Raw genomic sequence first — 57671 nt, forward strand, 5'->3', positions numbered from 1 at the left:
AGTTGGTTGGGCGCGAGCGATTTAATCAGGCGGGCGCTGGTGTCGATCCATGCCACGTAAGCGTCCGCACGCGACTGGCTGTATTCATTGCCGCCGGGCCTGGGTTCATTGGCGAGCTGCCAGCTCATGATGGTAGGGTCATCTTTATAGGCAATACCATTCACGCTGTTCACGCGGTTGACCAGCTGCCGGATGACGGATTGGTAATGAGCCTGGCAGCCACTACAGGTGTAAAAGTCGGCGCTGGATTCCATATAGTCATCCCAACGGCCGGTGGTGTCCGGGTCGAGCAGTGGCGTACCGGAAAACCACTGATTGTATTGGGTCATGCCGCCCGACCATTGCCAGAAATTGGTGAGAAACAGAACCACTTTCATGTCGCGTTTGCCGGCCTCTGCCAGAAATCTATCCAGTCCTTTTACCAGAGTGGCGTCCAGCGTGCCCTCGGCGTCCAGCATCGCAGGCGTGACCGCGCGCGTCAGTTCGCTTTTTTCACTTACCGCCAACACCCGCAGATTGGTGATTTTGTGCGCTGCCAGAAAATCGAGCTCAGCCGATAGGCGGGCAGGGTCTTCAGCACCCACATAGGCGCCATACCAATAGTTGGTTCCTGCGAAACGGTAAGGTTGGTCATCCAGTAAAAATTGAGTGCCTTCGACTTTCACAAAGTGGGATACCGCCTCCGGAGTCGGTGGGGATGTGGTACCCGGTTCGCTGCATGCCAAAACATGTAAAACAACTAAGGGGGTGAACAGCATTTTTTTTATCATTGGTGTGCATCCTTGTAGCGTTGGATCAGTGCATTGGTGGAAGGGTCGAACGCTGTTGCGGCATCGGTCGTCAATACGGGGAGTATTTCATTGCACAGCTGCTTGCCCAGCTCAACGCCCCATTGATCAAAGGCATTGATATTCCAGATAGCACTCTGCACAAATACCTTATGCTCATAGAGAGCAATAAGGGCGCCCAGATTTTCCGGCGTCAAACAGTGCATGGTGATGGTGGTGGAGGGGCGGTTGCCAGGCATCATTTTGTGTGGCGCGAGGGCGCAGGCCTCTGCATCCGGTATGCCCATTTGCCTGAACTCCTGCTCTGCCTGCACGCGTGACTTGCCCAGCATCAAAGCACGTGATTGGCTCAGACAATTGGCTACCAGTTGTGCTTGATGGTGTTTCAGCGTTTCAGTATCTATCGCAGAAACGGCAGGTGTGGTTAGTGGCAGAATAAAGTCGACGGGTACGATGCGTGTACCTTGGTGTAACAATTGGTGAAATGAGTGCTGACCGTTGGTGCCTACTTCGCCCCAGATTATCGGGCCGGTATGGCCGCTACTGGCTGTGCCCTGCAGTGCAACAGTTTTTCCATTGGATTCCATATCCAGCTGCTGAATATATTTGGTGAAACTGCCGAGATAGTGGCTGTAAGGCAGAATCGCATGGGTATCACAATGCCAATAGTTGATGTAGAAGATGCCGAGCACGGCCATGATTACCGGCATATTTTCTAACAGCGGGGCGCTTGCAAAATGTTGGTCCATTGCCTCTGCGCCTGCGAGCAGTTGCTCGAATACGGGCATGCCACAGGCCAGCGCAATGGGCAATCCAATCGCAGACCAGAGTGAATAGCGGCCGCCCACCCAATCCCATAGAGGAAAGATATTATCTGGTGTTATGCCAAAGTCGACCGCTCGCGCCACGGCGGAAGACACAGCAACAAAATGTTTCGCTGTGGCGTCCTCTGTGCCGGCGGCTGCCAACAACCAGCGGCGTGCAGTGCGGGCGTTTGTGAGTGTTTCTGCGGTGGTAAAGGTTTTGGAAGCCACCACGAACAGGGTAGTGGCCGGATTCAGCTTATCCAGTGTTTGCGCCAGATCTGCGCCATCTACATTGGATACAAAATGTAAATTTACCTGAGTCTGATAGGGCGCCAGTGCTTCGGTAACCATTTGTGGTCCAAGATCGGAACCGCCAATGCCGATATTGACTACGTCGGTGATGGACAGATGACTGAACCCGCGCCATTGTCCTGAATGTATAGCGTCTACAAATGTCGCCATGCGATCCAAGGTGTTCGACACATCGGTTTGCAAGTGGCCCAGTGTAGGGTGCGCATGTCGTGCGCGAAGTATGCTGTGAAGTACCTGGCGCTGTTCTGTGTGGTTGATCACTTCACCGTTGAACATGGCATCTCGTTTTGTGATCAGATCTGCCGATTCAGCCAATTGGATCAGTACATTGAGCGCATTGGCATCTACCCGGTGCTTAGAAAAGTCGGCATGCAGTCCTGCAGCCTGGCAGTTGAATGCTTGTACGCGATTGGGATCGTGGTCGAACAATTGAGTGGTTGGCACCTGTGCCAATCGCAATTGGTGTTGCACGAGCGCGTGATGAACGGGGCTATCAGGTGTAAACATGAACATTTTCCAAGGGGTGAACCAGTGCAAGAGCGCCGAGAAGGCCGGCTTCATTTTTCAATGCACTGACTAAAAGGTTTTGCTCAGTAAGGCTCTGAGCGTAATTGCGCGCTTGGCTCTCGAAGGCATTGGTGATCATTGGGAGAAGATGTGGTGCCCGCATCACACCGCCGCCGAGAATGATCCGGTCGGGTTGGTAACACAGCATCAGTGAATGACAAAGTTGCGCCAGATAGTCTGCTGCCAGTTCCCATAGTGGCGCGGTGGCTGCGAGTTCGGTGAGTGGCACCGGCACGCGCCGGCTGAGCGCGGGTCCGCTGGCCAGACCTTCTGCGCAGTGGCTATGGTAAGGGCATGCACTGGCTACATTGTCCTGCGTGTTTCTGATCAGTGGCAGGTGCCCGGGCTCTGGATGGTGCTTGCCGGTCAACGGTTTACCCGCAATGAAAGTTCCCACACCAATGCCGGTACCTACGGTGACATAGCAAAAGTTATCGCAACCCCGGGCGGCGCCGAAACGCTGTTCGGCCATCGCCGCGGCCAGCACATCGGTAGTGGCGACCACGTCAGTATTCAGCGCATCTGCCAGCCGGCGGGCAAAGGGGAATTGGCTCCAATGGGGCTTGCTGGTATTGAGCAGCCGGCCGTAGTGCAGCGAGGTGGGATCAATGTCCAGCGGCCCGAAGCTTGCCAGGCCCAGGCTGTTGACCGGGTGCTGGCTGAAAAAACCGATCAGTTCGGCAAGATTCTGTTCTGGCTCGGCAGTGGAAAATTTATCTCTGGCCAACCAGCGCCCGTCCTCGCCGGTGACGCCACACAGAATTTTGGTGCCCCCCGCCTCAATGGCGCCGTAACGTGCAGGCTTCATGGCGCTTCCCTGATGTCTTTCGTAAGATCACAAAATGTAACCGGTTACAGATTGCAATTCAAGATTTTACTGTCATTGCCCTGCCAGCTTGTGAAATAAGACAATTTAACCGCTTGCATCCTGTGAGAAATTCCATTAGCCTGCATGTAACCGGTTACAGAGATCACCCATCATGGTTGTGGCAGATCGAATAACCCATTTTTTTGCTCACCAACTGTAACCGGTTACATAAAGCCTTCTCCGACAAGGTGTTGGCGCTCTCAATGATGTGCTTGTGCCCTGGAACCATCTCGGTGTGGGGCTGATAACAATAACGACCATTCATGAGGACTCACGTGATGGCAATGAAATCATCCTTTACCCGTAATCTGCTGGCGGTCAGTATTGCCGCTGGTACGCTCAGCACCCCAGCTTTTTCTCAAGAAGTAGCGGGCGAGCTGGAAGAAATCGTAGTGAGCGGCATCCGCATGTCGCAGGCCACGTCTATCAGTAACAAACGCAATGCCGATTCCGTCGTGGATTCCATTGTGGCGGAAGACATCGGCAAACTGCCCGACGTCACCATCACCGATAGCTTGCAGCGTATTACCGGTGTGCAGATTCGTCGTTCTGCAGGTGAAGGCGGTGCGCTCAACGTACGCGGCATGCCGCAGGTGTTGACCACGTTGAACGGCGAGGCCTATATGGCGGCCGGTTCAGTGACCACGACGCAGCCGAATTTTGGCGATATTCCTTCCTCGCTGTTCGCCGGCGCCGATGTGAAAAAATCCCAGACAGCGGCAACCTTGTCGGGTGGCATCACCGGCGTTGTAGATCTCAAAACCCACAAGCCATTCAATTTTGAAGAAGGCGTTACCACCGCACTCACGGCCGAATACCAGACGGGTCGCGATACCGCTGAAAACGATTATGGCCTGAATGGTCTGGTGAGTATCAACAATGGCGATTTCGGTGCCATGGTTGCGGCTTCTTATTCCACTGCCAATCTGGCGAACTATTACTCGGGTATGGCCGGTGGCGGTAGCGATGCAGGTTGGTCGGGTTTCCCGCCGGAAAACGGTGCGCCAACCGATAACTGGAACTTCCGTGGCGAAGATGTGAACGGCAATGGCTCACTGGACGATCGTTACATCGCGTATCAGGGTCACACTGCTTACAGCAAATTCACCGAGCGCGAGCGTTTGGGTCTGAATGGCGCAGTACAGTGGAATCTGGGCAGCGGTTTCGCGCTGGATGCGGATTTTTTCTACACCAAAATGGATGAGTGGGATCGCCGCGCCGGTATTGCCATTTCCGACAAGTGGCAGGATTGGGCCTGGGCCAGGCCGATTGAATCCACACCCACCGGTGCCTTTGCTGGCCAGGAAATTCATACCACTCAGGTGTACCAGGCCGATGGTCGTCGCCTGAAGTCCTATGCCGAAAATAATGTGATTGAATCGGAATCCACCAACTTCAATATCGAATTGAGCTACGACAACGGCGGCAGCTTCACCGGTTCTGCGCGGGCCCTGTCCAGCAGTGCCAATCAGCTGAAACTGAACAGCTACGCCGATATTGATATGGCCAATGGTTCACAGTGGGGCGTGGAATTCCAGAATTATCCCGAGGGCTCACTGGCCACCAACCCGGGCGGCTATGCCGATGCAGAAATTCCAGTGGTGGTTGACTACCGCGGTGATGCCCCGGTATGGAGCGGCGTGCCTCAGGCGATTACCGGTGATCTGGATGCCTATGCGCTGAGTGGACTGTCTTCGGAATATAACTACGACCGCAAAGGTTCCATGAATGTATTCCGCCTGGATGGCTCTTACGAGTTGGACGGGTTTGTTAAGTCGGTAGACGCGGGTGTGCGCCACAGCGCACGCAAGGCGGAAAACGAAGGTTTCCACCTGCTGGCACCTTTTGGTAACGAAGGTTGTCTGGTTCGTTGGAAATCAACCGACGTGACGCTGAATGCCGGTGGTTGTTCCTTCGGTGATGGTGCCGGCACTTTCTACACCGCCGGGCGTCCAACGCCGCTGTCCGATTTTGGTGCCAATGTGATTCAGGTGAGCGACTTCGGCAGCGTCAAGGGTGCGGGCAGTGTTTACACGCTGGACCCTGCCGCCATGGACAATGTGCTGGCATTCCACAACAGCCTGTATCCCAACAATGTGCGTGGTGTGATGCCCGGACAGTCTTATGAAGTAGATCTGAATGAAACCAGTGCCTATGCACAAGTGAACTTCTCCACCGATTCAGCCACACCGGTACACGGTAATCTTGGCCTGCGTATTGTGCAGACAGATCTGTCCGTGACTCAATCGCTGGTGGGTGCGTCCCGGCCCTACGGTGCGCCAGAGCTCGATGACGGTGATTTTGTTACCGACAGCAGCTATACCGATGTGCTGCCCAGCCTGAACGTGGCGTGGGACTTTGCTGAAGATTGGCGTTTGCGCGCTGCTGCCGCAAAGACCATGGCACCACTGGATCTGAATCAGTGGGGCGGTGGTCTGTCGCCTAATTATGCGCTGAATTCTTCTACCGGAATTTTTGAAATCATCGCAGCAAGCTCTGATGGTAACCCTGAACTCGACCCATGGCGCGCTAACAACTACGACGTATCGCTGGAGTGGTATCACGGCGATTCCGGTATGGTAAGTGTGGGCCTGTTTCGGGTTGACGTTGAAAGTTTTGTGGAACGCGGCTCGGTGCCCATGGATCTGCCGGATCAGGATGGCGTGATTCGTCGCACCACCAACGTGCAGACCAACGTTCAGGGTGAAGGTGGCAAACTGCAAGGCATCGAAGTATCAGCCCGCCAGGCGTTCGATTTCCTGCCAGGTATCTGGTCTAACTTCGGTGTTGATGTGAACTACACCTATTCACCGTCTGATTCAGGCAATGAAGACCTTAATGGCAAAAAGCTGCCCTTCATTGATAACTCTGATCAGTTGTTTAACTTTATCGGCTGGTATCAGGGCGAGAAGCTGCAGGCGCGTATTGCTTACAACTATCGTTCCGAGCGGGTGGTGGCATTCAATCAGGTATGGGGTACTGAGGGCATGACCCTGTTCCAGGCACCGACTGGCTATATTGATGCCTCTGTCAGTTATGACGTAGCTGATGACATCACCGTTTACCTGAACGGTTCCAACCTCACAGGCGAAGTAGAAGATTACTACATCCAGTGGGAAAACCAGAAAGCCTGGAAAAATGAATACGAGCCCCGCTATACACTTGGGCTTCGCGCAAAGTTCTGATGGGGATGCCTGCTCTCTGAGCGGGCCTTCATTGGATTCACGATGGTTGTTTAGTCTCTCTTGCCTGCAAGGCGTTCTCGTTCGCTGAAATAGGTCTTACCCCGGCTCTAACGCCGGGGGTTTTTTCCGCGTACCCGGCTGGATGTATTTGCAGCATGGTCTGTCGTGCAAGGTAAAGCAAGCTCAGGTAACACCAGTTTTTCTGTTTTGCTGTAGCGGTTGAGGTTCAGACGACATTCGTGATCTGGCTACAGGCCCGATGGTTTTCCGTTTTCAATGGCGTCGTTTATGGATTGGTCTGTGGTAGGGGCTGATGGTCATGCGGTTGGTGGCATCAGCGAGGACGATATGCCGCACTGTTGGATGAGGTTTTCGTCGTCCATGGCGGTCGGTTAATACCCCAAATAAAAAACGTAGCACATGTGCGGTCGCACATGAAAAAGAGAGTGGTCTGCGATCGCGGATCAGCTACAGATGTACCTGATAATAATGTTGGGTTTTTTGGTTGTTCGCGTCACACCTGTCGGTGCTACACCGATGGAAATTGATGACAAGAAAGGCCGGATAACACTGAAATAAAGGTATCTTTATATGAGTCATATTAAAGCAATGAAAAAAGTGGCGCTCAGCAGCATAATTGCGGCGAGTTGCTATTCCTCGGCGTCATTGGCTGCGCCTTGTTCTGCACCCCAATGGAGCGAAACCACTCAATATAAAACCGGCGACCTGGTGACTTATCAGGGCGTTGAGTTTGAGGCCAAGTACTGGGTTATTGGTGCCGCGCCAAATTACAAAAATGAATGGGATTCCTGGAAGTACCTGGGCGCGTGTGAGGACCCACAAAATCCAGGACCTGCGCCCCATCCCTTCACGCTCACCGCGGCCACCGCTGACCTGTCGGCCGGTGCAACCTTATTCAACGGCTTTATCCAATTGAAAAATGGCAAAGCCAGCTGGAATTTTGAAGCGCCTGCCGACGGTAACTACACCGTTTCGCTGCTGGTGCGATCGCCGCAGGGCGAAAAACGAAACAAGTTTTTTGTGGGTAGTCAGGTATTTGAGTTCACCTCTACCGATAAAGATGACGAGTGGGTGACCATCGGCAATGTTACGCTGACTGCAGGCGCCAAGATCGCCGGTGTTGATGGTGGTAATGGCAGTTGGGGCTACATTGATGTGGTAGGTATCGATATCGTGTTGGCTGGCTCTCCAACACCAACACCAACACCAACACCAACACCAACGCCAACGCCAACGCCAACACCAACACCAACACCAACACCAACACCAACACCGACGCCGACGCCGACGCCAACGCCGACGCCAACGCCAACGCCAACGCCAACGCCGACGCCAACGCCGACGCCAACGCCGACGCCAACGCCGACGCCGACGCCAACGCCGACGCCGACGCCAACGCCGACACCGACGCCAACGCCGACACCGACGCCAACACCCACACCTGACGATGTTCAGTATTTCACTTGGAATCAGCAGTCTAGCTTGGTGAATACCAGACATTATGAGCCCAATGAGTGGATGGAAATCATGAGCCCGGTATCCTCTGTTACCTGGACTGTGGATGTACCGGTGGCGGCGGAGTACCGGGTAATGGTCGACTACGCCGCGGCCCATGGTCCGCGCAGAAATACGCTGTCTATCGATGGTTCGGGTAGCCAGGTGACCTTTACCTCAAAAGATCGTGCCTTCTTTACTAGAAACGTGTCGTTCGATATGGGTTCGCACACGATTGCGGTTGAGGCATTACAAGGCGATGACGGCTGGATGAATATCTACGGCCTTCAGGTTGAAATGGTGGGTGGCCTGACCATCAGCACGCCGCAGAACTTCTCGGATCTTCCGTCTGGTTCAGACATTGCTGTGGCTTTCACCAAAATCGGTGAGGGCGCAGTGACCTACTCTGTGAATGGGGGGGCCACCGAGCTCTACACTGGTGAAAGCCCGCTGGTGATTCCTACTTCCGGCGATGGTTTGTATGACATCAGTCTGGGTATGGTGGGATTGAGCACCAAAGAGAACCGCCGTGTGCAGGTGGGTGAACTGACCGGTCCGGTATTTGTGGATACCGCGGGCAGCCAGTTTGCGTTGGGTAATCAGCCTTTCTATTTTAATGGTTCCAACCAGTACTACTTGATGTACAAACCCGAAGCCATGGCTGAAGACTTCTTCAAGCGCGCGGCCAGTGTGGGCTTGAACGTGGTTCGGACCTGGATGTTTTGTAACAGTACCGGTACCCATGATGGCGTGTGTATCAACCGCAAGGTAGGCGATACGTTTATTCTGAGTAAGGACCCGGCAGATCGCACGGCTGAAGAACAGGCGTTGATCGATCGGAGTTTCGAATTGTTCGACAATTACGTTGCACTGGCTGAGCAGTACAACATCCGCTTGGTACTGTCCCTCGCAGATCACTGGGATTACTTCGGTAACATCCAGACCTATGGTGGCTACGGCAGTGCCAGCGGTCGCGAGCAGTTCAAAGCGTTCATCACCAATCTGGTGAATCACTACAACACCAGAACGGGTAAACGGTATAACGAAGACCCGACCATCATGATGTGGGAGTTGGCGAACGAACCGCGTATGTCTGGTGGAGTGGAAACGTTTAAAACCTGGGTTGACGATATCGCCGGGCATCTCGCATTGGTTGCTCCGAATCAGCTGGTATCCATTGGCATGGAGTCATCCTTCGGTGCTGCTGAACAGGTCGACTCTTACGCTAACCTGCGGTACGTGAACGATAACCCCAATGTGGATGCCATCTCGGCTCACCTCTATCCCACTTGGTGGAATATGACCGATGCACAAACGCTGGGTAACTTCGATCAGTTGGCAGCGCTCGGTCGCGAACTGAACAAGCCCACTTATATTGGTGAATTCAGCTGGCCGGTAAATACCCTGCGCGGTGCTGATGGCCGGGACGTGATCCAGAACTATGGTCCTTCCTCAGATCAGAGTGCGGTAACGGCCTGGGTGACTCAAACACTGGCGCAACGCGCGCAATACTTCAGCGCCTGGTATGCCAAAGCCTGGGAAAACCGCGATGCCATTGGCGGTATGCTCGGCTGGCAGTTGAGTGGTCTGGAGTGGGGTAACGGTGGCGAAATAGGCACCCAGTGGGGCTCAGGACCTTATGGTGAGTACTCCGGTGGTTGGGCAGGTAACCATGACGGCTTCCAGTACTACTGTGTACTTAATGCCAGTGAGTACAGCATCGCCGGTGTGGGTGCGCCTGGTAGCAATAAAGAAGGCGGCATCATTCACCTCGATCTGCATGAGCCTGTCTGCGATATCATCAAGCAGTATTCAGATCTTTATAAGGGACTGAATGTAAAACCTTAACATCAGTAGCCCTGCCACTCTTTGCAGTGGTCGCTAGCGTATCTACGGATTCGCATTGCAAAAGCCAGCCCGATTTCGGGCTGGCTTTTTTTATTTGCGCTTTTATGTGGTCATTGTTCCTTGAATGAGCCCTGCCGCTGGTCAAACTAGTCAGGAGTTGGTTCAATGCCGGTTTGGTCTTTGTGCAGTACGTCGCTATGCAAACCCTTGAGTTCAGAAGTGAACAGTTGTCGCTGCGCTGCTTGCCTGGCGCCGGTGCGAAAATTGTTTCTATTCGCCATGCGCCCAGCGGGATCGAATGGCTCGCCAGACATCCCACCGTAGTACAGAAAGTGCCAGGCTATGGCGACAGTTTTATCCGCGACCATGACACCGGAGGCTGGGATGAATGCTTTCCCACGGTAGCTGAGTGCAATGGCTATCCCGATCATGGCGAGCTGTGGTGTCAGCCCTGGCAGTTAGTGAGCTACACTGCGAGCCGGCTGCATCTGCACTGTGAGGGGCGTCAACAGCCTTATGGATTCAGCCGGGTAATCACACTGGAGGGGCCAAAAATTCGTGTGGATTATCGTGTAGAAAATACCGGTACCTGCGCGTTGGATTTTGTCTGGAGTATGCATCCGTTACTGGCGCCTGAACCCGGCATGCAGCTGGTATTGCCCCCGGCTGTGACATTGGCCGCAGGCTTAAAACAGGTGCCCGGCAGTGACGCTGGTTGGGCCAATAAAACCTTTGTAGCGTTGCCGGAAAACGAATTGATATCTGTGGGCTTGGTGCGGCCAGATGGTCATGGCATCTGGTTCCGTTTTTCCACCGCCGAGGTGCCGCATCTGGGGTTATGGCTGAATTACGGCGGCTGGTCGGGTGGCGAGCATGCACCCGGATACCATATTGGCGTTGAGCCTTGTATCGGCGATCGCGACAGTCTGGCGGAGGCGATCCGCGATAATCGCGCCGGGCAACTGGCCCCCGGCGCTGTGCGCGAATGGACTATTGAGATCGAGTTGTATTAACAGCGGATTAATTGCAGTTCAGATACACGGTACGTTTCTGCAGATAACCCTCAATACCATAGATACCATCTTCGCCACCAATACCACTGCGCTTGTGGCCGGAATGGTAGCCCTGGATGTAGCCCACAATCTGCTTGTTCACAAAAACCGTGCCCACTTCCAGCTCATCGATAGCGCGCATGATGGTGCGGTAGTTGTCGGTCCACAAATAGGCTGAAAGCCCATCGTTGCGACGGTTGGTAATGGCGATGGCTTCATCCAGATTTTTGATGGTGACAATGGGCAGCACCGGGCCGAAAATTTCTTCGCGGGCGGCTTCCATATCGGCGGTAACCTGAGTCAGCACCGTGGGCTGGTACCAGTTGCCCTGGGCAAATTCTGCACCCTCGGGCCTACCGCCGCCCAGCGCCAGCTGCGCACCGGCGGCCAATGTTTGTTGCACTATGTGATCAACGCGGGCCAGGCCCTGGGCGGTTACCGATGGCCCCATGCCCGGATTGTTCATGGGGTCACCCAACGTAATCTGTCTGACTTTTTCGATCACTTTTTCGGTAAAGCGTGCGGCCACGGATTCGTGTACCAACACTAATTCGGCACAAATGCACACCTGGCCGCAGTTGGCGTAGCGTGAAATCACCACCGCATCCACGGCACGGTCAATATCGGCGTCGTCCAGCACAATGAACGAGGCCTTACCGCCTAACTCCAGCGATACGGCGGTAACGTTTTCGGCCACGGCGGCGCACACCGCTTGCCCTGCGCGGATGCTGCCGGTGAGGGTGACTAACTGGGTAATAGGGCTTTTCACCAGATGCTCACCCACCGCCAGACCGCGCCCGGTAATCACGTTAATCACACCGGCAGGGATGCCGGCGGCTTCCACGCATTCGGCGAATACGCAGGCAGTAATGGGCGTGGCTTCGTGCGGTTTGATGATGATGGTGTTACCGGTGACCAACGCCGGCCCCACCTTGCGTCCGATCAATGCCAGTGGGTAGTTGAATGCACACAGGCCTACCACCACGCCATAGGGCACCTTCTGAATCCAGAGCTGTTCGCCAGCATTATCGGCGGGGAATATCTGACCTTCGATGCGGCGCGCGGCTTCGGCAGAATAGTTCAGGTAATTGAGCGTATCATCGAACTCGCCGTAGGCTTCATTCAGGGTTTTGCCTTGTTCCAATACCAATAGGCGGGCAAATAAATCGCGCTTGGGTTTCATGGTTTCAATTAACCGGAACAGATGCCGCGCGCGCTCAAAGGCGGGCAATTTTTTCCAACCTTTAAGTGCAGCCTGAGCGCTGGCCAGTGCATCATCGGCCTGTTGCAGGCTGCAATCGGGCACGCTGCCAATTACCTGTCCGTTGGCGGGGTTCTCTACCGCAAGGCGGGCGTCGTTCTCAATCCACTGGCCGTTGATGTAGCCGCGGTAGTCCTGTGCATTGCTCATGGGTGGCTCCGTTCAGTTATTCTTGTGTTGATTGAATTGCGGGCTGCGTTTTTCCACAAAGGCGGTCAGGCCTTCACGCGCATCCTGGGTTTCGTACAGGCTGTCGGCGAGTGTGGCTTCCAGTGTCAGCGCTTCCGCCAGCGGCAGGAAGGCGCCTTCGCGCAGCGCGCGCTTGGTGGCGGCCAGCGCTGTGCCACTGTTGGCGGCTACTTTTTCCGCAAAACCGTTGACTGATTCGGTGAGTAGTTCCGCGGGAATGGTTTCGTCAATCAGACCCATGCGGTGTGCCGCTTCAACATTCACATTATCGCCGGTGGCTAGCAGTTTCATGGCATTGGCCAGGCCCACACGCCGCACCAGCCGCTGACTACCGCCATTGCCGGGTATCAGGCCAAGTTTGATTTCCGGTAGGCCCAGCAAGTATTGGCCTTGGCCTGCAAAAATCCGGTCGCAGGCCATGGCCAGTTCCAGGCCACCGCCCAGACAATGGCCGGCAATTTCCGCCAGGTAAATTTTATGGCTTTGCTCAATCAGCGCGGCATTGGCGCGAGCCTGTGCCACCAGCGCCAGGTTCTGCTCCACGCTGTTGGCCTGGAATACGGCGATGTCGGCGCCGGCACAGAAGAATTTCGGCAGTGCGCTGTGAATAATTACCACTCTGATGCTGGTGTCAGCTTCCAGCTGGGTAAGGCAGTGATTGATCGCTTGCAGAAGTTCTGTTTGGTAGGCATTGGCCGGAGCGCGGTTAAGCCCTACGCGTGCCACACCCGCCGATGTTTGCATCTGAATCCATGCATGGGTCATACATTTTTCTCCGAGCTGTCGGCAAGAATCCGCTGGCTGTCACGCCCAAGCACAGGCGCGGCCTTTTGGCCCCAGAAAAAGTCGCCATCCATGCGAATCGGGCAGCGGCTGGTGGTTATGTGTCTCTCTCCGAGGGGCAGTGTCTGCAGCATGTTGAGCGCCGTAAAACCTTCATGTTCCACTAGCGCCGGCCAGTCCAGCACTTCGGCACACCAGATATCGGCCGGCTCCAGAATCGCCAGCCAGTGCTGAGTGCTTTGTTGGGTTAGATGGCCACCCAGAATGGCTTTTATGGCATCGCGCTCGCGGAAGGCGAGGGCGGGATCGGTATAGTCGGGCAACGCGGGGCAGCTCAACAGCTCGGCCAATTGCGCCACCGGCCCCATGGACAGTGCCAGCCAACCATCTGCCGTTTGATACAGCCCATAGGCGCCGGCCACCAGCGCATGGGCGCCGTGGTTGCCGGCGCGTTCAATAGTCTGGGCTTTGTCATTTAATAAAATCGTCAGCGGTTCAAACTGAAAATCCATCATCGCTTCCAGCATGCTTATCTCTACCAGGCTGCCGTGGCCAGTAAATTCCCGTTCAAATACTGCCGCGAGAATCCCCTGAACCAGTTGTTGGCCGGTGTAGATGTCGGCAACCGGCACGCCCATAGGCACCGGGCCATCGTCTTTATTGCCCGACAAATAACACAATCCGGAAACCGCTTGCAGCAGCAGGTCCTGTCCGGGTCTCTTGCTCCAGGGGCCGGCGCTGCCATAGCCGGAAATTTCCGCCACAATCAAATGCGGGTAGCGCTTGCGCAGCTGGGTTTTTTCCAGCCCAAGCCGCGCCATCACGCCCGGGCGGAAGTTGCTGATGACGATGTCGGCCTGACGGATAAGTTGGTGTATCTGTGCAAGCCCTGCGTCTGTGTGCAAATCAATACATACACTTTCTTTGTCGCGGTTGATGGCGTGAAACAGGGTGGACTCACCGGCAAGTTCACAGTCAGACAAATAGATCTTGCGACAGTCATCGCCATCGGGCTTCTCTATTTTAGTGACCCTTGCGCCCAGATCGGCCAGTCGCAAAGATGCGCAGGGGCCGGATAAAAACTGGGAGAAATCCAAAACCCAAAGGCCCGCAAGTGGGCGTTCATTTAGGTCATTCATAACATCGCCTCGCGGATGGCATCGGTATCCTGACCCAGCAGCGGTGCCGGCCGGATGGATTTCAGGTTGCTGCCGTTAATGCGCAGGGGGCAGCGGGTGGTGTGAATCGGTTGGCCGGGGCTACGTTGTGTGGTGAGGGTAATATCCAGCGCCTTGAATGCCGGGTGATTGAGCAGTTGCGTGTAGCCCAGCACTTCGGAACACCAAATATTGTGTGCGCGCATCCTGGCCAGCCAATGAGCAGTGGTGTTTTTCAGTAAGTGGTGTTGCAGCTGTTGCTTAAGGGATTCGCGTTGGGTGAAGGCGTGATCATCAGACACATCGATGGCCGGGCAATCGATGGCGGTGGCCAGCGTGTGCAGTGAACCCATGGCAATGGCCACATGGTCATCCTGGGTTTTATACACGCCGTAGGGTGCGCCCAATAGTGGATGGGCATTGGCCAGCGTACTGCGTTCGGGGGCCTGTCGGCCATTGTTTAAAAAGGTGGTGAAACCCTCAAACTGAAAATCCACCATGGATTCCAGCAGACTGGCCTCCACCAGTGCGCCGCATCCTTGCTTTGGTCCCGGGCGTTTGCGGCGCACCAGGGCGGCGAGTATGCCTTGGGCCAAATGCGTGCCACACAACATATCGGCAATGGCGAGCCCCATGGGTACCGGGCCATCGTTGGCACTACCGGTGAGCCAGGTTACGCCCGATAATGATTGCGCCAATAAATCCTGACCGGGTTTCTTTGCCCAGGGGCCGGTATCGGTATAGCCGCTAACTTGCCCGTAGATCAGGGCTGGGTTCAGTTGCTGCACACTGGCGTAATCCAAACCGATTTTTTCCATCACGCCCGGGCGGAAGTTGTGGGTCAGTACATCGGCCTTGGCGATCAGTTGTTTTACGTGTTCCAGATCGGCGGGTTGTTTCAGGTCGGCGCAAAAACTTTTTTTATTGCGGTTAATGGTATGAAACAGCAGGCTGTCGTCGCCCACCCACAGATCTTTGGTGGCCAGTTTGCGGCAGGCATCGCCACCCTGAGGACGTTCGATTTTGATGACCTGCGCACCCAGATCAGCCAAACGCAAACCGGCATAGGGGCCGGCCAGGTATTGGCTGAATTCCAGTACGGTTAATCCGGCAAGTGGCAGCGGCATGGGTTATCCCTGACGTGATTGCATATAAAGTTGATCCAATGTGTCGAGCAGGGCAGTGGTATTACCACCTTCCATTAAAAAGCGGCGAATGGGCGCACCCGCGTGATCCTGGAATGCCATGTGACCGTGGTAGCGGGGCCGTAAGAAAGCGCGGTCCAGCGTAGGCAAAGTATTTTCAAAATAGTTGTGGGTGCGGGCATTGGCCACTGATGATGTCCAGGCACTGCGATGGCCTGGTTGGCCACCGTACTGCACGTAGAAACCCTGCTGCATTTCGGGCGATGCCACAAAGCGGGCGAATTGTGCGGCCACGCCTTTGTGTTGGCAGCGCGCGGAAATGGCCAGACCGGTGCCGCCCAGCGTGGTGCGCAGCCGGTTGCCATTGTTAAGCGCCACTGTGTCACCAAATGTCAGCAAATGGTCGGCATAGCCGGGCTGGCTGTAGTTGGAATAGCCGTAGGCAAAGGGGCAATAGGCAATGTCATTGGTGCGGGTCATGGCCTCGTATACTTTGATCGGGTTCCAATCAAAACAGGCGCGCGGTAAACAATCGGACAAGGCCTTTAACATCCGCAACGCCTCTTCGCCGATGGCGCGGGTCACCACTGAGTCATCGCGCAGGCAAACGTCTTCGCCCAGGGTTGAACACAGCATGTAAAAATTCATCAGCGTGTCCTGGGGAATGGACGGTACCGCCACCTGGCCTTTTTCGGCCAGCGCCATCAGCGCTTCCCAGGTTTGAGGCAATTCACCGTTAGGCAACAGATCAGGGCGGCCGGAGGCCACCGGGGTGGCGGCATCTATGGCCAGCGCCCATTGTTTATCGAAATAACGGTAAGAGTTGTGCGATTCACCCACGGCATTGGCGGCCTGATCGGCCAGGAATTCCGCCGGCAGCAATTCTTCAAACGGCATGATCACCTGTTCTTTGGCGGCAAAGCCGGTCCAGGGGTGGTCGATGACCAGCAGGTCGTAGCGCTCGGCCAGTTGGTCGATGGGTTCATCGGCAAAGGCTTGCAGCGAGCGCTTATCCCAGCTGATGGTGACGCCCGGATTCAGTTCTTCGAAGCGTTGTGCGCAGGCGGCCATTGGGGTGTAGCCGCGGGTGTGGTTCCAGGTCATGCCTTTCAGGTGGACGGGGTTGGACATAGTGTGACTGCTCTCTTGTAATTTATATATAAATCGATAGTTTAAGTATAAATATCGTTTTTGCCGCCGGTCAACTGTGTTTTAATAGCCGCGCCCTGTTGATCAACCTGTTATCCGGAGCCCTAGTGAGCGACGCCAGCCCCAAATACGCCGTACCTGCTCTGGATAAGGGCTTTGAAATCCTTGAGTTTCTTGCCGGTGACCGGGTACCGCGCTCGCAGGCGGAAATCGCTCAGGGGGTGGGGCGCAAACCCAGCGAAATTTTCCGCGTGCTGGTGGGCCTTGAGGCCCGCGGTTATCTGGTGCGCGAAGAGGTGTCGGGCAAATACCGCACCTCGCTCAAGCTGTTGGGCCTGGCCCGGTCACTCCAACCGCTGGCCCTGTTGCGCCAGCAGGCGCTGCCCATCATGGAGGCGTTGGCGTCCCGCTTGGGCCACTCCTGCCATTTATCCATGCGCCAGGGCGATGAATTAATGGTGGTGTTGCAGGCGCCAAGCCCCGGCGCGGTATCGCTCGCCATCGCCGAAGGCACGCGTTTTCCTCTGTTGCCCACCGCCTCTGGCCGGGTGCTGATGGCGCATCTGCCGGAAGCGGAATCGGCCGATCTGCTGTCCCGTTTAATCGCTCCGGAACAGCGCGACGCCACAGCCGCTGCCTTGGCGGAATTGCGAAGCCGTGGCCATGAACTCAGCCAGAGCCGGCTGACCGATGGCGTCACCGACTGTGCGGTATTGGTGGGCGCCCGCCAAAGCCCGCTGATGGCGGTGCTGGCGGTGTCCTGCCTTACCTCGGTCATGGATAAGCGATTGGAGCGCGCCGAGCTTATTGCCGAAGTGAGTGCCGCAGCGGCAGACATTTCTGCCCGCATTGGTCTCTGATTTCCGGTTCGCAAAAACCCGTACTCACGTCCTGCTAGGTTCTTCGCTTTGGTGCCATCTGGCGCCAGAGAATGACATACCCGTCACAATATCGATTGTTAAATGTAAATTGTCAACAATGTGTGCTTTAATGGCTTGGACGACTATTCATCCGGGCGCGAGGGTTTTTATCCTTATCCAGGGAGAGGGTGGATGGTTGATCAAGGCAGCCTGCTCAGGTTGCCGCAGCAGGAGGTAATGAGGTAGCGCGGCGGCAAGCAGTACCTGGCGGGCACAATAAAAATAAGACAGCAGTGTCTGAACTACCCGGAGCTTATAATGAGGACTCCCTTCCAACGATCTGCCTTGGCAGTCGCGCTTTCGTGCGCGTCGCTCGGGCTGGCGGCCAATGCAGTGGCCGCAGACTATCGCCTGGAGGCTGAAAATTTTACAGCCGTTGGCGGAACCTACAACGACAACCAACCGCAAAAAATCAGTATTTACAATGTGAATGGCGCCACCGCCATCAACTATGTGAACAAAGGTGACTACGCGGATTATTCACTCAATGTTGCCACCGCAGGCACCTATTCGTTGACCTATTTTGCCGGCACCAGCATTGTGGGCGGCGAAATTGAATTCCAGATCAATACCGGTAGCGGCTGGACTTCGCTCAAAAAAACCGCGGTGCCGCAGGGCAGCTGGGATAATTTCCAGTCGCTCAATGGCGGTTCGGTGGTATTGCCGGCAGGAAACATTCAGGTGCGCCTGGTTGGCTCCGGTAGCCACGACTGGCAGTGGAATCTGGATGCACTGGAGCTGACATTGCAGTCTGCGCCTACACCCACACCCACTCCAACCCCCACACCGCCGCCATCGGCGTTAACGGTGCAGGCAGAAAGTTTTGCCTCGGTGGGTGGCAGCTATGCGGATGGGCAACCACAAAAGATCAGTGTTTACACCGTGAATGGCGCCACCGCCATTAACTATGTGAACAAGGGCGACTATGCCCAATACAGCATTACCGTGGCGGATGCAGGTAACTATGATCTGGCGTTCTACGCCGGTACCGCTGTTACCGGCGCCAGCATTCACTTCCAGGTTCTGGAAGGCGGCAGCTGGGTCACCAAAACCCAAACCAATGTACCCAACGTGGGCTGGGACAATTTCCAGCTGTTAAGCGGTGGAACCGTAGCGCTGTCTGCCGGTACGCATCAGGTCCGCGTTTACGGTGGCGGCACCAATGATTGGCAATGGAACCTGGATCGCTTTGTGTTGACCAAGCAATCCGGCACCACACCAACACCAACGCCGACGCCAACGCCGACGCCAACGCCGACGCCAACGCCGACGCCAACGCCGACGCCAACGCCGACGCCAACACCAACACCAACGCCAACGCCGACGCCAACGCCAACACCAACGCCGACACCGCCCGTAGGCAGTGTGCCGGTCAGCGGAACCTTTGTGCTGGAAGCGGAAAACTATCAGGCCGTGGGTGGAGAAGTGGAAACTTATCCCATCAATGGTGGCCTGGCCGTTAACTATTTCAACAAGGGCGACTACCTGGAGTTTTACGTTACTCTCGATAAATCCGGCCTGTACAGCGCCAGCTACTACGTGGGTACCGGCAATGCGTCCGGCACCGCAGTGGGTCTGATGGCGACGGATCATCAGGGCAAGTTGGTTGAAAAAAGTATTACACCCGTGACCAGTCAGGGCGGTTGGGATAACTTCTACACGGCCAATGCGTCCAGCCAGTTGAACCTGTTTGAAGGTGCGGCCACGCTGCGAATTTACGGCGCCGGTACCGAAGACTTCCAGTTCAATATTGATCGCATCACCTTCACCCGCGTGGGCGATGCCGATCTTAATCTGGATGCTGATGGCGATGGTGTGCCCGATGTATCGGATACCTGTGCGTCTACACCAGCAGGTGAGCAAGCCAACAGTGTGGGTTGTGCGCCTTCGCAGTTGGATACCGACAAAGACGGCATCAACGACAAACTTGATCAGTGCCCGAACACCGCACTGGGCGCGTTTGTTGACGCCAAAGGTTGCGAAAGCTCCGGCGGTGATGATGACGACTTCGACGGTGTGCACAATGTGTTCGACCAGTGCCCGGCCACACCCTTTGGTGTAAATGCCGACGCCAGTGGTTGTTCCGTGGGAGCCGACTCTGACGGTGACGGTGTCGCCAACAGCGAAGATCAGTGTGCGGCTACACCGGCCGGTGAATTTGCCAACGAAGCCGGTTGCTCTTCATCGCAGGTGGCCAATACTCAGGTGGCTACGGTCACGGTGAATGCCAACATCAAACACACGGTTAACGGCGTGTCTGATTTTGGTCGCAACCGTCACATGACGCTGCACTCGGCCTTCTACGAGCAAGATTGGAATACCCACCACGACAAGCTGAATTACCTGATCAACACCCTGGATGTGTACATGGGGCGCGACAATGGTTCAGCCACCTGGCGTTTCCAGGACACCGTGCAGGATCCACTCAAGCCTAACTGGCCTGATATGAACTACATGGTGACCCGCGGTAAAGAGTTGCGTGAAGCCTATGCGGCCGATGAGTTGCTGGCGCGCTTCCCTGAATCGAAAACCGAGATGATCAACGGTACCAACCCGCATCCCACCTACCCAACCTTGTCGTGGTATGACAATGGCTTTACCTGGGATGGCTGGCAGCCGAAAAACATTGAAACCTCCGCCGCCTGGATGGGGCAGTACCTGTACGAATACTTCGGTCATTCAGGTAATGGTTATGTTGGCCAGCCGGTACCCAAATACTGGGAAGTGATTAACGAGCCGGACATGAAAATGAAAACCGGTCAGTTCATGGTCACCAACCAGGAAGCCATCTGGGAATACCACAATCTGGTGGCGCAGGAAATTCGTGCCAAGCTAGGTAACGAAGCACCCATGATCGGCGGTATGACCTGGGGCCAGCACGACTTCTATCGTCGCGATGGTATCTCCCGCTATGCCGATGATAACTACGATGCCTACATCAAGGTTGAAGGTGATCCTGCTGCAGAAGCCGCGGCCAAAGCATTTTATCGCGATGCCATGGTCACCAGTGTGGACGACACCAAAGATCAGGATTGGTACCAGTGGGACGTGATGTGGAAAGGCTTTATTGATCATGCTGGCCACAACATGGACTTCTATGCCGTGCACGTATACGACTGGCCCTCTGTCAATTACGGTGGCATGCCAACCCTGCGTCGCGGTGGTCATCTGAATGCCATGCTGGAAATGGTGGAGTGGTACGACGTCTATTCCAATGGCGCGGCTAACCGCAAACCTATCGTGCTGTCTGAGTACGGTGCGGTGCAGGGCGGCTGGGATTACATCGGCCACGAAGAGCGTTACGACGTGGAAAGTCTCAAGTCGTTCAACGCCTTCCTGATGCAGGTGCTGGATCATCCGGACTATGTGATCAAGTCCATGCCGTTCACGCCGGTAAAACCCTTGTGGGGCTACCTGCCGGGTGGTTGTGGCTACAAGCCTGTACCGGATTGCGACACCCGCTACCACTACGCCATGCTGATTGAACCCACGCTCAACAGCGGCAATTGGGAATGGTCTTCCTACATCAAGTTCTTTGAACTGTGGAAGGGCGTAGACGGTACCCGTGTGGATTCTGTATCCAGTGATGCGGATGTGCAGGTGCAGTCCTATGTGAAGGATAACGAGTTGTTCGTGGTGATCAATAATCTGGAAACCACCGACACCACCGTTAACCTGAACGTGGCCGGCCTCACCGGTAGTTTGCAGAATGTGGAACTGCGCAACATGCACTTCTCCAATCAGGATCAGGAAACGCACCTGGATTATCACCACATGAAGCAAGCGCCCTCCAGCGTAACGCTGAAAGGCAGTGCTACAGTCGTGCTGCGCTACAGCATGGCAGCCAATGTGGCGGTGAATCAGTCCATGACCGAGAAGAAGTACTACGGCAACAGCCCGAGCGGTAACGTACCGCATCGCATCAGCGTCAATGGCGGCGCAAAATCACTGCACATCAATGGTGTGTCTGTGCCTGCCGGTTACGCAGAAGCCAAGCTGCTGCTGACAGTATCTCTGTACCCGGGTGAAGATGACATGGCCAATGGTCACCTGAGCATCGACTCACTCACCGTCAATGGCGTGGCAGTCACTGCGCCCATTGATTGGCGGGGTCAACGTGTGAACGGTGCCGAGCGCTTCTTCAACACCCTGGAAATTCCGGTGCCCGTGAGTGCGCTGCAAGCCAACAACGTGATTACGGTGGACTTCCACCACAATGGCGAGCTGGCAGTAGCGAACTTGCTGGTGAAGGAATTCAGCGCCATACCCGCGCGTTAATTGCACCTTTAACTACCAAGGCCGCTGCCAGTCAGCGGCCTTTTTTATGTACGATTATTTTTCCGTTTATTTGTAGGAGGCCAATCCCTTGGCCGAATGGCCGCGCACCAGCTGATCTTGTGGCATGCCTCCAGCTGGACTCAACGTTGTGTCTCAGCTAACCACGGGCAAGTGTCCTGTCCGGGTAATTCGTTTATTATCAGCGGGCCATCCAAGGTTCCTGGCAAAGCGCGGCTTGCCGGCAATACCCCGAGGGCACCTTGTGGCTGTCGCCCTTGTCAAAAGGCGCAACGCCGCCAGGGGCCTTGGCTGGCGCGCCCTTCGGGAGCCATCAGGAAGCGCTTTTGCTGCGTTGCGACCCTTGGAAATACAAGCAGTATTCCCTTCGGATCGCGTCTTGCAAAAGCACTTCCTGATGGCTCTGATAATCAACGAATTACCCGGACAGGACACTAGTATCGGGCTCACACTCGCCCACAAGGATGACCTCATGCCCCATTGTCTGATTTTTCTCACTCTGTTCCTATTCGCAATGCCATCACTGGCAGAAGACATCGACATGAAGGCCTTTGCCCAACGCTATTTTCAGGCGGCGGTAAACACCCAGGCGCCCGATGCCACCGAGGCGGATATCGAAGCCTATTTATCACTGCTTACCGATGATGTAGGCCATACGCATCTGCCCTGGTTTAACGATGACAGCCGGGTGCCAGAGGGCAAAGCGCAGATGCGCGAAGGCATGATGTTTTATCTGGCCGCGCATTCCCATTATCAGGCCGAGTTGTTGAATGTGTTTACCTTCAACCAATCGGCCATAGCTATCCGCTACCGCCATAGTGCCAAAGGCGTCAGGCCCGATACCAAAGAGCCAGTGGCTTATGAGGAAGTGGTAATGGAGCTACTCGAACTGGAAAATGGCAAGGTGGCGGTGATCCGGAAAAATCATGAGTAGCGAAGCATCCTCTGATCAAAACGGGTATTTGCTGTTCGGCGCCGGTGCCTGTTTTATTGCCGCGTTTGTTCACCTGTTGATTATTTTTGGCGGGCCGGACTGGTACCGTTTTTTTGGCGCCGGTGAGTCAATGGCACAAATGGCGGAGCAGGGGGACTGGTATCCGGTAATCGTCACGCTCGGCATAGCCCTGCTGCTTTGTGTGTGGGGCTGCTATGCGCTCTCGGGTGCCGGAAAGCTTTTTCGTCTGCCACTACTGCGCACCGCCCTTGTTATCATCGCGGCAATTTTTTGTGCGCGTGGAAGCGTGGGTTTATTATTGCCTTGGATCAGTCAACACCCTCAGGTGCAAGGCATGAGTGTTGCGTTCTGGTTGGTCAGCTCGGGAATCTGCTTGTGCATTGGTAGTTTGTATGCGGCCGGTTTATGGCGGCATATACAACTCCGCAGTCGGTGAGTTTTGGAGTGAGCTATTTTGGTACCATGGTTTATGATTGAGTAGTGTGAATCGCCATAGAGGTTGAGTTTTGTGCCGTATTTTCTGCCATGACCAGCCAGCGCTTGGCAGGGCGCAAGCCTTACGGTAGAAAGTGTTTTTGCCCTCAAGGATGATCTGGCCAATGCCGCTCTTTTTCTATCAATCCATCAATTCCAATTCCAGCCACTCGCAGGGTGTTGCGGCTTCTAATAGTCAGCGCTTTACCGTGCAAACCCACAACCAGCAGGCTGCTAATCAGGGAGCCTGGCGCTTGTCACTACCGGTGGCCAGCGGTGCTGAACCGACTACGCCCATTCATGGCCCGGCACATCTGGTGCCCTCTGCACCCGCAGGCTACATGGCCAAAGGTGCGCATTCTGATCGGCAGTTCAAAGGCATGGTGGAAGCCAAGATGCGCGAAAGCCATCAGCACATGCATCGCAAATTCGGCACTGCCTGTGACCTGTATGTGATTGGTGAGCTCAATGCCAGTAATGCAGAGTGGAAAGGCCTGGACGATCATGTGGGCAATCTGTTCAGCGCTGTTACCACCGGTAAAACCTGCAACAGCTTTTCCGCCTTTGCGGTAAAACCAGGCATTTTTGTTGAGCTGGGTAGCGGTATGGGTTGGGCGGCTTATCAGGTGATGAACGTGAATGTGGTATTTGTGCATGTGCCCAACAGCATCGCTACCAAGACCGCTTCAGTAGAAGCTTTCTACAAATCCATTAATCAGTTGGTCAATCAGAAAACCGGTGCAGACATTGACCTGGTGATGGGCGATACCAACCAGCAAAGCCCTTCATTTACAGCCAAATGCGTGGGTGCCGCGGTGGGCAAAACGTTTCTCAATGTGCACAGCCAAACCGATGTGAACCCCTATGATGCTTATGAGCGCAGCTTTGGTGGCACCAACAGTAATGGCAGCCGCATGTATGACACTGCGGTTTACAATAGTGCGACCGCGCGCAAGGTAGACTATATCTACCTCTCACAAGCCGGCTTCACTCATGACAGCAGCGCGGCGGCCGCATTGACCGACCACATGGGGCTTGCGGTACAGTTGGAAAAGTAAGGATTCCTCTGCCTGGCAGTGAGCCCTTTGATTCAATCCCTAAAGGGGCTCACTATGACAAACCAGCGAATTTTTAGCATGCCCTTCGCCAAAGTCTATCCACTCTATGTGCAAAAGGCTGAAAAGAAGGGACGCACCCAAGGCGAAGTGGATGAGGTTATCCGTTGGTTAACCGGCTATTCGCCCACACAAGTATCCAGGGCCATTGATCAGTCAGTCGATTTTCAAACGTTTTTTGATCAGGCGCCGCGATTGAATCCCAATGTCTCGCTCATCAAAGGCGTGGTGTGCGGGGTAAGGGTGGAAGAGGTAGAAGATCCACTGATGCAGAAAATCCGCTATCTCGATAAGTTGGTAGACGAGCTTGCCAAAGGCAAGGCCATGGAAAAGATTTTGCGTAGCGAATAGTCTTAAGCGGATCGGGCAGCACCCGATCCGCATGTGATTCAGTGATTATTGTGGTGTTAACACAAACTTATCCATATTCCACTGCCAATCGTGCGAGCCGCCGCCAAACAGGCGCACCTTCACACTGCCCGCCGGCAGGCTGACTACACCGCCGTTGAGTGCCTGGAAGTTATTCCAACCGTTGTTCGGAACCGTGGTTTGTGATTGATTCACCCAGCTGCCGTTGGTATTCACCAGAAAATCCACCTGGCCACCCACAACGCCGGAACCTGCATAGACAGTTAACGCATAGTTACCTGCCGCGCTCACGTTCAGGGTGTAGTCGGCATAGTCACCTTTGTTCACATAGTTGATCGCGGTGACACCGCCGGTGGTGTATGTGCTGATTTTCTGTGCCTGTCCGTCGGCGTAGGTGCCGCCCACCGCATCAAAATTTTCCGCTTCAACGGTCACCGTGGTGGGCGTTGGGTTGATGGGCGGCTGGGTGTTGCCGTCGTCTATTTTCACGAATCGGATTTCGTCGCCGTTCCACTGCCAGCTGGCAGTGCCACTGCTTTGGACGCGCACTGAGTGATTGCCGGCACTGGCCACGTATACATTGGTTGCCAAGGTGCTGGTTTGATAAACCTCCCAGCCGCCGGTTGCCGCGACGTTGATGCTTCCCACGTAGCTGCCATCAATACTGATATCGGCACCGAGATTGCCGGACGAAGGCGACGCCGCCACCAGTTCAATTTTGTAACTGCCGGCTGAGGGCAGATTCACCGTGTAATCGCCGTAGTCACCGAGTGTGTTGTAGTTAATATTGGTGCCGTTTTTGTTGAATCCGGTAATGGTGTCACCCGCAACCGCGGCGCCAGTTTTCCCGGTGGCTGTGAAATCGGCCATTTCTTTCACCACCGTTTCGCCATTGGCGGGCGGAGGCGTGGTGCCGCCGGAATCTGGCACGGGTTTATAGAAACGTACCCAATCCACGAAGTAGGTGTTCTTGCTCGGGTCGGCCAGCTCGGCATCGGTGGCGGTGATGCCATTGTCGGAACGCCAATCCTGATCTTCCACGTCAAAAATCGCTTGCATGGGTTTCGACAGGCCGGTGCCACCGGTGTAACCGTAGGGGTCAATAATGCTTGAGCCGGAAACCGTGCGCACATGCACGCCGTCCACGTAGTACTCCAGATTCCATGGATCAATCCAGTAAACGCCGATGGTGTGATAGGCATCGCGCCAGGTGGACTGACCCTGTTTCTTATACCAGCTGCCTTCATCTTTGGGCTGATAATCCTGGAAAGGGTCGCGGATGAATACGTGATGGCTGAGATGCAGCCGCTCGTCAAACCACACCTGATCCGGGCGATCGGAACCGTAGGATTCCTGCACGTCAATTTCCTGGGTGGAATCTGAACTCAGCAACCAGAAGGCGTTGGCTGCCGTGAGGTTGGTAATTTTGGTGCGCGCTTCCATGTAGAGCGGATAAATCAGCGATTCTTTGGAATGAATGGCGCCGGTCAGCACTTTATTGGTGCCGGCTTTGCGCGAGGCTTTTAACTGCAAGGTGCCGTTAGCTACCTGTGATTGGCTGGCGGTGAATTCCGTCAGGCCAGGGCCAAGCCAGGGGTTGATGAAGCCTTCGTTCCAGCGTTCAAAAAATGCGGCGCTTTTTCCCACTGCGGGCGCAGAGTAATTGAAATCGTCGGATAAAGGATGAAGCTCCCATTTGTTACCTGCGCCGGGATCGGCGGGTACCGGAATACCGTCCCAGTCGGCGGCGTGAGTTTGGCTGGCCAACGCAATTGCGGCCAGCGCCAGAGGCAGTTTGTTCATGTTGGTTTTCCTGTCGCTGTTTATTGTTATGTCGCTTGGTTATCATAATGTTAATTGTTGACAATCACAATTGTTGCTTCAATCTGCTCATAGCCTTACAGCATTTTGTGCGCTACTTGGCAAATGCAGTCGGCTGGCCATGCCTGCTAACAAGTTTTCCCGCACGCCTGTGCCATGCAGGCGCTACTTTGCAGGTACTACTTTGACTAGGTTGATTGCCGCTTGATGGGAAAAGCACAGGGCCAGCCCGGGTATTGCTGTGCGCCTTTGCCTGATGCAGTAGGGTAGCAGTGCAATACAAACTCGTTGCTCTGATGATCGACAGTGACCAGGCCATAGCCTTCGCTGGTGAGTGAGCGGTCTGCGAGAAACATGCCCCAGCCTTTTTTCTGCGCCACGAACTCATCAAAGGATATTTTCGGGTTGGCGACCGCGAGTACCCGCATTTTATTACCGCAGCTGTCGATGAAGTCGCCGGTATCAGGGTTGCCTCCGCGCTGGTTGGGGAGCCGGTTATTGCCTTCAAACCAACGTTGCCAGAAGGCCGCTGCGGCGGGACCAGTAAAAAATACCGGGCCATCGTCAAACGTTTCAACGCCTTGGATGGCTACCAGACCCAGGTGTTGATCGCCGGCGAGCGCGAGCGCATTGGCATCTTTTAAAAGCTGCACCGCCCGGGTGCGGCCATCGGGCGGATAACCGTTGGCATCGTAGTCCACCAGCGCTTCACCTTCGGCGCCGGTTTGCGGTGTACCCCACATAGAGGCGGTAATGCATATGCGCGGCAGGTCTGGGTGTGTGTTGGCCCAGTGCCGGAGAAAATCTTCCTGACGCTGGCCCAGGAGTTCGCCACGCCCTTGCTGCGGCACCACATAGTCGGGTGGCGATTTGAACTTGCGGTCCTCAACAAACGCAAAATTCACATTGCCGTACACAAAGTTGCCGTAGCAGGGGGGGATGTCATGGGCGATGGGTGTGGGATCGTAACTGTCCGGGTTGTGGCCATGCTGTATCCGATACACCATGCGCACCAGTGACTTGTCCCATTTAAAACCACCCTGTTCTTCTGTGGGAGCTTCGCTGCTTTCGCCGGCATTGCCCCAGAGATTGCCTTGCAATACATCATGGTCGTCGGCCAGAACGATACAAGGTTTGTGGCGCAGCAGATCGCGGAAGCTCCAGTACCAAAGATACCAGCGATACAGCGTATCTAGTTTTGCCGCGGGCGTTGCACGACCGTAACGGGTGGGAAAGGTTTCGTAATATTGATCACCCACAAACAAAAACAAATCGGGCTGGTGACTGGCCAGTGAGCGAGTGAGTGTTGCGTGAGGAAAAAGAATATTGCCCGGCGTGTAGCGGCCGGCCAAGGTTTCTTGTGGAATAAAGGGTTGGTAGTATTCGTCGTCAAGGCTTTTGCTGGTGGGAATAATGCAGCTCAGCAGTGCGATATTCAGCTTGCGCTGGTCGCCGGGATCAGCGGCGATGGTGCCAGTGAAAAGTGCTTCACCGTCCATGGACTTGACCCGGTACTGCCAGTTTTTTTCACTTTGCCAGTCAGAGATTCTGAACAGTGCAACAAAACCGTCTTCAATCCGGGCTACCGGACCCTGAGTCCAACTGCCTGTGGCGTTGGCGCGGAACGCCAGGCGCACCTGATTCATGCGTGTAAGATCAACAGGCATCAGCTGCACGCTCAGTTTCAATACCGTTTGATTGAGCGAATACAAACACCCCATCACCGGGCCCAGTTCTCGTTCGGGCTTTGCCGGCAGTTTGGCGCCGCCTGCGGCCATCTGCTCAAACCACCAACGGCCGCCGGTTTTGCGTGCGGGCGCTGACGATACCAGTGACACGCCGCCCACAAGTCGGGTAGCGGGATAATCGGGTAACAATGCAAAGTCCAACAACTGGCCCGATTCTGTGCGGGCTTCCAATCGCAAATCGAAGTGCTGGTTCGCGCGCGGCTCGGCGTAGAAATCCAGTTTAATCCGGGCTGGCAGTGTTGGCTGAGATTGGCGGCCGTTACTCAATCGTTCGTATTCAAGCGGTTGCTCCGGATCGCTGAAATCGCGGAAGCTGAGTTGCCCCTGATGATTAATTACCGCCAACAGGCCACCGCCTTTGCCGGCAAATCGTTGCGCCAACGCGGCGCCGCGGTAATCGAGCGCGCCCTGACCTACGCCGAGCAAAAAACCAGCGAATCCCGGCCCCTTTTCCAATTGCCCCAAGGTCATGCTGAGTCTGGCGGGTTGGTTTGCATCGGTGAGCGTGCGGGTCAGCCAGGAGACTGTGCGGACTTCAAGATCAGGGCCGCGTGCCAGGCACTCGAGCCGGCCCTGGTGTTGGCGCCAATCCTGAAGCCGGTTGCCCCAGAAGTGCGGTCCAAGCCAGTGGCAGGTGTCGGAGTGATGGGGCAGGCTCAGCACATCGGTATCTACCGTGGGGGTGCTTTCCATGGCCTGCAGCAGGCGGGGGCTGGCGGCAGCACCCAACCCCAGTACGGTCATTTTCAGCAGCTGTCGTTTCTGAATATCCATGGTCAGTCCGCCGGGTACAAGTTGGCGGGCAATATGGCGCCCTTGTGCCCAATAACCCGGCCGGCAATAAAGGCGGCTCGGGCAATGGCATCTACCAGCGCGTCGCCCTTGCTCAGTTGTGCCAACAGGGTGCCGGCAAAGGAATCACCTGCGGCGGTGGTATCTATCACTTGCGCAACGGGGGTTACGGGGAAACGCTCCAGTGCCTGGGGTTGGCCGTACAGGATTTCACCCGGACCATTTTTAATAACCAACGTCTCTACATCAAACTGGCTGAGGAATTCAGCTACCGCTTCACCCGATTGCAGGTCGTACAGGGCCTCAAAGTCATCCACGCCCGGCAGGATCATGTGTGCTGAGGTGAAGGCCCGCTCATATTGACCCTTCGCTTCGTCCTTGTGGGCCCAGAGGCGGGCGCGGTAATTCGAGTCGAAAACGATGCGGGTGCCGGCACTGATCAGGCTTTCCACCAGTTGCCAGAATGCCAGCCGGCTGTCGGGTTCCAGAATGGCCAGGCTGATACCGGTAAAATAGAAAACCGCAGGCGGTGCTTGCAGGAGTGTGGCGGCGTCTAACAAGGACAGTGTCTGCCGTGCGGCAGACTCAGAGCGCCAATACATGAAGGTGCGCTCACCCTTTGCATCGTTGTTGATGGCGTAGAGGCCGAGATGGCGCTGGGGGTGGGGCAGCAACAGGCTGGTTTCAACGGTTTCCGATTCCAGAGAGCTGACCAGCGCCTGGCTCAGAGCATCCTGCCCTATGGCGCACAAAAGGCGGGCGCGGGCGCTTGGGTTGGCGCGTTTAAGGTACGCGGCCACACTGTAAACATCGCCTGCAAATCCCTGATTTATATTGCCTTTTTCGTCCCAGGCCAGCTCGATCAGGCACTCGCCCATGATTACGAAATCATTCATCGGATTCCTCCCCTGAATGGGGTCGTGTTTGTCTATTATCGGGGGTGCTTTACCTGATGCGAATTTGTTTGTAAATTGTCAACAAACATCGCCCGCTTGTGGCGGTCGCAGAATAAAGCGAGTAAAAACAGGCGCTTAGGCTATCGGATCTCTCCAGGGATAGTGCTGGTGGTAAAAGCGGCGCCTGCCATAACCGGGTTCAAAGTCTATCAAGTGTGTGAATTGTTAACAATTAACTATTGACAGATTTTGACCGATACCGGAGTATGGACTCACGGTTACTAGCGTCCCAATTAGTCTTTTGTGGCAGCTGGTAAGTGGCTTGGGCGTGCGGTCATCACACATCGACTTAGGCGCACCGATAATAAAAAGTAATAACTGGAGAGTAAGTACATGTCTCGATTAAACACCCGGTTCCGGTTGTCTGCCTTGTCTGCGGCAGTGATTGCTGCCACCAGCATGAGCGTTTATGCCCAGGATGATGCCAGCATTGAAGAAGCTGAGCAGCTGGAAGAAATTCAGGTTTATGGTATCCGCCGCAGCATTGAAAAATCTGTTGATGACAAGCGTTTTGCCACCAACATCAAAGACACCATCAACGCCGAAGATATAGGTAAGTCTACCGACCAGAATATTGCCGAAGCCCTGTCCCGGGTGACGGGCGTTTCCGCGCAAACACGTGATGGCGAAGGGACCACCATTACCGTACGCGGTGCCAATGCGCAGCAGAACAATATCAGCCTGAACGGCGTTCCATTGGGCGCCACCGACTTCAGCCAGGCGGTAGACCTTTCGGCTTACTCATCCGATATCCTGTCAAAAATTGAAGTGGTCAAAACGCCCTCTGCCGATCATGAGGAAGGAGCGTTGGGTGCAAACGTAAATCTGGTTACTGTTCGGCCATTGGACTCAGATGAGGCGCTGAACATTACCATTCAGGGGCGTCAGAATGATCTGTCTGATAATCGTGATTATAAGCTCTCTTTTTCTGGCTCTCAGAAGTTTCTGGACGATACGCTGGGTGTTGCATTAACCGTCTTTGACGAAACCAATAGCGTTCGAAAAGATGAGTACAGCCGCTCAGACTTCCGTGCTTATCACGTGGATGTGGCACGAGATCAGAATGGCAATGTGGTGAACGATGTCTGGGGTGTGGCACCCAATTTTACCGAATATTCACTGAATCAGAATGAATATCGCCGCCAGGGTGTAAATCTGGGGGTGCAGTGGATGGCAACGGATACTACTGAAGTGATGTTGAACGCAAGCCACAATGTTCAGGATATCAGCAATACGCTGGATCAGATCAAGGTGGGTATTGGTCAGGTGGGCAACATGGTGGGCGGTATCGTGGAGGGCGTAAATGAATCTGCGCCGTCAGACCCCAGTTGGACCGACCCCCAAGAAGATTGGTATGTCATAGATTCCAATACCAATACCTTTACCAAGAATCTTAGCCGTAACGCCTCCGGCCAGTTCAATGCGTCATTGAATGAATTTGAAAACATCAATGACATTGTCTCTTTGGAAATTAAGCAGGACATAGGCGATTCCATTGTGGTTTCAGGCGGTATTAACTATTCGAAGGCAGAGCAGAAACCCGGTGAATCCTATTGGACCAATCTGCAGAACTACGGTCGAATTTCCGCCAAGCAGGTAGCATTGACCTCTCCAGACGATATTGAACCCGTGGGCTACGATTGTTCTTCCGGCCGCTGTGTAATTGTCAGTGGCACCGGCTTGGTAGACTTTGGAACTATTGTTCCTCCCGATGCTGAGCACATTACCGACAATCGTTCAACCACATTATTTAATCCACAGGACTATGATGCTTTTCATTTAGGCTATCAATCCAAGAATGACGTGCGTGTGGAGGATACTCAGAAGTCCGCATACGTCGACCTGGATTGGGATGTGGAAGTGGCAGGGTTGACTAAAATTGAGGCTGGATTTAAATACTCTCAGCGTGAAAAAGCAGTTGATAACCAGCTCTACACGTTTAACAGTGTGGCTGATGGCGTTGTTGTATTGGACCCAAATGGAAACCCGGTTGCACTGCCTAATGGGTTGCTGGATATTGACGCCTCATTCGTCAATGAAGGGAAGTTTCCCGTTGATGATTTTATGAAAACGCTGGGCTACGCAGACGGTGCTCATAGCGCTTGGACTACCATCGACCCTCAGCAGGCATTTGCAGTAGCGCAGGGCGACGGTGAACTGGCAATTGTACGGGACGATACAGAAACACGTAACACCAAGCTCGATAATTTTGCAGTCTATATAAAGGGTAACTTTGCATTCCTTGATGACAAGCTGACTGGTGATGTGGGCGTTCGCTATGTCCGTACAACTGTTGAGTCAGCGGGTTACTCAGGTGCCAATTTTTACGGTGACGTAAATAATACCGGCATCATCATGGATCCTTTTAAAATTCAGGCCTTACGTGACCAAAGTAATCCCGCCTGCCCTGCGTGGGGTTCGTACCTCTACACCGATTCCACCGATCCGGGCTACTCGCCCTGGAACCAAGGTGTGCGCTGGGAGCGTATTGACGGTAATGGCTTTGACACCAAGGGCACGGCAGATTATTCCGACGACACCGCACTACCTGCGGTAGATGGCCCTTGTTACGACTGGACCACCGAACAGGACTTTGGCTGGGGAGATGGATCAGGTTTCTCCGGCTGGTGGAACTGGCGTCACTCCGATATATCTACCGATGCCCGCTACGTTTATTTTCAAACTGAAGATGGTAAGCGGGTATTGGATGAGAATGGCAACCTCTACTGGGAAGATCGTTCCAGACGCTCATTCGCCGTTGAAGACAAACATGATTATGGCATGTTGTTGCCCAGCCTGAACCTGAACTACCTGCTGACGGATGATTTAATCGGTCGCTTTGCGGTTAGTAAAACCATGGCGCGCCCACAAATTGATAGCCTGCGTCCGGGATTCAAGTTTGAAGAAGATGTGTGGACACGCAATAACACGATTACCATGACCAATACCAAGTTGGATCCACTAACATCGAACAACCTGGATCTGTCACTGGAGTGGTACTTTTCGGAGGGATCGTTACTGGCGGGCGGCGTTTTCTATAAGGACATGACCAATTTTGAAGAGTCGCAAACGATCCTTACCTACTCTGACGATCTACGTGATCTGGGCCTTGATCCGAATGCACCAGCGTACAACCCTGCGGATCTGGTTAAACCTGTTGGATCAGACCTGGCCGGCTGTTTCCCCAAGCGCATGCATGATAGCTGGGGCATTGGCGACTGGTTCTTCTCCGGTGATCCTGAGCAGATGTGTGCGATGTTCCAGACCACCACTATTAAAAATGGTAAGGGCGCAAGTATTAAAGGACTTGAACTTCAGTATGTTCAGACCTTCGACATGTTGCCAGGATTCCTGTCCGGTTTGGGTACACAGTTGAACTACACCTATCAGTCGAGTGAGTATGATCAGGAAGTGTCCAGTATTGATCCGAGCGTGGTAGTACCTGCATTGCCCGTGGCCTATACGCCAGAGCACAGCTATAACGCCACGGTATTCTGGGAGCGCAATGGACATCAGGTTCGCCTGGCCTATCAGGGGCAAACCGACCAGTTGGCGCAACGTTCCTGGGGTGCGGGTGCACTTTGGCAGGAAGCCCGGGCTACATTGGATTTGTCGGCAACCTATCAGTTGACCGATACCATCGCTCTGAGCTTTAACGCAGTGAACCTGACAGACGCACCGGTTCGTACCTACTTTACCAGCCGATTCCTCAATCTTGGTGGTGAAATACTGGATGAAGGTAGCCCATTGTCTGACGGCGCTACCGACTCCCGTACGGTATCGGAGTACAAAACCGGCCGCAGCTATCGACTGGGTATCTCTGCACGTTTCTGATTCGATTGTTGTTCGCTTTAACTCTTGCGCCGCGGCTGGTAACAGCCGCGGTTTTTTTTGCTTGTGGGACAATGAAGATGGGTTAAGAGCGAATCCGATTGCAGGCTGGGCTACTGCGCAGGTCACATCATGAGTGAACGGGAGTTTTCAGCTTATGAATCGCCGGAAAACTATCATTCTATGAATGCAGCCTATTCACTGATAGCGTTGTTGTCCAGGAACCACTATTTATAGTCAGTCTGATTGGCTGAAGGCATGGCGGGCGTCGGTGTGCATTTACAAACGGACGTGGTGTACGGAGTAAAAAATACAGTCCTCCGAATGCTGGTGAAGATCTATAGTAATTGAGTGGTTGTTCCCGAGTGTTTGTCCCGGAAATATGCAGCAGCCTGCTAGAGTTGTTTTGTTGATTGCGAAACCTTTAAAGGTACCAAGTGATGCAAAGGATTTTCATGGGTCTTTCTGGTGAGCCAAAGCGCTTTGATTACAATCAGGAAAGGATAAAAACTAAGGCCAGTTCGTAATCCATCGGGGCTGAATTCAGAAGGTTGAATGTTTGTCTGGCTCGGAAATTTTTTGGCACTGGACTGAACCGGAGGAAGTGAAAAGGCCGGCATAGCCGGCCGTGTAAGCGCAGGAACAGCAGCTACCTTTGACCGCGGTTCGGGCTGCTTGGCATGCTGAACACCTGCAAGGCGGTTGAGGCCAGCCAGCCGCCGTCATCGGGGAAAGACACTTCAACGGCATTGTTTTCGCGCAGTGCAGAATAGGGCACCGGAATTTCAATTACACCGTAAAAGCTGTCGCGACCTTGGCCATTGTGATACTGGTCGTAGCCCCTGAAATCGGTGGGCACGGTCAGCGTTTCGCCATTCATGGTCACGATGGGCAACAGCGATTTTCCGTGCGCCCGGCCTATGCCCAATCGCAGCACCGCTTCGCCCGCAGTACCCAGAGTAACGCCATCAATGGACTGGCTGATGGTGCTGTTGGAGCTGATCGCCTGTTTGTAGCTGCTGGCATAGTACTTGGCCTCTTCGCTCGCGCGGGTTTGGCTGAGTGCCTGCTCGAAACGTACGCTGACGATGATCGTGGCCTGGTCCTTGACCTCAAGCGCGGTGGGCAGCTGGGCGGTAGTGTTGGTGTCCAATACCGGATTGCCATCGGCGTCGTAGTAGAGGTGTTTGGTGTTGACCTGCGTTACGGTATTGCCGTTCGCACCTAATAGCGCAAGATCAATGGTGGTGTCTGCCATTTCCAGGCTGTTGATAATCAGGTGAAGGGTTTCACCATCCACGTAGGCGTCTACCTGAAAATCCGGATCATCGGCCCAGGTATCCACGCGGGTGCCTTTCACGTCAGACCAGAGTTCGTAAAATTTCACCAGATCGGTATACACCCACTCTTCACCGGCGCCACCCACGGCTTCATTCTTCTGCCGCATCAGGCGGTCGTTGTAGGGCACAGACGTTCGTCCCCATTCGGCTTTTACCGGAATGAACGGAATGGCTTTGGCGATCTGATCGGGACGTTCAATCAGGCTCATCATCAACCCGTTTAGCGCTTTGAGTTTCAGCCCGTCCCGGTAGGGCGTCCAGGGGTCGTTAAACAGCGCGTGTGTTGACGCACCGAATTCAGAGATGACAAAGGGCTTCACCTCGCCCAGGGTCATGTGCATATATTGCTCGATCATGTCGAAGGTGGCTTCCACATTACTGCCGCGGCGCAATTGGTATTTGCCGTTGAACACCGGGAAGTCGTACAGGTGCATGGAAATGAAATCCATGTTGGTACCTGCGATATCGATGAACAACTTGTCTCGGGTTTCCCAATGGTTGAAATCATTTCTCTCAAAATCGGGAAAGGCCACGGTATAGCCGCCAATTTTCACATTGTCGTGCGAGGCAAGGCCCCATTGGTCGCGGAAGGCGCGGACTTCATTGGCCACGTTATTGTGAAATTCGAATACCTTTTCTGGTGTCGTTGGCGTGCCACTTGGGTAGTCAACCAACTCAAACAAAGGCTCGTTCATCACCTCCAGATAAAGCGGTTTTGCTGAACCCCAAGGATTGCCTGGACTTTCCACATCGTTTTCACCGCGGTTGAAATACCAATACAAAAAGTTGGCCATGTAGTGGCCCACGGCGGTGCCGAAGGGTTCGTCTGCCGTATCGGTCTGCGAAAAGCTCCAGCCTTGTTGGCCCACTTCAGTACCATCGGGCCAGAACGGATGTTGCTGTGCCCCCACCACCATGTCGGTGGCCCGGTCAGCATAGGCGCGTCCGAGTGTCCACTTGGCTTCTGTACCCATGGTGTAGTTCCAACGGGCGCTACCGCCGTTGTTTTCAGCGGCCGCTTCGTCAATAAAGCCTGCCCGGTTCGGGTCCTGCGGCAGCTGGGTAGCGGAATAGGTAAGGTTGCCTGTATCCCTGCCGAAATACACATCCAGCCCCACCAGAAAACTTTCCATCAGATCCGGATCTTCATTGGTGCCCAGCGTCCAGTCGTTTTCCAGATTCGACGCGTGCAGCGTAATGAATTTGCGCCGGTCAAAACTGTCTACGCCTCCCACTGTGTGTCGCAGGTCCAAATTAACGTCCACTTTAACGGACGCTGTCGGTGTTGGAGTCGGCGTCGGCGTGGGGGTTGGCGTCGGAGCCGGAGTCGGAGTCGGTGTTGGAGTCGGTGTTGGCGTTGGCGTTGGCGTTGGCGTTGGTGTTGGTGTTGGTGTTGGAGTCGGCGTTGGAGTCGGAGCACTGCCGCCACCACCGCCACACGCGGCCAGAAACGCAGACAGGGCAATGGCAGACAGGGTCAGACCGGGAATTCTATTCATGAAAACATCTCACAGTGCGGTTTTATTGTTCGAATATTGCCCAGTCTATAGGTGATCCCATTTGTTGTGAATAGTTAATTGTTAACAATAGGTGCGTGTTATGTGACTAAGGAGTCAATTCTGGCGCATCAAAACAGGAAAGTGCCGGGGTTTTTTGCAGGTTGATTAAAAAACAGGCTTTACACTCTTCGGTTCTCATTGTAGATTGTTGACAAAAGGTGCTGCTCGCATAATAACCACAAGGAGGACTCGCCATGGTCTCGCAAACACAGAAAACCCAGACCTTTCTCGCTCAGGCCCCCATTCCGTTCTACAGCGGAGGTAACTGGGTCAATGCCCGGGATGGCAGCATCATGGAAGTGGAAGACCCCGCCGAAAAGCAGTTGCTGGCGACCATGGCCAAGGCCTCCCGTGAAGATGCCGAGCAGGCCATTCTCTCTGCCGCCAGTGCCGCTCCCGCGTGGGCTGCCCGCCCGGCCGCAGAGCGCGCCACCTTATTGCGAAAACTGGCTGACCTGTGTGAGCGCGATGCGGAGGAGTTGTCTCAGCTGGAGGCGTTGGACGTAGGGAAGCCGGTGGAAAACGCACGGGGCTTTGATGTGCCCTTTGGCATCGAGTGCATTCGTTATTTTGCCGATCTGTGTGAATCCCAGGCGTTTGAGCAGCAGCTCAATATTGATGGCATGAACGCCCGCAGTGTACGCGTACCCCACGGTGTAGTGGGTTTTATTTTCCCCTGGAATTTTCCGCTCACCCTGTGCATGTGGGGAATTGCGCCGGCATTGGCTGCGGGCAATACCGTGGTGGTTAAGCCGTCAGAGGTGACGCCTTTGTCTACTTTGTATCTGGCGAAATTAATGGATGAGGCCGGCTTTCCTGCAGGCGTGGCAAGTTTCCTGCCGGGCGATGGTCCTGAGGTGGGCGAGTTCATGACCCAGCACCCGAAAATCAAAATGATGTCTTTCACTGGTTCATCCCGCGTGGGCCGACTGATTGGCCAGGCCTGTGGTGCTCAGTTGAAGCCGGTTAAGCTGGAACTGGGAGGCAAGGGAGCCGCGGTGATCTGTGATGATGCCGATCTCGATGCCACCGCCGCGGGTCTCGCCGGTGCTATCACGTTGAACACCGGGCAGGTGTGTTGCACGGCAACCCGCTGGATAGTGCACGAATCGGTGGCAGACAGTTTCATTGAAAAAGTAAAAGCCGAGCTCAAAAAAGTGGCGATTGGCGCTGGCATGGTGGAAGGCAACCAGATGGGGCCGGTGGTGAGCCAACGCCAACTGAGCACCATACTGGACTATATCGCACGCGGTCAGGCCGAGGGTGCTGAGTTGTTAGTGGGTGGTAAAGCACCAGACGATGCAGCGCTGCAAAATGGCTACTACATTGAACCCTCGTTGTTGAAAGGCGCTGAAGACAATATCTGTTTCAAGGAAGAAATTTTCGGGCCAGTGGCCTATATCACCACCTATTCCGATGATGAAGATGCATTGCGACAGGTGAACAGCCTCGATTATGGCCTGGCCAACAGTGTGTGGACCAGAGATCCGGCGCGTGCAGACAGAATTGCGCGCTTGATGGTGAGCGGCAACAGCTGGATTAATGCTCACAATGTGTTTGCCTATGGTTTGCCCTATGGTGCCTGTAATGCCAGTGGCCATGGTGGTGGTGTTAACAGCCCTGAAACTCTATTGGATTACACCCGCAATCTATCCATTGCCGAGCCGCTGGTGTAACACCTTGGATATTCATGCGCTGATAAAAATCATTCAGCGGGATAAACCGGGTATGTTGAACGCCGGGCCGGTTGATGCAACGCCACTGACCGGTGGCGTTTCCTGTGAAATTTTTCTGTTAGACGACGGCGAGCACCGGCTGGTGCTCAAGCGCGCGCTGGAAAAGCTGAACGTAAAAGATGACTGGTATGCGGACGTAGGCCGCAATCGCACCGAGCAGCAATACCTGCGCTATGTGGCGGATTTTCTGCCGGATGCCGTGCCTAGGGTGTTGCACAGTGACGACGCCAATGGCTTTTTTTGCATGGAGATGGTGGAAGGCGGATTGCAGAACTGGAAGCAGGCGCTGTTGGCTGGCCACTATCAGATGGGCGTTGCGCAGCAGGCCGGCAGAATACTGGGGACCATTCATGCGCGTTCGTTTAAAGATGCCTCGCTGGCCGGGCAGTTCGCCAATCACGCGAATTTTCATGCCCTGCGCTTAGAGCCTTACCTGATTACCACGGGCAAGCGACACCCGTCGTTGCAGAAATATTTTGAAGTGGCGGTGGAGCGCATCGCCGCCAGCCGTTGTTGCCTGATACACGGCGACTTCAGCCCGAAAAATCTCCTGGTGTCGGATAGTCGCTTCGTGGTGCTGGATTGTGAGGTGGCGTGTTTTGGTGATCCGGTCTTCGATCTGGCGTTCCTGCTTAATCATTTTTTCCTCAAAGCGCTGCGCAAACCTGAAGACGCGCTTGCGATCCTGGCGCTGGCATCAGCGGTTTGGGCGTGTTATCAGCGTGCGGCCGGGCCGGTGGTGGATGCCGATTTTGAACACCGGTTGACGGGTTTATTGCCATTGCTGATGTTGGCACGGGTAGATGGAAAATCGCCGGTGGAATATCTCGGCAAACCCCAGCAGGCGTTGATCAGAACCTTTGTTGCTGAGTTGTTACCCGCACCACCCAAATCATTGTCGGGGTTGATTGCGACCTGGACCAAAACGTTAGAAGAAGAGTCTTGTTGTGAAAATAGCTAATGTCAGTGCGTTTCAGATATTTGATTCGCGGGGCTTTCCCACCCTGGAGGTGGAAGTGACTCTCGCCAATGGCGTGAAAGCATCGGGCCTGGTGCCTTCTGGCGCCAGTACCGGCCAATTTGAAGCGTTGGAACTGCGCGATGGTGATCCCAAGCGGCTGCGCGGTAAATCGGTATTCAAGGCGCTGAGCCATGTGAATCATGAAATCGCCAAAGCCTTGATTGGTATGGATGTGACCCGGCAGGAGGCGATTGATGCCCGCCTGGTTGAACTCGACGGTACCACGAATAAATCCCGCCTGGGTGCCAATGCCACCCTCGGCGTTTCCATGGCCTGTGCCCGCGCTGCAGCCAGACATCAGGGCGTAGAGTTGTACGAGTATTTAGGACAGGGGCAGGGCAACCTGATTCCGCTCAATGAAATCCAGATTTTTGGCGGCGGTGCCCATGCCGGCTGGGCCATTGATATTCAGGATTTTCTGATGATCGCGGTGGGTGCCAAATCCTACGAAGAAACGCTGGAAATGACCTTCAATGTCTACCACGCCGCCGGGGACATCATGCGCGAGCAAAACCGCGCCGCCGGTCTTGCCGATGAAGGTGGCTGGTGGCCGGTATTCAATTCCAATGAAGAGCCGTTTGAGTTTTTTCTGGAGGCCATCAAACGCGCCGGCTACCGGCCGGGCAAAGATGTTGCGATTTCGCTGGATATCGCCGCCAGCGACCTGTTTGATGGTGAGCATTACCGGTTTAAAAAAGAAGGCAAAACGTTCACGCCGACTGAGTTCTGCGAGCTGATGGAAACCTGGTGTACCCGCTACCCGATTATTTCCATCGAAGATCCGTTTGCCGATACCGACTTTGCCAGCTGGGCAAGATTTACCGAGCGGCTTGGGCACAGGGTGCAAATCATTGGCGATGACCTGTTTACCACCAATATCAATCGCATAGCTGAAGGTATTGATAAAAAGCTTGCCAACGCGGTGCTGATTAAACTCAATCAGATCGGCACGGTATCGGAAACCCTGCAAGCCATCAGACTGACCCAGCAGGCAGGTTGGCTGCCCGTGGTCTCCGCCCGTTCGGGTGAGACGGAAGATGCCTTCATTTCCCATCTCGCCGTTGCCACCAATGCCGGCCAGTTGAAAGTCGGTTCCTTTGCCCGCAGTGAGCGCATGGTGAAATGGAATGAAAACCTGCGCATTCAGCGCAGTTTGGGTGATAAAGCCAGGTTCATTGGTGCGCGGCTATACGAGCGCATCTTCAGCGATTGATTGTCCTTTCCGTTCCCAAAGCAATGTAAACGTCTATTGCTCTTGATGGCCTCCGATTGGAGGCCTTTTTTTGTTGATATGGATGTACATGGCCGATTTCCGGGAATTGTATCGCTACAGGCTCGCAGTTAGTATTGAAGGCTTGCAGCAGGGAAAGCCTATTCATGAAGTATGCCGTTTCAGCCGTTTTTGTTCTCGCACTGATGGTTCCCGGTATGTTCTGGCTGAGCAAACAGGCCGACATTCAATTGTTGGGCGGGTTGTTTTACCGGTTGGAGACTCAGGAAAAGGTGGTGGCGCTGACCTTTGACGATGGCCCCACACCCGGAAAAACCGAACACATACTGACCATTCTGGATGCCCACGATGTGTCAGCCACCTTTTATCTGGTGGGGGAAGCCATGACACGGCACCCTGAGTATGCACGCCTGATCGTGCAAGCCGGCCATGAACTGGGTAATCATTCGTACACTCACGCCAGAATGATGTTTAAAAGTTACGATTGGATTGCAGATGAAATCGAACGAACAGACCAGCTGATACGCGACGCGGGCTATGAAGGAGAGATAACCTTTCGGCCACCCTATGGACGCAAATTTCTGATGTTACCCTTGTATCTGAAGCGCCGTCAGATTCAGACCGTAACCTGGGATGTGGAGCCCGACAGTGAATTGCCGCTGGACGCCAGCCCGGGCGCGCTCAGCCAATTTGCCATAGAACAGGTTAAGCCCGGCTCGGTCATTTTAATGCACGTGATGTTTGATTCGCGCGCGAACTCCATGGCGGCCATTGAGCCAATGATTGTTGGGTTAAAAGCGAAGGGGTATCGGTTTGTAACGGTGGCGGAGTTATTGGCGATGCGGGGGGAGTGAGCGGAGGTTTGGGGGTTTTGTGTCCCGGCTGATGCGTTGGGCCATTGAATCGTAGAAATGTTACTTTGAAATAGTTGGCAGTGATTTGCGGTACGCGGATCGAAGTATTGGGCCGTTGCTTTGAATGACCTGGCAGTGATCTGCAACAACACCCTTCCCGGATTTACAGATAGTAGTGAACTGCTGCGCGCCGACCGATGCGTCGGACCTTCGCTTTGAATGGCTTCGCAGTGACCTGCAACAACACCCTTCCCGGCCATCCCTGGCCTACAGGGTGTACCTACATCCTGTAAGCAAAAAAAGCCGCCCAAGGGCGGCTGTCTAAGGTGCAATGACGTTAACGAGAGAACTGCGTCAGTTGCGAGGGAGTTTGGCAGCGGCGGTCATGAGCAGGTCGGCTTTGGTGCGAACCTGCTCCAGCGTGTCGCCGGCTGCGTAAATGTTGGTGCCAAAGCCATAACCGCGTGCGCCTATGTCCCAGTATTCGGCCAGGTTGCCTTCGTGCATGCCGCCTACGGCCAGCGTGGTTATGTGCTTGGGCATCACCGCCATCAGTGATTTGAAATACACCGGGCCCAGGTCGCCAATGGGAAACAGTTTCAGATGCGTGGCACCCGCGCCAATGGCAGTGAAGCAATCGGTCGGGGTCAGGCAGCCGGGCAGGGATACCATGCCAGCGGCGAGAGTCGCCTTAATGACGTCGGGATTGGTATTGGGCGACACAATGATCTCGCCGCCCACGTTTTTCACCTGCTGCACCTGCTCCACCTGGGTCACCGTGCCAGCGCCGCAGATGCCGCGGCCTTCCACGGCGCGTGCCAGGCGCTCTATGCTGTTGAGCGGGTCGGGTGAATTCAGGGGAATTTCGATGATCCGGATGCCGGCATCCAGCAGGGTGGTGGCCACAGCCTCCACTTCGTCGGGTTTTACGCCCCGGATGATGGCAATCAAGGGGCATTCCGCCAGATACTGGGTAAATTGTGGGCTGGACATGCTGGGCTCCGGTTCAACACCTTTTAACAATCTGCAATCATTAAACCAGACTGAATATAAATCGTAAATAGTAAATTGTTAACAAAAAAGGCATTTGAGGGTATGATGACCTGAGTCATGCCCCTTTGTGCTCCAGACGGGTGCCAGAATACAGGCACCCCACGCCGGCCAGACCGGGGCAATAACAATAACAGCGAGTGCAACAGAGATGTCCCTATGAACAGTTTTCAGCTCACCGCCTTCCGTTTTGCTGCCATTGTGGCCTTTGGAGGCTTTATCTTCGGTCTGGACGCGGCCCTGATATCCGGTACCGTGCGGTTTGTTACTGCCGAGTTCGGATTGTCAGACCTGCAGGTAGGCACCGTGGTGAGTGCGCCCGGCTTTGGCGTTATTTTCGCGTTGCTGGTTACCGGCCGTATCTGTGATGCCCTGGGCCGCAAGGCGGCACTGTTGATTATCGCTGCTTTATATCTAGTGTCGGCGGTGACCTCGGTCATAGCGCCCAACTTTGAGGCTCTGGTGGCGGCTCGCTTTCTGGGTGGCCTGGCCTTTACCTCTCTGTCGCTGGCCTCAATGTATATCGGCGAAATTGCGCCAGCCAACATGCGCGGCAAGCTGGTGTCCATGAATCAGATCACCATCGTGGTGGGTCTATCAGCCGCTTACTTTGCCAATTACCTGATTTTGCAGGCATCCAATCATGCTGCGCCCTGGGTGGAATCTTTGGGCCTTGCCACTTACACCTGGCGCTGGATGCTGGCGGTGGAAGTGATCCCGGCGCTGATCTGGTTGCTGTTGTTGCTCACTATCCCGGAAAGTCCCCGCTGGCTGGTGCTGCAAGACCGCCTGGATGAAGCCCGTGAGGTCATGCGGCGGCTGATGCCCGAAGGTCAGGTGGAATCCCAGGTGGCCGAAATCAAGGCCAGCGTGGCGTCTGCTACCGTCACTAAAAGTTTTGCTGCGCAAGTGAAAGAATTGTTTGAGCCGCGCCTGCGCACCGCCTTCTGGATAGGGCTGGCCATTGCGGTGGTGCAACCCATTACCGGTATCAACGCCATTATGTTTTATGCGCCTACGGTATTTGAGCAGGTGGGTATTGGCACCGACGCCGCATTTTTGCAGGCAGTGGTGGTGGGTGTGGTGAGTGTGATGTTCACCGTGTTGGCGCTCCTGTTGATTGATCGCCTGGGCCGTCGCCCGTTGGTGCTGTTTGGATTGACCTGGGCTGGCCTGTCTTTGTTTGTGTGTGCCTGGTGTTTTTCAGAGGCCAGTTATCAATTGACCGAGGCTTCCATTGCCAACCTGGCGGGCAGCGTGGATATTGCCGCACTGCAGTCACTGGCCGGTGTGAGTTTCGATAGCGATGTGGCGTTCAAGCAAGCACTGAATGGCGCCCTGGGTGAGGCAGTGGCGCGCGCCAACGAGGGCGCGCTGTTACAACAGGCTATCCAGATTAACGCTACTTTGGTGTTGCTCGGCATCATGTGTTTTATCGCGGCGTTTAATTTTTCTATTGGCCCGATCATGTGGGTGTTGTTTTCCGAAATTTTCCCCATCCACGTGCGCGGCATCGCCATTCCCAGCTTTGCGCTGGTGACCAGTGTGGTGAGTTACTTTATCCAGCAGTTTTTCCCCTGGCAGTTAAATAATATGGGGGCTGCGGAAATATTCCTGTTCTACGCTGTGTCTATCAGCATCGGTTTGGCGGTATTGGCGAAGATACTGCCGGAAACCAAGAACAAATCCATTGAAGAAATTGAGGCCGCTCTGGTGCGGGTGTAAGCGGGTCTGACTAGTGAGAAGTATGGCATGAGGATATTGGCGGGTAAGGTGGTGATCGTCACCGGTGCGGCGGCAGGAATTGGTTGGGGAATTGCCAAAACCTGCGCACATGCGGGTGCCCATGTGGTGCTGGCCGATATCAATGACGCGGGTACGCGGGTAAGCGAACTGGTTGAGAAGGGTTGCAGCGCCGAGGCGCTGCGACTGGATGTGTCTGACCCGTCGGCAATCAGTGCCGCTGTGGATTCCGTATTCCGCAAGCACGGCCGCATTGATGGCTTGGTAAACAACGCGGGCGTGACGCTGGAAGGCGACTTCCTGTCTTTTTCGCTGGAAAAGCTGAATTGCTTGTTTGAAGTGAATCAACGCTCGGTCTTTTTGTTGAGCCAGGCGGTCGCCAGGGTGATGCAGCCCGGCAGTGCTATCGTCAATATTGCGTCTAATCATGCCGGTGCCAGCGTGGCCGGCTATGAAATGTATGCCGGCACCAAGGCGGCCATTGTCGCCATGTCGCGCGCCATGGCCTGGAGCCTTGGGTCTAAAGGCATAAGGGTGAATTCATTGTCGCCGGGCCTCACGCATACCGAAGCCGTGGCCAGGGTGGCGGCAGATAATCCCGGGCTTGCAGCCTCATTCAACAAAATGCATGCCGATAACCGTTACGCCAGCGTGGAAGAAATTGGCAATCTGGCGGCGTTTTTGTTGTCGGAAAATGCCGCCGCGCTCACGGGTGCCGACCTGGTGGCCGATCACGGGCTGAGTGCCAGCTTGTGTCCTACCGACGATTTGAAATAAGCGTTTTACAAGGAAAAGCGCATGAAGATTTCTGACATTAAGTGTTACCCCGCCTGGGTGGGGCATCGCAATCTGTGCCTGGTGAAGGTGGAAACCGATGAGGGTGTTTATGGTTGGGGTGAGTCGGGCTTGTCCAGCCGTGAACTCGCAGTGGCCGGTGCGGTAAAACATTTCCGCGAATTTCTGATCGGCAAAGATGCCCGCCATATTGGTTCGCTCTGGCAGGAAATGTATCGCAGTCAGTATTTTGAAGGCGGGCGGGTGCTCACCGCTGCTATTTCTGCCATCGATATCGCCCTGTGGGATATTGCCGGTAAAGCCCTGGGCGTGCCGGTACACCAGTTGTTGGGCGGCCAACAGAGAACAGAAATTCCATTGTTCGTGACCTCCACCAAGGCCTTCGGTGAGGAATTTCTCGCAGACTGTAAGCGCCTGGCCGATGCCGGCTATCAGGTGATTCGTGCCACCACCGGTGAGCATGGCAGCCCGGTAAAACCCACGACCTTTGATGTGCGTAAATCCATTGCTCTGGCCTCGGGCTGCCTCACTGAATTGCGCCAGGAATTAGGTCATGACAAGGTGTTGGGCATTGATTATCACCACCGTCTGACCGTGGCGGAAGCCGCGAGCTTTTGCCAGAAGATGCCGGTGGGCACGCTCGACTTTATTGAAGAGCCCATCCGCGATCAGACCCCGTCGGCCTATGCGGCCTTGCGTTCTATGACGGATGTGCCCTTCGCCATTGGCGAAGAGTTTGCGAGTAAATGGGATTTTGCCCCTTATCTCGAATCCGGCCTGAATCAGTTTGCCCGCATCGATGTGTGCAACGTGGGCGGTCTGACCGAGGCCATGAAGGTGGCGGCGATGGCCGAAACCCATTACATCGATGTGATGCCACATGATCCGCTGGGCCCTGTATGTACCGCAGCCACCATCCAGATGTGCGCCGCCATACCCAATTTGTCCTGGTGTGAAGTCGCGCCCTATGACACCGATAAGTCCGATCACGACCGCTTCTTTATTAACCGGCCCATCGAGACCAAAGGCGTTTACCGCGTGAGCCAGGCGCCGGGCCTGGGGGTGGATGTGAATGAAGACCTGTTGGCCGAGCAAAGCTTTAAGTTCTGGGAAGCTCCCCGCCTCTACAAGCCGGATGGATCCTATACCAACTGGTAGTGGGCAGCCCGGAAATCGGGGTCCCTGGTTGCGAAATTCGGGCTGTACACTCGCACCAATACATTGTAAATTGTTAACAAACTTAAGTGGTGTGTTGAGCGGCGAGTGATTCCGCTGCCGCACATGATTAACAGTAATAAAAAGGGGCCCCCATGATTAACCGGATTAACCGCCCGTTAGCGCGCACTTGCGCGTTAGCATTGATTCCAGCGCTCTGGCTTGCGGGCTGCAGCCAGCCTGCTCCCGAGGGCAAATCCGAAACCGTGCAGTTGGTGTATGACTTTGCTGCGGGGCTGCCAGAGAGCATGTCGGCTTCCGGTGTGGATCTGGCAGTAGCGCAGGAAGCACTGCAAGCCGTTTTCAATACTGAAACCTATCAACCCACCTTATCTATCATACCGGCACAGCCATTTGATTGGAGCAATGCCGGCGACAATATCGGTCTGGCACTGGATGTCACCAATACCGGTGATCACTCTGCCCAGTTGTTTGTCTATATCTACGACGCCGATGGCGGCTATGCCGCGCGTTCATTCAATGTGGCTGTGGGCACGCAGGAAAGCTTTATTTTCGATCTTAACGGCCCGGCGCTGGCGGTGGACACCGGCATGCGCAGCGATCCGCAGTTGTACAATTCCAGCCTCACGCCCATGACCTGGATGTGGGGTCACAAGCACATTAATCTCGCAAAGATCAGCAAAGTAGACCTGCTGATGAAAAGTATTGTGAGCGACCGGCAGGTGACCATTGATAACCTGCGTATTACCAGCAATGGCGAGTTCGAGCCCCAAAGATTGGAGGGCATTTTCGATCAGTATGGTCAGTTCGTTAACAAAGACTGGCCCGGAAAAATCCATTCCGACAAAGAGCTGATTGCCAGCCGCGATGCCGAGGCAGCTGCCATTGCCGCCGCGCCAAAGTTCGAAGATCGCAGCCTGTATGGTGGCTGGAAAAACGGACCAAAGCTTGAAGCCACCGGTTACTTCCGTACTGAAAAAGTCGGCGGCAAATGGGCGTTGGTGGATCCGGAAGGCTACTTGTTCTGGGCCACGGGCGTGGACAATATGCGCATGGCCAACACCGCCACCATGACCGGCATGGACTACCACACGGCCAATGAAAGCGAAGCAAAAGAGGCTAATCTGCCGGTGCACTCCATTGCCGCATCGGCAAAAACCACGGCGCGTGAAGGCCGTTTTGTGGCGAGCGAGCTGCGCCGCAACATGTTCGCCTGGTTGCCATCGATGGACGATCCGCTGGCCAAACATTACGGCTACCGTCCCGAAGTACACACGGGTCCGGTAAAACAGGGTGAGAGCTACAGTTTCTATCTGGCCAACTTGCAGCGTAAGTACGGCGACAATTACATGGACAGCTGGCGGCAGCTAACTCTCGACCGGCAGCTGGCCTGGGGCTTTACCACGCTGGGTAACTGGGCCGATCCAAGCCTGTACCAGAATAAAAAAATTGCTTATGTGGCCAACGGCTGGATTCTGGGAGACCACAAACGCATTTCCAGTGGCGATGATTTCTGGGGGCCGATGCATGACCCGTTTGACCCGGGCTTTGCCGATTCCGTTCGCAAAACTATCACTCAGGTAGCGGCAGAGGTGAACGGTGACCCCTGGTGCATGGGTGTGTTTATCGACAACGAGTTGAGCTGGGGCCGCATGGGCACAGAGATCGGCCATTACGGGCTGGCCATTTACACCTTGCGCCGCAATGCGGCAGACAGTCCGGCCAAGGCGGCGTTTGTGGCGCTGCTGAAAGCACAATATGAAAGTGCTGAAGCTCTGGCGGCGGCCTGGCAGCAGCCTGTAGCCGATTGGGAAAGCTTTGCAGAGGGATTCACCTATGAAGGTAAATTCACCGGCAGCATGCAGCAGGATCTGGGCGATTTGCTGGAGGCGCTGTCCACGCAGTTTTTCAAAGTAATTCAGGCCGAGCTCAAAGCGCAGATGCCCAATCACCTGTTTCTGGGTTCCCGCTTTGCCGATTGGGGCATGACCCCCGAAGTGGTGCGCGGTGCGGCCAAGCATGTTGATGTGGTCAGCTACAACTTTTACACCGAAGGCATTGCCGCCGATTGGTGGGATTTCCTGCCTGCCGTGGATATGCCGTCCATCATCGGCGAATTCCACTTTGGTGCACTCGACACCGGCGTGTTCCATGCCGGCCTGGTCTCTGCCGAAAGTCAGGCCGACAGGGGCCGCATGTTTCAGGACTATATGCGCAGCATGATCGATAACCCCTGGTTTATTGGCGCTCATTGGTTCCAGTACATCGACTCTCCCGCCTCGGGCCGGGCCTGGGATGGCGAGAACTATAACGTGGGTTTTGTGAGCTACGTAGATCAGCCTTACACCGAGTTGGTAGAGGCGGCAAAAGCACTCAATGCCGAGCTCTATCCGCGCCGATTCGGCGACCTTAAACCCTGAGCGCCTCCGGGCGCTCTGTTAACAAACCAAGCAGGCAACAAAATGCTTGACGTTAATTGTTAACAATCTACAATGGGTTAAAAATAGGAACAGATTTATGCTTGAGAACCTGGTGGATTTTGACGCGGCAGCATTGCCCGGCACTACGATCAAAGCGGTATCCATGGAGTATTACCAGGTGCCTTTGGCCGAAGTACTGTCCGATGCCAAACATGGGGACCACACCCATTTCGAATTGATTGTATGCCGCATTACCTGCAAAGACGGGCTGGAAGGCGTGGGCTACACCTACACCGGCGGCAAAGGCGGCCGGGCCATCTGGTCGCTGCTCGAGCACGACCTCAAGCCGCTGTTGCTGGGGGCTGATGCCGGTCGCATCTTCAGCTTGTGGGAAGACATGCAATATCACCTGCATTATGTGGGGCGTGGTGGCCTGGTGAGCTTTGCCATTTCTTCCGTGGATATCGCCCTGTGGGATCTGCGCTGTAAAAAACTCGAGCAACCCCTTTGGAAGGTGGCGGGCGGAGCCGGCAATAGCACGCGCTGTTATGCGGGAGGCATAGACCTGAATTTTCCGGTGGAAAAATTACAGGCGAATGTAGCCGGCTATCTGGCCCGTGGTTTTAATGCGGTGAAAATCAAAGTCGGCAAGCCCGACTACAAAGAAGACGTGGCGCGGGTGCAGGCCGTGCGTGACACCATTGGCAAAGACACAGTGTTTATGGTTGACGCCAACTATTCGCTCACCGTTGAGCAGGCCATTCGATTCAGCCGTGCCATTGAAAATCAGGACATCACCTGGTTTGAAGAGCCCACAATTCCCGATGATTACGAAGGTTATGCCCAGATCGCCGATGCCACCAGCATTCCGCTGGCCATGGGTGAGAACCTGCATACCATCTACGAATTTGAATACGCCATCGCGCAGGCCAAGCTCGGATTTTTGCAGCCCGATGCATCCAACATCGGCGGTATTACTGGTTGGTTGAAGGTGGCGCATCAGGCGCACGCCGCCAATCTGCCCGTGTGCAGTCATGGCATGCACGAGTTGCATGTGTCGCTGATGGCCTCCCAGCCCCACGCAGGTTATCTGGAAGTTCACTCCTTCCCCATTGATCAGTACACCACTCGCCCCATAGTACTGCGCGATGGGCTGGCAGTGGCACCCGATACACCGGGCACTGGCGTTGAATTTGATGAACAACTTCTCGGTCCACACCGAATCCATCTGAAATAAATTACTGAGACAAAGTCATGCAGGCAGCACAATACATCGGCGGCAAATCCTTTAACGTGGTTCAGGGCAGTTCAGTGGCGCCCGGTCCTGGCGAGGTTCGCCTGGCCGTGGGCTATGTGGGTATCTGCGGTACCGACATGCACATCTATCACGGTGTCATGGATGCACGCGTGGCACCACCGCAAATCATTGGCCATGAAATGTCTGGCACCATTGTTGAAATCGGAGCCGGTGTGGAAGGTTTTGCCGTGGGCGAAAATGTGGTGGTGCGTCCGCTCGACTATTGTGGCGAGTGCCCGGCCTGTGAAGCAGGCCATTCCCATATTTGCCACAAATTGAAATTCATGGGCATTGACTCCCCGGGCGCCTTCCAGAATTCATGGACTGTCAAAGCCCGCACGCTGCATAAACTGCCTGCCAATGTATCGCTGAAACAAGGCGCGTTGATTGAGCCACTGGCAGTGGCGGTGCACGACGTATCGCGTGCCCGCCTGAAGAAAGGTGAGCGGGCGCTGGTGATTGGCGGTGGCCCCATCGGGCAGCTGGTGGCATTGGCCGCGCGCGCCGAAGGCGCCGAGGTGATGATCAGCGAAGTGAACGATGCACGCCGGGCATTTGCCGAAACCAATGGCATTAAAACCGTGAACCCATTGGCCAGCGATATTGAAGCTGTAATCAAAGACTGGACCCAGGGCAAAGGCGCCGACGTGGTGTTTGAAGTGTCTGGCGTTAAGGCCGCAATCGAAACCATGACCAAGGTTGCCTCAGTACGTGGTCGTATTTGCATGGTGGCCATTCACTCCCAGCAGCCCCAAATCGATCTGTTCCAGTTTTTCTGGAAAGAGCTGGAACTGCTGGGTGCGCGGGTTTACGAACACGAAGATTTCGAGCGTGCCATCGCCCTGGTGGCGTCCGGCGACATTGATGTGAATAAATTTATCAGTTCAGTGAACAGCCTGAATGACATCGGCACTGCGTTCGCCGGTATGGATGGCAATCCTACCGGCATGAAAGCGCTGGTGCAGTGTAATTCCGCTGCCTGACAATCAAAGCTACAGGTTGTAATCGTTATGTTGGATCAATTCTCTCTCGCCGGTAAAACCGCACTGGTTACCGGTTGTAAGCGCGGTATCGGCAAGGCCATGGCGGTTGCGCTGGCTGAAGCGGGCGCCGATGTTATTGGTGTGTCTGCCAGCCTTGAATTACAGGGCTCAGACGTGGCGCGTGCGGTTGAAGCCACTGGCCGTCAATTTTCGGCCTATCAGTGTGACTTCGGTGATCGCGCGGCCTTGTATCAGTTCATTGAGCAGGTAAAAGCCGATCACCCGAAAATTGACGTGTTGATCAATAATGCCGGCACCATTTTGCGTGCGCCCGCCGCCGAACACCCGGATGGTATGTGGGACAAGGTGATTGACGTAAACCTCAACGCCCAGTTCATTCTGACCCGGGAAATCGGCAAAGAAATGGTTGCCCGCGGCGAGGGGAAAATTGTATTTACCGCTTCACTGCTCACTTATCAGGGCGGCATTACCGTACCCGGCTACGCCGCCAGCAAAGGCGCTTTGGGTCAGCTGGTGATGGCATTCAGTAACGAGTGGGCCGGCCGTGGTGTGAATGTGAACGCGATAGCGCCGGGCTATATTTCCACCGACAACACGGAAGCCTTGCGCAATGATCCCGAGCGGGCCAAGGCCATTCTGGGCCGCATTCCCCAGGGGCGTTGGGGCGAGCCGGAAGACTTCAAAGGCCCGGTGGTATTTCTGTCATCGCGCGCGTCCAATTACATGAACGGCAGCATCGTCCTGGTGGACGGTGGCTGGATGGGGAGGTAAGCCGGTGAACTTTCAGAATCAGGTTAACTTTATCGATGGCCAGTATGTGGCCTCGGAATCAAACGAAGCGATAGTGGTGTACAACCCCTCCACGGGCAATGCACTGGGTGAAATTCCCGCTGGCACTGCCGGTGATGCTCAGCGCGCACTGGAATCCGCACAGCAGGCGCAGAAGGGCTGGGCCAAGCTCACCGCGCGCGCCCGTGCCGGTATTCTGCGCAAGTTCGCGACATTGATCCGTGCCGAAAAAGATCTGCTGGCGCGCATGTTGGTGGCCGAGCAGGGCAAATTGATTTCTGTGGCGCAAGGAGAAGTGGAAGCCACCGCAACGTTTATTGAATACGCCTGCGATCATGCGCTCACCATCGAAGGCGATATCCTGCCGTCCGATCACGAAAACGAAACCATCTATATTCACAAGGTGCCGCGCGGTGTGGTGGTAGCCATTACCGCCTGGAATTTTCCACTGGCATTGGCCGGCCGGAAAATCGGCCCGGCATTGATCACCGGCAATAGCATTGTGGTTAAGCCCACACAGGAAACACCGCTCACCACCATGGAGTTGGGTCGCCTGGCGAATGACGCGGGCATCCCCGCCGGTGTGCTGAACATTGTGAATGGCAGCGGTTCCGTAGTGGGGCAACACCTGTGCGAAAGTGAAATCACCCAATTGATTACCATGACGGGCTCAACCCGTGCGGGCCAGATTATTCATCAGGCGTCCGGTAAGCACCTGACGCCCGTGATGCTGGAACTGGGTGGCAAGGCGCCGATGATCGTGATGGACGATGCAGACCTGGAACAGGCGGCAGAAGATGCCTTGTGGGCCCGCTTTGCCAATTGCGGCCAGGTATGTACCTGTGCCGAACGCTTGTATGTTCACGCCGATGTGCACGATGAGTTCATGGCGATTTTCCTGAACAAGGTGGCCGGCCTGAAGGTGGGCGATCCCATGGATGAATCCACGCAGATGGGGCCAAAGGTCAACAAGCGTGAAATCGAACAGATTCACGGGTTAGTGCAGAAATCCATCGAACAGGGTGCGGTATTGGCGTGCGGCGGTAAGCCTGCGGCTGTGGCCGGTTTCGAGGGCGGTAACTTCTATGAGCCCACAGTGCTCACCAACGTACAGCAGGATAACATTCTGGTGCACGAAGAAACCTTCGGCCCGATTCTTCCGGTGGTAAAGATCACCAGCATTGATGAGGCGATCGCCTACACTAATGACAGCGAATACGGATTGTCGGCTTATCTGTACACCAAAAATCTGGTGTCCATCCAGCGTGCCATCAAGGAAATGGAAGTGGGCGAGGTGTATGTTAACCGCGGTATCGGTGAGCAACACCAGGGTTTTCACAATGGCTGGAAAATGTCGGGTATGGGCGGTGAAGATGGCAAGTACGGCCTCGAGCAGTACCTGGAAAAGAAAACCGTTTATATGAAAGAGCTGGGTTGAGTTCAACCCATAAAAAAGCCCGGCATTGCCGGGCTTTTTTAACGCAATAGCCATTTATTTGATGTTGGACTTAATGGCCTTGACGGCGCCTTTGATGTCGCCGGCTTTAAGGGCTTCGGAAATGGCGCGGTGTTCGTCCACACATTCTTTGGATTGGCGGATGCGCTGGTAGTTCATGCGCATCCGCATCACCATAGGTTGCCACAGATTCACCAGCTCGCTGCCGCCGGCTTTGTTGACCAGGTAGCGATGAAAATCGATGTCTGCTTTGGTGACTTCGGTAAAGTCTTCAACGTCAAAGGCGCTCTGTATGCGATCCAATATGGCGTCGAGATTGTCGAAGTCGATGACGGTGAGTTTGTTTTTCAGGCTCTGAACCGCGAAGGTTTCAATTTTAACGCGGATGTCCATCATCAATTCCTGCAACGCAGGATTGAGCACGTCATTTACCGACATGCCGCAATTATTTTTGGCAACCAGCAAGCCTTCTTTGGTGAGCTGCAGTAATACATCGCGTACCGGGCCGCGTGAAACCCCGAAGCGATTGGCCAGTTGTTGCTCATTGAGTTTTTCGTTGGGAGCCAGGGAGCCGGCGATGATATCGGAGCGGATTTGATCGGCGATCTGATCCCTGACCGGAACGATTTTGTTCTCTTGCATGTGATGTCCGTCGAGTCACTAGTGGGCAAACGTGTAACGGTCTAAGAGTATATCAACTGAATATTGTTTACAATGTAAGGTGTATTTATGCGACTTTTCTGCGATTGGGGTACCAGCAGTTTCCGGCTGTTTCTGGTGAATGAACAGGGGGATGTGGTCACCCATACCGCCAGCAGTCAGGGTGTGTCGCGCCTGCCCAGGGCTGAGCAGCCGGCGTATCTGCTGGCGCAGGCGCAGCAACTGGTAACCAGTCCGGCAGATCTGGATGTGCTGATTTGCGGTATGGCGGGCTCTGGTCTGGGGCTGGCCAATGCCGGTTACCAGGCCTGCCCGGCGGACGCGCGCCAGCTGGCACGGCATCTGGTACCGGTTACAGTGCCTTCGCTGGGCAGGGTGCAACTGGTGCCGGGCCTGAGCGATGAGCAGACCGGTGCTGACGTGATGCGCGGCGAGGAGACCCAGCTGTTGGGTTGGCTGTGTATGTCGGAACTGCACCAACACGGTCAACATAGGGTCTGCTTGCCGGGTACTCACAGTAAATGGGTGCAGGTACAGGAGGGCGTCATCCGTGGATTTTCCACCGCCTTTACCGGCGAGCTGTACGGACTGCTGGTTAGCCAGTCCACGCTCAAGCCCGCCACAGACAGCCACAGTGATGAGGGTTTTCAGTTGGGGCTTGACGCCAGTCGCAGCAAGCAACCGCTGTTGAACAGCCTGTTTACCACGCGTAGCAAGGTGCTGCTTTACCAGATGCCGGCCGAGTGCGCGGCCAGCTATTTGTCTGGCCTGCTCATAGGTACCGAAGTGAGAGAATTCAGCGCCGCGGGTGATGGGCCTGTGCATATCATTGCCAATGGCCGGCTGTCTGCGCTCTACGCCAAGGCCATGGCGTTCTACCAGCTTGAATGCCAGGTGCACCAGGGCGATGGTTTGTCGGTGGCCGGTTTGGGAAAAATTGCGGAGTTGATGTAATCGAGGCAGGTTTTTCTAAAAGCTTGCTAAACGGGCAGTTGGTCTTTGAACCGGTACTCGGGTTTGCCGGTGTAGGCGGTTTCATAAATGAACAGGTTGCCGGCGCCGGGTTCGGCAGCCAGTGCTTCTTCACTCAGGCTGTAGGTGGCGCTGCTCGTTACCAACCAATTGTGCGACGGGCCGGCAAAGGTGGGGCAGGCGGGTTGCGACACCGGCAGCTGCAGCCGGTCGGAAATTTTTCCCGCGGGTGAAATACGCACCAGTTGGCTGCTGCCCCAGAGTGCATTCCAAAGGTGGCCTTCACTGTCGGTCACAGAGCCATCCGGGTTGCAGTGGGGTGGCAAGTTAATCAGGCTGCGACCGGCGCCTAGGGTGCCGTTTTCCAGATCAAACGCAAACGCCTCAATGCATTTTTTGGTGCTGTCGGAAAAATACAGAATACGGCTATCGGGCGACCAGCAAATGGAGTTGCTGAGCCGTACATTGTGCAAATGTTGTGAGACAGTGCCATCAGGTGCAACGCAATAGAGCCCGCCCTGTTCCTCGGGGTCATCGGAATAGCAGTGCTCGCGATCAATCAGGCTGCCCACCCAGAAGCGGCCAGCCGCGTCGCAGCGGCCGTCATTCATGCGCAGCTTTTTGCCCTCGGGCAGCTTCCAGAACCAGCGGATTTCTCCGGTCTCTGGTAAATACTTTGCCAAGCCGCTTTGAAACGCGGCCAGCAGCCAGGGGCTCCGCTCAATCATGGCAAATGAACAGAGGTCTTCAGGCAGGGAAAAGGACTCCAGTGCCTGGGTTTGCACCTGGTAGCGGTAGAACACCTTGCCGGGCATGTCAGTCCAGAGCAATTTGCCGGTGTGTTCGTCCCACAATACGCATTCGCCCAGCCCGTTGTGCACTGAAACTTCATCCATTAGCCGCATAACTGATTCCACTGATTGACTGCGCCGGTTTCATTCTATCGCCCAGATCTGCTTGGGCAAAATCAAGAAATTAATGCCTTTGTCTGGGGTTGTTGGCCTTGACAGCGCTAATCATATCGTAGATTGTTAACAATTGACACGTTTGTGTCAGGTGCCTGTCGGGGTTGACCACCCTGCAAGTGGAAGGCGTTGACCGGCGCAATGGGCGGGCAAGCTCCCGTTATCGAGGACATCCAATAAAAACCAGAGTGTAAAAGGTCTGGAGGAGAGCACTTAATGAGTAGGGTAATCAATTCGTTTAAACGCGGGGCATTAGCCGCGTCTGTGGCAATGATCAATGCCGGCCTGCTGTTGCCGGCGAGCGCCCTGGCGCAGGATGAGGTACTGGAGGAAGTAGTAGTCTCCGGGATTCGCAGCTCGCTGACCAATGCTATGGACATCAAGCGCGATGCCACCGGCGTGGTAGACGCGATTTCTGCTGAAGATATCGGTAAGTTTCCCGACACCAACCTTGCGGAATCCTTGCAGCGCATCACCGGTGTATCCATCGATCGCACCGGCAACGAAGGTAACCAGGTAACGGTGCGGGGTTTCGGCCCGCAGTTCAATCTGGTCACCATGAATGGCCGTCAGATGCCCAATTCCACCGCCTTGGGTTCACAGGCGGTATCACGCAGTTTCAACTTCCGTGAGATAGCGTCGGAAAGTGTATCCGGTGTGGAAGTGCACAAAACCGGCCGGGCCGATGTGCCCTCGGGTGGTATCGGTGCCACCATTGATATCAAAACCCATCGCCCGTTTGATTTTGATGAGCTGGTGCTTCAGGGCTCCATCAAGGGCGTTGTGGATACCAGCGTAAACAACGGTGACAAAATCACGCCCGAAGTTTCAGCCCTGTACAGCCAGACGTTTGCTGACGACAAGTTCGGTGTGTTGCTGGCCTTCTCTCACGCAGAGCGCAATTACGGCCAGGACCGCATCGGCACCCAGAATGGCTGGAGCCGTGGTTACCCCGGCATTGTCAGTGCCGATACCAGTGCGATCGATACCAGCCGCAACCCCACACTGGCTACCTGGCGCATTCCCACCGTAGACCTGGATAAATCCGACTACACCCGCGAGCGCCAGAATGCACAGCTGGTGCTGCAATTTGCACCTATGGATAACCTGACCATTACCGGTGACTACAATCTGTCGCGCCTGGATGAGCGCGGCGATATGAACCGCATGAGTTTCTGGTTTGATTGGGTTGAGACCGGCACCGCCGATGTGAACGGCACCATCATCGATCAGTTCAAATCCGATGATGAGCTGAACTTCTGGGGCTGGGAATACGCGTTCAAAACTGATAATGACGCCTATGGCCTGAACGTAGAATGGGATGTGAGTGACTCACTCACGTTGGAATTGGACCTGAGCAATGCCACCTCGCACGCCAACCCCGGTGCGCTGCCGGCTGAAACCATTGCCAACCTGAAAAACCCCTTCGGCGCGGCGGCGCCAGTAGATATTTCCGCTGACTTTACCGGCAAGCTGCCCACTGTGTCATACGATGATTCCGGGTTACCAGGGGGCGCCTATGCGCTAAGCAACATTGAAGGCGACCTCTATCAGGAGCGCGGCCGTGAAATGAAAAACACCATCAGTCAGGCGCGGTTTGCCGGTGTTTGGCGTAATCAGGATGGCGGTGCGCTCGAAGCGATTAATTTCGGCCTGGAAAAAACCCAGTACGACGTGGATGTGGTTGAGCTTTACAGCGGT

Annotated in this window: 39 protein-coding genes (2 of these 39 only partly in view); 24 read left to right on the forward strand and 15 right to left on the reverse strand. The window is 54.9% G+C overall.

Annotated elements, in window-relative coordinates:
• The 3 genes from M5M_RS16495 to M5M_RS16505 form a co-directional block, all read right to left on the reverse strand.
• Window positions 1–665, reverse strand: the 5' portion of a protein-coding gene (locus M5M_RS16495) for a glycoside hydrolase 5 family protein (protein ID WP_244431040.1). 562 nt of this gene lie to the left of the window's left edge; the window shows 665 of its 1227 coding nt (coding positions 1–665); the start codon lies at window positions 663–665; its stop codon lies off the left edge, out of view.
• 101 nt (window positions 666–766) lie between these two features.
• Window positions 767–2413, reverse strand: coding sequence for a glucose-6-phosphate isomerase (gene pgi, locus M5M_RS16500; RefSeq protein ID WP_015048644.1), 1647 nt, complete (start codon window positions 2411–2413; stop codon window positions 767–769).
• Window positions 2400–3281 (reverse strand): ROK family protein, encoded by an 882-nt coding sequence (locus M5M_RS16505; protein WP_015048645.1) that lies wholly within the window; start codon window positions 3279–3281, stop codon window positions 2400–2402. The genes pgi and M5M_RS16505 overlap by 14 nt, the downstream gene beginning before the upstream one ends.
• Window positions 3282–3619: 338 nt before the next feature.
• Between M5M_RS16505 and M5M_RS16510 the strand changes: the two genes are divergently transcribed.
• The 3 genes from M5M_RS16510 (at window position 3620) to M5M_RS16525 (ending at window position 10902) form a co-directional block, all read left to right on the forward strand.
• Window positions 3620–6526 carry a TonB-dependent receptor gene (locus M5M_RS16510; protein WP_015048646.1) on the forward strand — a complete coding sequence of 969 codons (2907 nt, stop codon included), beginning with the start codon at window positions 3620–3622 and terminating at the stop codon, window positions 6524–6526.
• A gap of 591 nt (window positions 6527–7117) precedes the next feature.
• A complete protein-coding gene (locus M5M_RS16520) occupies window positions 7118–9889 on the forward strand; it encodes a CBM35 domain-containing protein (protein WP_016389812.1) in 2772 nt (923 codons plus the stop codon).
• 197 nt (window positions 9890–10086) lie between these two features.
• Window positions 10087–10902 carry an aldose epimerase family protein gene (locus tag M5M_RS16525; protein WP_015048649.1) on the forward strand — a complete coding sequence of 272 codons (816 nt, stop codon included), beginning with the start codon at window positions 10087–10089 and terminating at the stop codon, window positions 10900–10902.
• Window positions 10903–10909: 7 nt separating this feature from the next.
• Here M5M_RS16525 and M5M_RS16530 read toward each other — a convergent pair whose 3' ends face one another.
• The 5 genes from M5M_RS16530 to M5M_RS16550 are packed head-to-tail and all read right to left on the reverse strand — an operon-like array spanning window position 10910 to window position 16607.
• A complete protein-coding gene (locus M5M_RS16530; protein WP_015048650.1) occupies window positions 10910–12352 on the reverse strand; it encodes an aldehyde dehydrogenase family protein in 1443 nt (480 codons plus the stop codon).
• Window positions 12353–12364: 12 nt separating this feature from the next.
• Window positions 12365–13156, reverse strand: coding sequence for an enoyl-CoA hydratase/isomerase family protein (locus tag M5M_RS16535; RefSeq protein ID WP_015048651.1), 792 nt, complete (start codon window positions 13154–13156; stop codon window positions 12365–12367).
• Window positions 13153–14313 carry a CaiB/BaiF CoA transferase family protein gene (locus M5M_RS16540; RefSeq protein ID WP_015048652.1) on the reverse strand — a complete coding sequence of 387 codons (1161 nt, stop codon included), beginning with the start codon at window positions 14311–14313 and terminating at the stop codon, window positions 13153–13155. The genes M5M_RS16535 and M5M_RS16540 overlap by 4 nt, the downstream gene beginning before the upstream one ends.
• Complete coding sequence (locus M5M_RS16545) at window positions 14310–15458, reverse strand: CaiB/BaiF CoA transferase family protein (protein WP_015048653.1); 1149 nt, start codon at window positions 15456–15458, stop codon at window positions 14310–14312. The genes M5M_RS16540 and M5M_RS16545 overlap by 4 nt, the downstream gene beginning before the upstream one ends.
• A 3-nt stretch (window positions 15459–15461) precedes the next feature.
• On the reverse strand, window positions 15462–16607 hold the full coding sequence (locus M5M_RS16550) for an extracellular solute-binding protein (RefSeq protein ID WP_015048654.1): 1146 nt from the start codon (window positions 16605–16607) through the stop codon (window positions 15462–15464).
• A 125-nt stretch (window positions 16608–16732) separates the two neighbouring features.
• On the opposite strand from M5M_RS16550, the gene M5M_RS16555 reads away from it, so the two are divergent.
• The 6 genes from M5M_RS16555 to M5M_RS16580 all read left to right on the forward strand — a co-directional run bounded on the left by M5M_RS16555 (window position 16733) and on the right by M5M_RS16580 (window position 24736).
• On the forward strand, window positions 16733–17485 hold the full coding sequence (locus M5M_RS16555; protein WP_015048655.1) for an IclR family transcriptional regulator: 753 nt from the start codon (window positions 16733–16735) through the stop codon (window positions 17483–17485).
• 318 nt (window positions 17486–17803) lie between these two features.
• Window positions 17804–21823 (forward strand): carbohydrate-binding protein, encoded by a 4020-nt coding sequence (locus M5M_RS16560; RefSeq protein WP_016389816.1) that lies wholly within the window; start codon window positions 17804–17806, stop codon window positions 21821–21823.
• Window positions 21824–22238: 415 nt separating this feature from the next.
• Window positions 22239–22775: a nuclear transport factor 2 family protein gene (locus M5M_RS16565; protein ID WP_244431041.1), complete on the forward strand. Its 537-nt coding sequence runs from the start codon at window positions 22239–22241 to the stop codon at window positions 22773–22775.
• Window positions 22768–23232: a hypothetical protein gene (locus M5M_RS16570; RefSeq protein ID WP_015048658.1), complete on the forward strand. Its 465-nt coding sequence runs from the start codon at window positions 22768–22770 to the stop codon at window positions 23230–23232. The genes M5M_RS16565 and M5M_RS16570 overlap by 8 nt, the downstream gene beginning before the upstream one ends.
• A 163-nt stretch (window positions 23233–23395) precedes the next feature.
• Window positions 23396–24328, forward strand: coding sequence for a hypothetical protein (locus M5M_RS16575; protein ID WP_015048659.1), 933 nt, complete (start codon window positions 23396–23398; stop codon window positions 24326–24328).
• A gap of 54 nt (window positions 24329–24382) precedes the next feature.
• Window positions 24383–24736 carry a DUF2200 domain-containing protein gene (locus M5M_RS16580; RefSeq protein ID WP_015048660.1) on the forward strand — a complete coding sequence of 118 codons (354 nt, stop codon included), beginning with the start codon at window positions 24383–24385 and terminating at the stop codon, window positions 24734–24736.
• Between the two features lie 45 nt (window positions 24737–24781).
• Here the strand turns inward: M5M_RS16580 and M5M_RS16585 are convergent, their stop codons facing one another.
• From M5M_RS16585 to M5M_RS16595, 3 genes are all read right to left on the reverse strand, one after another.
• The gene (locus M5M_RS16585) at window positions 24782–26557 is read right to left on the reverse strand and encodes a carbohydrate-binding protein (protein WP_015048661.1); all 1776 of its coding nucleotides are present in this window, start codon (window positions 26555–26557) and stop codon (window positions 24782–24784) included.
• Window positions 26558–26763: 206 nt separating this feature from the next.
• Window positions 26764–29097, reverse strand: a complete 2334-nt coding sequence (locus tag M5M_RS16590; protein WP_015048662.1) for an alkaline phosphatase D family protein — start codon at window positions 29095–29097, stop codon at window positions 26764–26766.
• A gap of 2 nt (window positions 29098–29099) precedes the next feature.
• A complete protein-coding gene (locus M5M_RS16595; RefSeq protein WP_015048663.1) occupies window positions 29100–30011 on the reverse strand; it encodes a sugar kinase in 912 nt (303 codons plus the stop codon).
• A 429-nt stretch (window positions 30012–30440) separates the two neighbouring features.
• Between M5M_RS16595 and M5M_RS16600 the strand changes: the two genes are divergently transcribed.
• The gene (locus M5M_RS16600; RefSeq protein WP_244431042.1) at window positions 30441–33905 is read left to right on the forward strand and encodes a TonB-dependent receptor; all 3465 of its coding nucleotides are present in this window, start codon (window positions 30441–30443) and stop codon (window positions 33903–33905) included.
• Window positions 33906–34551: 646 nt separating this feature from the next.
• Here M5M_RS16600 and M5M_RS21005 read toward each other — a convergent pair.
• The gene (locus M5M_RS21005) at window positions 34552–36741 is read right to left on the reverse strand and encodes a hypothetical protein (RefSeq protein WP_016389822.1); all 2190 of its coding nucleotides are present in this window, start codon (window positions 36739–36741) and stop codon (window positions 34552–34554) included.
• 254 nt (window positions 36742–36995) lie between these two features.
• On the opposite strand from M5M_RS21005, the gene M5M_RS16610 reads away from it, so the two are divergent.
• From M5M_RS16610 to M5M_RS16625, 4 genes are all read left to right on the forward strand, one after another.
• The gene (locus M5M_RS16610) at window positions 36996–38477 is read left to right on the forward strand and encodes an aldehyde dehydrogenase family protein (RefSeq protein WP_015048666.1); all 1482 of its coding nucleotides are present in this window, start codon (window positions 36996–36998) and stop codon (window positions 38475–38477) included.
• Complete coding sequence (locus tag M5M_RS16615; protein WP_244431043.1) at window positions 38389–39498, forward strand: phosphotransferase family protein; 1110 nt, start codon at window positions 38389–38391, stop codon at window positions 39496–39498. The genes M5M_RS16610 and M5M_RS16615 overlap by 89 nt, the downstream gene beginning before the upstream one ends.
• Entirely contained in the window at window positions 39485–40771 is a 1287-nt protein-coding gene (gene eno / locus M5M_RS16620) for a phosphopyruvate hydratase (protein WP_015048668.1), read from the forward strand. Before M5M_RS16615 ends, eno begins: the two co-directional genes overlap by 14 nt.
• A 164-nt stretch (window positions 40772–40935) precedes the next feature.
• Entirely contained in the window at window positions 40936–41643 is a 708-nt protein-coding gene (locus tag M5M_RS16625; RefSeq protein WP_015048669.1) for a polysaccharide deacetylase family protein, read from the forward strand.
• Between the two features lie 354 nt (window positions 41644–41997).
• Here the strand turns inward: M5M_RS16625 and M5M_RS16630 are convergent, their stop codons facing one another.
• Window positions 41998–42636 (reverse strand): 2-dehydro-3-deoxy-6-phosphogalactonate aldolase, encoded by a 639-nt coding sequence (locus tag M5M_RS16630; RefSeq protein ID WP_015048670.1) that lies wholly within the window; start codon window positions 42634–42636, stop codon window positions 41998–42000.
• A gap of 216 nt (window positions 42637–42852) precedes the next feature.
• On the opposite strand from M5M_RS16630, the gene M5M_RS16635 reads away from it, so the two are divergent.
• From M5M_RS16635 to aldA, 8 genes are all read left to right on the forward strand, one after another.
• Window positions 42853–44418 carry a sugar porter family MFS transporter gene (locus tag M5M_RS16635; protein WP_015048671.1) on the forward strand — a complete coding sequence of 522 codons (1566 nt, stop codon included), beginning with the start codon at window positions 42853–42855 and terminating at the stop codon, window positions 44416–44418.
• A 27-nt stretch (window positions 44419–44445) separates the two neighbouring features.
• Window positions 44446–45213, forward strand: a complete 768-nt coding sequence (locus tag M5M_RS16640) for an SDR family NAD(P)-dependent oxidoreductase (protein ID WP_015048672.1) — start codon at window positions 44446–44448, stop codon at window positions 45211–45213.
• Window positions 45214–45234: 21 nt separating this feature from the next.
• Window positions 45235–46389 carry a mandelate racemase/muconate lactonizing enzyme family protein gene (locus tag M5M_RS16645; protein WP_015048673.1) on the forward strand — a complete coding sequence of 385 codons (1155 nt, stop codon included), beginning with the start codon at window positions 45235–45237 and terminating at the stop codon, window positions 46387–46389.
• A 152-nt stretch (window positions 46390–46541) separates the two neighbouring features.
• Entirely contained in the window at window positions 46542–48827 is a 2286-nt protein-coding gene (locus tag M5M_RS16650) for a hypothetical protein (RefSeq protein WP_015048674.1), read from the forward strand.
• A 97-nt stretch (window positions 48828–48924) separates the two neighbouring features.
• Window positions 48925–50064: a mandelate racemase/muconate lactonizing enzyme family protein gene (locus M5M_RS16655; RefSeq protein ID WP_015048675.1), complete on the forward strand. Its 1140-nt coding sequence runs from the start codon at window positions 48925–48927 to the stop codon at window positions 50062–50064.
• Between the two features lie 17 nt (window positions 50065–50081).
• A complete protein-coding gene (locus M5M_RS16660) occupies window positions 50082–51107 on the forward strand; it encodes a zinc-dependent alcohol dehydrogenase (protein ID WP_015048676.1) in 1026 nt (341 codons plus the stop codon).
• A 27-nt stretch (window positions 51108–51134) separates the two neighbouring features.
• Window positions 51135–51899 (forward strand): SDR family NAD(P)-dependent oxidoreductase, encoded by a 765-nt coding sequence (locus M5M_RS16665; RefSeq protein WP_015048677.1) that lies wholly within the window; start codon window positions 51135–51137, stop codon window positions 51897–51899.
• Window positions 51900–51903: 4 nt separating this feature from the next.
• Window positions 51904–53355 carry an aldehyde dehydrogenase gene (aldA, locus tag M5M_RS16670; RefSeq protein WP_015048678.1) on the forward strand — a complete coding sequence of 484 codons (1452 nt, stop codon included), beginning with the start codon at window positions 51904–51906 and terminating at the stop codon, window positions 53353–53355.
• Window positions 53356–53409: 54 nt separating this feature from the next.
• Here aldA and M5M_RS16675 read toward each other — a convergent pair whose 3' ends face one another.
• Window positions 53410–54015 (reverse strand): GntR family transcriptional regulator, encoded by a 606-nt coding sequence (locus M5M_RS16675; RefSeq protein ID WP_015048679.1) that lies wholly within the window; start codon window positions 54013–54015, stop codon window positions 53410–53412.
• An 87-nt stretch (window positions 54016–54102) separates the two neighbouring features.
• Between M5M_RS16675 and M5M_RS16680 the strand changes: the two genes are divergently transcribed.
• The gene (locus M5M_RS16680; RefSeq protein WP_015048680.1) at window positions 54103–54987 is read left to right on the forward strand and encodes a 2-dehydro-3-deoxygalactonokinase; all 885 of its coding nucleotides are present in this window, start codon (window positions 54103–54105) and stop codon (window positions 54985–54987) included.
• Window positions 54988–55013: 26 nt separating this feature from the next.
• Here the strand turns inward: M5M_RS16680 and M5M_RS16685 are convergent, their stop codons facing one another.
• Window positions 55014–55910: an SMP-30/gluconolactonase/LRE family protein gene (locus M5M_RS16685; RefSeq protein ID WP_029879213.1), complete on the reverse strand. Its 897-nt coding sequence runs from the start codon at window positions 55908–55910 to the stop codon at window positions 55014–55016.
• A 276-nt stretch (window positions 55911–56186) separates the two neighbouring features.
• Between M5M_RS16685 and M5M_RS16690 the strand changes: the two genes are divergently transcribed.
• Window positions 56187–57671, forward strand: partial view of a TonB-dependent receptor gene (locus tag M5M_RS16690; RefSeq protein WP_015048682.1) — the 5' portion only. It continues 1287 nt past the right edge of the window; only the first 1485 of its 2772 coding nucleotides appear in the window; the start codon lies at window positions 56187–56189; its stop codon lies beyond the right edge, outside the window.

The sequence above is a fragment of the Simiduia agarivorans SA1 = DSM 21679 genome (genome assembly GCF_000305785.2).
Classification (GTDB): domain Bacteria; phylum Pseudomonadota; class Gammaproteobacteria; order Pseudomonadales; family Cellvibrionaceae; genus Simiduia; species Simiduia agarivorans.

Coding starts and splice junctions, on each gene's coding strand:
- M5M_RS16640 (WP_015048672.1), top strand. CDS start 44,446: ATGAGGATATTGGCGGGTAAGGTGGTGATCGTCACCGGTGCGGCGGCA.
- M5M_RS16505 (WP_015048645.1), bottom strand. CDS start 3,281: ATGAAGCCTGCACGTTACGGCGCCATTGAGGCGGGGGGCACCAAAATT.
- M5M_RS16655 (WP_015048675.1), top strand. CDS start 48,925: ATGCTTGAGAACCTGGTGGATTTTGACGCGGCAGCATTGCCCGGCACT.
- M5M_RS16575 (WP_015048659.1), top strand. CDS start 23,396: ATGCCGCTCTTTTTCTATCAATCCATCAATTCCAATTCCAGCCACTCG.
- M5M_RS16535 (WP_015048651.1), bottom strand. CDS start 13,156: ATGACCCATGCATGGATTCAGATGCAAACATCGGCGGGTGTGGCACGC.
- M5M_RS16525 (WP_015048649.1), top strand. CDS start 10,087: ATGCAAACCCTTGAGTTCAGAAGTGAACAGTTGTCGCTGCGCTGCTTG.
- M5M_RS16675 (WP_015048679.1), bottom strand. CDS start 54,015: ATGCAAGAGAACAAAATCGTTCCGGTCAGGGATCAGATCGCCGATCAA.
- M5M_RS21005 (WP_016389822.1), bottom strand. CDS start 36,741: ATGAATAGAATTCCCGGTCTGACCCTGTCTGCCATTGCCCTGTCTGCG.
- M5M_RS16510 (WP_015048646.1), top strand. CDS start 3,620: ATGGCAATGAAATCATCCTTTACCCGTAATCTGCTGGCGGTCAGTATT.
- M5M_RS16610 (WP_015048666.1), top strand. CDS start 36,996: ATGGTCTCGCAAACACAGAAAACCCAGACCTTTCTCGCTCAGGCCCCC.
- M5M_RS16540 (WP_015048652.1), bottom strand. CDS start 14,313: ATGAATGACCTAAATGAACGCCCACTTGCGGGCCTTTGGGTTTTGGAT.
- M5M_RS16585 (WP_015048661.1), bottom strand. CDS start 26,557: ATGAACAAACTGCCTCTGGCGCTGGCCGCAATTGCGTTGGCCAGCCAA.
- M5M_RS16650 (WP_015048674.1), top strand. CDS start 46,542: ATGATTAACCGGATTAACCGCCCGTTAGCGCGCACTTGCGCGTTAGCA.
- M5M_RS16565 (WP_244431041.1), top strand. CDS start 22,239: ATGGCTCTGATAATCAACGAATTACCCGGACAGGACACTAGTATCGGG.
- M5M_RS16615 (WP_244431043.1), top strand. CDS start 38,389: ATGCCAGTGGCCATGGTGGTGGTGTTAACAGCCCTGAAACTCTATTGG.
- M5M_RS16680 (WP_015048680.1), top strand. CDS start 54,103: ATGCGACTTTTCTGCGATTGGGGTACCAGCAGTTTCCGGCTGTTTCTG.
- M5M_RS16550 (WP_015048654.1), bottom strand. CDS start 16,607: ATGTCCAACCCCGTCCACCTGAAAGGCATGACCTGGAACCACACCCGC.
- M5M_RS16665 (WP_015048677.1), top strand. CDS start 51,135: ATGTTGGATCAATTCTCTCTCGCCGGTAAAACCGCACTGGTTACCGGT.
- M5M_RS16580 (WP_015048660.1), top strand. CDS start 24,383: ATGACAAACCAGCGAATTTTTAGCATGCCCTTCGCCAAAGTCTATCCA.
- M5M_RS16630 (WP_015048670.1), bottom strand. CDS start 42,636: ATGTCCAGCCCACAATTTACCCAGTATCTGGCGGAATGCCCCTTGATT.
- M5M_RS16645 (WP_015048673.1), top strand. CDS start 45,235: ATGAAGATTTCTGACATTAAGTGTTACCCCGCCTGGGTGGGGCATCGC.
- pgi (WP_015048644.1), bottom strand. CDS start 2,413: ATGTTTACACCTGATAGCCCCGTTCATCACGCGCTCGTGCAACACCAA.
- M5M_RS16560 (WP_016389816.1), top strand. CDS start 17,804: ATGAGGACTCCCTTCCAACGATCTGCCTTGGCAGTCGCGCTTTCGTGC.
- M5M_RS16685 (WP_029879213.1), bottom strand. CDS start 55,910: ATGCGGCTAATGGATGAAGTTTCAGTGCACAACGGGCTGGGCGAATGC.
- M5M_RS16625 (WP_015048669.1), top strand. CDS start 40,936: ATGAAGTATGCCGTTTCAGCCGTTTTTGTTCTCGCACTGATGGTTCCC.
- M5M_RS16570 (WP_015048658.1), top strand. CDS start 22,768: ATGAGTAGCGAAGCATCCTCTGATCAAAACGGGTATTTGCTGTTCGGC.
- M5M_RS16590 (WP_015048662.1), bottom strand. CDS start 29,097: ATGGATATTCAGAAACGACAGCTGCTGAAAATGACCGTACTGGGGTTG.
- M5M_RS16635 (WP_015048671.1), top strand. CDS start 42,853: ATGAACAGTTTTCAGCTCACCGCCTTCCGTTTTGCTGCCATTGTGGCC.
- M5M_RS16545 (WP_015048653.1), bottom strand. CDS start 15,458: ATGCCGCTGCCACTTGCCGGATTAACCGTACTGGAATTCAGCCAATAC.
- M5M_RS16595 (WP_015048663.1), bottom strand. CDS start 30,011: ATGAATGATTTCGTAATCATGGGCGAGTGCCTGATCGAGCTGGCCTGG.
- M5M_RS16660 (WP_015048676.1), top strand. CDS start 50,082: ATGCAGGCAGCACAATACATCGGCGGCAAATCCTTTAACGTGGTTCAG.
- M5M_RS16530 (WP_015048650.1), bottom strand. CDS start 12,352: ATGAGCAATGCACAGGACTACCGCGGCTACATCAACGGCCAGTGGATT.
- M5M_RS16520 (WP_016389812.1), top strand. CDS start 7,118: ATGAGTCATATTAAAGCAATGAAAAAAGTGGCGCTCAGCAGCATAATT.